37 protein-coding genes and 2 riboswitches (2 of these 39 cut by a window edge) are annotated in these 57,671 nt (G+C 69.5%); of the genes, 28 read left to right on the forward strand and 9 right to left on the reverse strand.

The window, feature by feature from the left end:
* The 6 genes from B7G54_RS10205 to B7G54_RS10235 all read left to right on the forward strand — a co-directional run.
* On the forward strand, positions 1 to 1,831 hold the 3' portion of the coding sequence (locus tag B7G54_RS10205; RefSeq protein WP_085038982.1) for a multidrug efflux RND transporter permease subunit. The gene continues 1,307 nt to the left of window position 1, outside the view; the window shows 1,831 of its 3,138 coding nt (coding positions 1,308-3,138); its start codon lies beyond the left edge, outside the window; the stop codon is at positions 1,829 to 1,831.
* Positions 1,831 to 3,291 carry an efflux transporter outer membrane subunit gene (locus B7G54_RS10210; RefSeq protein ID WP_085038983.1) on the forward strand — a complete coding sequence of 487 codons (1,461 nt, stop codon included), beginning with the start codon at positions 1,831 to 1,833 and terminating at the stop codon, positions 3,289 to 3,291. Before B7G54_RS10205 ends, B7G54_RS10210 begins: the two co-directional genes overlap by 1 nt.
* 838 nt (positions 3,292 to 4,129) lie before the next feature.
* A complete protein-coding gene (locus B7G54_RS10220) occupies positions 4,130 to 4,642 on the forward strand; it encodes a fimbrial protein (RefSeq protein WP_085038984.1) in 513 nt (170 codons plus the stop codon).
* 88 nt (positions 4,643 to 4,730) lie between these two features.
* Positions 4,731 to 7,217: a fimbria/pilus outer membrane usher protein gene (locus B7G54_RS10225; RefSeq protein ID WP_482764046.1), complete on the forward strand. Its 2,487-nt coding sequence runs from the start codon at positions 4,731 to 4,733 to the stop codon at positions 7,215 to 7,217.
* Between the two features lie 16 nt (positions 7,218 to 7,233).
* Positions 7,234 to 7,980 carry a fimbrial biogenesis chaperone gene (locus tag B7G54_RS10230; protein WP_085039195.1) on the forward strand — a complete coding sequence of 249 codons (747 nt, stop codon included), beginning with the start codon at positions 7,234 to 7,236 and terminating at the stop codon, positions 7,978 to 7,980.
* Positions 7,977 to 9,002, forward strand: a complete 1,026-nt coding sequence (locus B7G54_RS10235; RefSeq protein ID WP_085038986.1) for a fimbrial protein — start codon at positions 7,977 to 7,979, stop codon at positions 9,000 to 9,002. Before B7G54_RS10230 ends, B7G54_RS10235 begins: the two co-directional genes overlap by 4 nt.
* A gap of 289 nt (positions 9,003 to 9,291) precedes the next feature.
* Here the strand turns inward: B7G54_RS10235 and B7G54_RS39015 are convergent, their stop codons facing one another.
* Together B7G54_RS39015 and B7G54_RS10245 are read right to left on the reverse strand one after the other, a co-directional pair.
* Positions 9,292 to 9,429 carry an HHHH-motif protein gene (locus B7G54_RS39015; RefSeq protein ID WP_163008971.1) on the reverse strand — a complete coding sequence of 46 codons (138 nt, stop codon included), beginning with the start codon at positions 9,427 to 9,429 and terminating at the stop codon, positions 9,292 to 9,294.
* A gap of 47 nt (positions 9,430 to 9,476) precedes the next feature.
* The gene (locus B7G54_RS10245; RefSeq protein WP_085038988.1) at positions 9,477 to 9,716 is read right to left on the reverse strand and encodes a hypothetical protein; all 240 of its coding nucleotides are present in this window, start codon (positions 9,714 to 9,716) and stop codon (positions 9,477 to 9,479) included.
* A gap of 324 nt (positions 9,717 to 10,040) precedes the next feature.
* Here B7G54_RS10245 and B7G54_RS10250 point away from each other — a divergent pair, with 324 nt between their 5' ends.
* From B7G54_RS10250 to B7G54_RS10280, 7 genes are all read left to right on the forward strand, one after another.
* Positions 10,041 to 10,697 (forward strand): RNA polymerase factor sigma-70, encoded by a 657-nt coding sequence (locus tag B7G54_RS10250; protein ID WP_085038989.1) that lies wholly within the window; start codon positions 10,041 to 10,043, stop codon positions 10,695 to 10,697.
* 86 nt (positions 10,698 to 10,783) lie between these two features.
* Entirely contained in the window at positions 10,784 to 11,026 is a 243-nt protein-coding gene (locus B7G54_RS10255) for an MbtH family protein (RefSeq protein ID WP_085038990.1), read from the forward strand.
* 45 nt (positions 11,027 to 11,071) lie between these two features.
* Positions 11,072 to 12,079 (forward strand): TauD/TfdA family dioxygenase, encoded by a 1,008-nt coding sequence (locus B7G54_RS10260; protein WP_085038991.1) that lies wholly within the window; start codon positions 11,072 to 11,074, stop codon positions 12,077 to 12,079.
* On the forward strand, positions 12,079 to 12,927 hold the full coding sequence (locus B7G54_RS10265; RefSeq protein ID WP_085038992.1) for an ABC transporter ATP-binding protein: 849 nt from the start codon (positions 12,079 to 12,081) through the stop codon (positions 12,925 to 12,927). The genes B7G54_RS10260 and B7G54_RS10265 overlap by 1 nt, the downstream gene beginning before the upstream one ends.
* Positions 12,924 to 15,014, forward strand: coding sequence for a Fe(3+)-hydroxamate ABC transporter permease FhuB (gene fhuB, locus B7G54_RS10270; protein ID WP_085038993.1), 2,091 nt, complete (start codon positions 12,924 to 12,926; stop codon positions 15,012 to 15,014). The genes B7G54_RS10265 and fhuB overlap by 4 nt, the downstream gene beginning before the upstream one ends.
* Positions 15,011 to 15,811, forward strand: coding sequence for a siderophore-iron reductase FhuF (fhuF, locus tag B7G54_RS10275; protein WP_085038994.1), 801 nt, complete (start codon positions 15,011 to 15,013; stop codon positions 15,809 to 15,811). The genes fhuB and fhuF overlap by 4 nt, the downstream gene beginning before the upstream one ends.
* On the forward strand, positions 15,808 to 16,845 hold the full coding sequence (locus B7G54_RS10280; RefSeq protein WP_085038995.1) for an ABC transporter substrate-binding protein: 1,038 nt from the start codon (positions 15,808 to 15,810) through the stop codon (positions 16,843 to 16,845). Before fhuF ends, B7G54_RS10280 begins: the two co-directional genes overlap by 4 nt.
* A gap of 182 nt (positions 16,846 to 17,027) precedes the next feature.
* Here the strand turns inward: B7G54_RS10280 and B7G54_RS10285 are convergent, their stop codons facing one another.
* On the reverse strand, positions 17,028 to 18,773 hold the full coding sequence (locus tag B7G54_RS10285) for a cyclic peptide export ABC transporter (RefSeq protein ID WP_085038996.1): 1,746 nt from the start codon (positions 18,771 to 18,773) through the stop codon (positions 17,028 to 17,030).
* A 272-nt stretch (positions 18,774 to 19,045) separates the two neighbouring features.
* On the opposite strand from B7G54_RS10285, the gene B7G54_RS10295 reads away from it, so the two are divergent.
* From B7G54_RS10295 to B7G54_RS10325, 7 genes are all read left to right on the forward strand, one after another.
* Positions 19,046 to 28,717 carry a non-ribosomal peptide synthetase gene (locus B7G54_RS10295; RefSeq protein ID WP_085038997.1) on the forward strand — a complete coding sequence of 3,224 codons (9,672 nt, stop codon included), beginning with the start codon at positions 19,046 to 19,048 and terminating at the stop codon, positions 28,715 to 28,717.
* A gap of 9 nt (positions 28,718 to 28,726) precedes the next feature.
* Positions 28,727 to 33,718 (forward strand): non-ribosomal peptide synthetase, encoded by a 4,992-nt coding sequence (locus B7G54_RS10300; RefSeq protein WP_085038998.1) that lies wholly within the window; start codon positions 28,727 to 28,729, stop codon positions 33,716 to 33,718.
* Positions 33,708 to 34,742: a GNAT family N-acetyltransferase gene (locus B7G54_RS10305; RefSeq protein ID WP_085038999.1), complete on the forward strand. Its 1,035-nt coding sequence runs from the start codon at positions 33,708 to 33,710 to the stop codon at positions 34,740 to 34,742. Before B7G54_RS10300 ends, B7G54_RS10305 begins: the two co-directional genes overlap by 11 nt.
* Before the next feature lie 32 nt (positions 34,743 to 34,774).
* Positions 34,775 to 36,151 carry a lysine N(6)-hydroxylase/L-ornithine N(5)-oxygenase family protein gene (locus B7G54_RS10310; RefSeq protein WP_085039000.1) on the forward strand — a complete coding sequence of 459 codons (1,377 nt, stop codon included), beginning with the start codon at positions 34,775 to 34,777 and terminating at the stop codon, positions 36,149 to 36,151.
* A 46-nt stretch (positions 36,152 to 36,197) separates the two neighbouring features.
* A complete protein-coding gene (locus B7G54_RS10315; RefSeq protein WP_482764047.1) occupies positions 36,198 to 38,435 on the forward strand; it encodes a TonB-dependent siderophore receptor in 2,238 nt (745 codons plus the stop codon).
* Positions 38,436 to 38,520: 85 nt separating this feature from the next.
* The gene (locus B7G54_RS10320; RefSeq protein WP_085039002.1) at positions 38,521 to 39,360 is read left to right on the forward strand and encodes a formyltransferase family protein; all 840 of its coding nucleotides are present in this window, start codon (positions 38,521 to 38,523) and stop codon (positions 39,358 to 39,360) included.
* The gene (locus B7G54_RS10325) at positions 39,360 to 40,376 is read left to right on the forward strand and encodes a GNAT family N-acetyltransferase (RefSeq protein ID WP_085039003.1); all 1,017 of its coding nucleotides are present in this window, start codon (positions 39,360 to 39,362) and stop codon (positions 40,374 to 40,376) included. Before B7G54_RS10320 ends, B7G54_RS10325 begins: the two co-directional genes overlap by 1 nt.
* Before the next feature lie 140 nt (positions 40,377 to 40,516).
* Here B7G54_RS10325 and B7G54_RS10330 read toward each other — a convergent pair whose 3' ends face one another.
* Both B7G54_RS10330 and B7G54_RS10335 read right to left on the reverse strand, forming a co-directional pair.
* Positions 40,517 to 41,422, reverse strand: coding sequence for a nucleotidyl transferase AbiEii/AbiGii toxin family protein (locus B7G54_RS10330; RefSeq protein WP_085039004.1), 906 nt, complete (start codon positions 41,420 to 41,422; stop codon positions 40,517 to 40,519).
* The gene (locus B7G54_RS10335) at positions 41,391 to 42,464 is read right to left on the reverse strand and encodes a type IV toxin-antitoxin system AbiEi family antitoxin (RefSeq protein WP_085039005.1); all 1,074 of its coding nucleotides are present in this window, start codon (positions 42,462 to 42,464) and stop codon (positions 41,391 to 41,393) included. The genes B7G54_RS10330 and B7G54_RS10335 overlap by 32 nt, the downstream gene beginning before the upstream one ends.
* Before the next feature lie 341 nt (positions 42,465 to 42,805).
* Here B7G54_RS10335 and B7G54_RS10340 point away from each other — a divergent pair, with 341 nt between their 5' ends.
* Positions 42,806 to 43,969 carry a M20 aminoacylase family protein gene (locus B7G54_RS10340; RefSeq protein WP_085039006.1) on the forward strand — a complete coding sequence of 388 codons (1,164 nt, stop codon included), beginning with the start codon at positions 42,806 to 42,808 and terminating at the stop codon, positions 43,967 to 43,969.
* On the opposite strand, the gene B7G54_RS10345 is transcribed toward B7G54_RS10340, so the two are convergent.
* The 4 genes from B7G54_RS10345 to cobA are packed head-to-tail and all read right to left on the reverse strand — an operon-like array spanning position 43,941 to position 47,070.
* Positions 43,941 to 45,305: a cobyrinic acid a,c-diamide synthase CobB gene (locus B7G54_RS10345; protein WP_085039007.1), complete on the reverse strand. Its 1,365-nt coding sequence runs from the start codon at positions 45,303 to 45,305 to the stop codon at positions 43,941 to 43,943. The two genes, B7G54_RS10340 and B7G54_RS10345, sit on opposite strands and share 29 nt — an antisense overlap.
* Positions 45,306 to 45,307: 2 nt before the next feature.
* The gene (gene cobO / locus B7G54_RS10350; RefSeq protein WP_085039008.1) at positions 45,308 to 45,910 is read right to left on the reverse strand and encodes a cob(I)yrinic acid a,c-diamide adenosyltransferase; all 603 of its coding nucleotides are present in this window, start codon (positions 45,908 to 45,910) and stop codon (positions 45,308 to 45,310) included.
* A 36-nt stretch (positions 45,911 to 45,946) separates the two neighbouring features.
* Complete coding sequence (locus B7G54_RS10355; RefSeq protein ID WP_085039009.1) at positions 45,947 to 46,324, reverse strand: cobalamin biosynthesis protein; 378 nt, start codon at positions 46,322 to 46,324, stop codon at positions 45,947 to 45,949.
* Positions 46,321 to 47,070 (reverse strand): uroporphyrinogen-III C-methyltransferase, encoded by a 750-nt coding sequence (cobA, locus tag B7G54_RS10360; RefSeq protein ID WP_085039010.1) that lies wholly within the window; start codon positions 47,068 to 47,070, stop codon positions 46,321 to 46,323. Before cobA ends, B7G54_RS10355 begins: the two co-directional genes overlap by 4 nt.
* Before the next feature lie 170 nt (positions 47,071 to 47,240).
* Positions 47,241 to 47,478: riboswitch (cobalamin riboswitch) on the reverse strand.
* Positions 47,479 to 47,773: 295 nt separating this feature from the next.
* On the opposite strand from cobA, the gene B7G54_RS10365 reads away from it, so the two are divergent.
* The 7 genes from B7G54_RS10365 to B7G54_RS10395 form a co-directional block, all read left to right on the forward strand.
* Positions 47,774 to 49,273: an EAL domain-containing protein gene (locus tag B7G54_RS10365; protein ID WP_175130486.1), complete on the forward strand. Its 1,500-nt coding sequence runs from the start codon at positions 47,774 to 47,776 to the stop codon at positions 49,271 to 49,273.
* 63 nt (positions 49,274 to 49,336) lie between these two features.
* A riboswitch (cobalamin riboswitch) is annotated at positions 49,337 to 49,601 on the forward strand.
* Between the two features lie 330 nt (positions 49,602 to 49,931).
* Positions 49,932 to 51,020 (forward strand): cobalamin biosynthesis protein CobW, encoded by a 1,089-nt coding sequence (cobW, locus tag B7G54_RS10370; RefSeq protein ID WP_085039012.1) that lies wholly within the window; start codon positions 49,932 to 49,934, stop codon positions 51,018 to 51,020.
* A 6-nt stretch (positions 51,021 to 51,026) separates the two neighbouring features.
* On the forward strand, positions 51,027 to 54,836 hold the full coding sequence (cobN, locus tag B7G54_RS10375; protein WP_085039013.1) for a cobaltochelatase subunit CobN: 3,810 nt from the start codon (positions 51,027 to 51,029) through the stop codon (positions 54,834 to 54,836).
* A complete protein-coding gene (locus tag B7G54_RS10380) occupies positions 54,833 to 55,909 on the forward strand; it encodes a magnesium chelatase ATPase subunit I (RefSeq protein ID WP_085039014.1) in 1,077 nt (358 codons plus the stop codon). The genes cobN and B7G54_RS10380 overlap by 4 nt, the downstream gene beginning before the upstream one ends.
* Before the next feature lie 68 nt (positions 55,910 to 55,977).
* Positions 55,978 to 56,586 (forward strand): vWA domain-containing protein, encoded by a 609-nt coding sequence (locus B7G54_RS10385; protein ID WP_085039015.1) that lies wholly within the window; start codon positions 55,978 to 55,980, stop codon positions 56,584 to 56,586.
* 61 nt (positions 56,587 to 56,647) lie between these two features.
* Entirely contained in the window at positions 56,648 to 57,100 is a 453-nt protein-coding gene (locus B7G54_RS10390; RefSeq protein WP_085039016.1) for a YaiI/YqxD family protein, read from the forward strand.
* A 171-nt stretch (positions 57,101 to 57,271) separates the two neighbouring features.
* Positions 57,272 to 57,671: the 5' portion of a DUF1993 domain-containing protein gene (locus tag B7G54_RS10395; RefSeq protein ID WP_085039017.1), read on the forward strand. 173 nt of this gene lie beyond the right edge of the window; the window shows 400 of its 573 coding nt (coding positions 1-400); its start codon is at positions 57,272 to 57,274; its stop codon lies beyond the right edge, outside the window.

The raw sequence follows: 57,671 nt of genomic DNA on the forward strand, positions 1-57,671 counted from the left end.
GATCAGCGGCGCGATCGTCGGGATCACCGTGGTGCTGACGTCGGTGTTCGTGCCGATGGCGTTCTTCGGCGGCGCGGTGGGCAACATCTACCGGCAGTTCGCGCTGTCGCTCGCGGTGTCGATCGGCTTCTCGGCCTTCCTCGCGCTGTCGCTGACGCCCGCACTGTGCGCGACGCTGCTCAAGCCCGTGTCCGGCGACCATCACGAGAAGCGCGGCTTCTTCGGCTGGTTCAACCGCTTCGTCGCGCGTGCGACGCAGCGTTACGCGACGCGGGTCGGCAAGATGCTGAAGAAGCCGGTGCGCTGGCTCGTCGTGTACGGCGCGCTGACCGGCGCTGCGGGGCTGATGCTTACGCAGCTGCCGACCGCGTTCCTGCCGGACGAGGACCAGGGCAACTTCATGGTGATGGTGATCCGGCCGCAAGGCACGCCGCTCGCGGAAACGATGCAGAGCGTGCGGGAAGTCGAGTCGACCATCCGCCGCGATGAGCCGATCGCGTTCACGTACGCGCTCGGCGGCTTCAACCTGTACGGTGAAGGGCCGAACGGCGGGATGATCTACGTCACGCTGAAGAACTGGAAGGAGCGCAAGAGCGAAAGCGATCACGTGCAGGCGATCGTCGCGCGCATCAACGAGCGCTTCGCGAGCACGCCGAACACGACGGTGTTCGCGATGAACTCGCCGGCGCTGCCCGATCTCGGCTCGACGAGCGGCTTCGACTTCCGGCTGCAGAATCGCGGCGGGCTCGACTACGCGACGTTCAGCGCCGCGCGTGAGCAACTGCTTGCGGCGGGCCGCAAGGATCCGGCGTTGACCGACCTGATGTTCGCCGGCACGCAGGACGCGCCGCAGCTGAAGCTCGACATCGATCGCGCGAAGGCGTCCGCGCTCGGCGTGTCGATGGACGAAATCAACACGACGCTCGCGGTGATGTTCGGCTCCGACTATATCGGCGACTTCATGCACGGCACGCAGGTGCGGCGCGTGGTCGTGCAGGCCGACGGGTTGCACCGGCTCGATCCGGACGACGTGAAGAAACTGCGCGTGCGCAACTCGCGCGGCGAGATGGTGCCGCTCGCGGCGTTCACGACGCTGCACTGGACGCTCGGGCCGCCGCAGCTCACGCGCTACAACGGCTTTCCGTCGTTCACGATCAACGGCTCGGCCGCGGAAGGCCACAGCAGCGGCGAGGCGATGGCCGCGATCGAGCGACTCGCCGCGAAGCTGCCGCCCGGCACCGGCTTCTCGTGGTCGGGGCAGTCGTTCGAGGAGCGGCTGTCGGGTGCGCAGGCGCCGATGCTGTTCGCGCTGTCGGTGCTCGTCGTGTTCCTCGCGCTCGCGGCGCTGTACGAGAGCTGGTCGATTCCGTTCGCGGTGATGCTGGTGGTGCCGCTCGGCGTGATCGGTGCGGTGCTCGGCGTCACGCTGCGGATGATGCCGAACGACATCTACTTCAAGGTGGGGCTGATCGCGACGATCGGGTTGTCCGCGAAGAACGCGATCCTGATCGTCGAAGTCGCGAAGGACCTGGTCGCGCAGCGCATGTCGCTCGTCGATGCGGCGCTCGAGGCCGCGCGCCTGCGGCTGCGGCCGATCGTGATGACGTCGCTCGCGTTCGGCGTCGGCGTGCTGCCGCTCGCGTTCGCGTCGGGCGCCGCGTCCGGCGCGCAGATGGCGATCGGCACCGGCGTGCTGGGCGGCGTGATCACGGCGACCGTGCTCGCGGTGTTCCTCGTCCCGCTGTTTTTCGTGATCGTCGGCCGCCTGTTCGACGTCGGCCCGCGCCGGCGCGGCGGGGCGCAGCCGGCGACGATGGAGGGTTCTCGATAATGTTTGCGCTGAATGCACGCGCCGCGCTGCGGATTCAGGTTGCGCTGGCCGCCGCGCTCGCGCTGGCCGGCTGCTCGCTTGCGCCGCGTTACGAGCGGCCGGCGGCGCCGGTGCCGGCCACCTATGCGCCGGTCGATGGCAGTACCGCACCGGCTTCGGCCGCGGCGTCGCCCGCCGACGCCGCGCTGCTCGACGACTGGCGCACCTACTTTACCGATGCCGCGCTGCAGGCATGGATCGACGCGGCGCTTGCGAACAACCGCGACCTGCGGGTCGCGGCCGGCCGGCTCGAGGAAGCGCGCGCGCTGTACGGCGTGCAGCGCGCGGATCGGATGCCGTCGGTCGATGCGAATGTGGGCTATGACCGTGCGCGCCAGTACGATCCGGTCGTGCGCCAAAGCGCGATCAGCGGGCTGTATCGCGCGGGCGTCGGCGTCAGCGCGTACGAGCTCGACCTGTTCGGCCGTGTGCGCAGCCTGTCGGATGCGGCGCTCGCCGAATATTTCGCGACGGCCGACGCACAACGCACGGTTCGCATCGGCGTGATCGCCGACGTGGCGGGCGCTTATGTATCGGAGCGCTCGCTGCACGAACAGCTCGCGCTGGCGCAGCGTACGCTGGATGCGCGCGAACACATGGCAGCGCTCACGCAGCGCCGCTATGCGGCCGGCACGAGCGACGCAATCGAGCTGCGCTCGGCCGAGATGCTGGTGGCATCCGCGCGCGCGTCGCAGGCTGCGCTGCAGCGTGAGCATGCGCAATCCGTGCGGGCGCTGCAGTTGCTCGCGGGCGACTTCGCGCGCAACGTGCCGGGCGACACGACCGCGCTCGACACGCTGTCGATCGCGCCCGTGGCGCCCGGCGCACCGAGTGCGCTGCTCGAACGGCGGCCGGACATCCGGCAGGCGGAAGCGCGGCTCCAGGCCGCCAACGCGCAGATCGGCGCCGCGCGCGCAGCGTTCTTCCCGCGCATCGCGCTGACGACCGACTACGGCTCGGTCAGCGACGCGTTCTCGAGCCTGTTCACGGGCGGCACGAGCGTGTGGACGTTCGCGCCGCGCATCACGCTGCCGATCTTCGCGGGCGGCCGCAATCGCGCGAACCTCGACGTCGCGAATGCGCGCAAGCACATCGCGGTTGCCGATTACGAGAAGACGGTGCAGACCGCGTTCCGCGAAGTGGCCGACGCGTTCGCCGCGCGCGACTGGATCGATCGCCAGCTGGCCGCACAGCAGGACGTGTATGCGGCCGACGGCGCGCGGCTGAAGCTCGCAGAGCGGCGCTATGCGGGCGGTGTCGCGACGTATCTCGAACTGCTCGACGCGCAGCGCAGCACGTACGAGTCGGGGCAGGAGCTGATCCGGCTCAAGCAGCTCAGGCTCGCGAATGCGATCGCGCTGTACCGTGCGCTGGGTGGCGGCTGGTCGCCGGCGTCGGCAGAGGGCGCGGCTTCCGCGTAAGGCCCGTCGCCTGACGCGACAACGCGCCGGGCGGCACGACGGCGGCGGTACGCTTCGACGTGCCGCCGCTGCTTCCTTCGACCGATATCGCTGTTCCCGCGATATCTTTCCCCGCTGACCGGCAGGGCAGGACGTCTTTCATCCTGCAGCAGCGCGCACGTGCGCGTTCCGAAACGGATCTCGTCCGGCGACCGCTCGTGTCGCCATCCCGCGCAAACGTGTGCGGGTCATTTTCCCTTTTTCTTCCTCTGCGATGCGGCCCGGATGCCGGGTTCCGGCGACCGCGCATGCATGCGATTTACGATCCGGAATTGACTGCCGAATTAATCCGTGTATTGGAAATAATGAGGGCGGCAAAGTGTCGCAGTAAAACGTTTGTATTCATTTCGCAATCGTTTGCGCGAAAAGATTGGTTTGATTGAATCGCTGGTTAATTTCCTGTTTGTTGAAAATGATTTGATATTCGCGTTGTCGTCGGGCAACGATGGCGGCTCAGGACAATGTTTTGTCTTTTTTGAGGCGGATCTTTCGAGCACCAATACCAGTAAGGGTGAGCGGGGTGGTGCCAGCTATCTTCAGAAAATATCTTTAATCTTCAATCGCTTCCGAAGAATAAAAAAGGACTGCGGATAAAAATGACGGGATTGAAAATAGACAGGAAATAGTGCGGGTTTAGAGAGATAAATCGAACATTGTCAGAAGGATTTGACAATGATTTACAGAAAACTTTCATGATTATCTCGATAATGCCGCCTCGTGACGGACGGGAGCCAACCACACGCTGCCGTTTGTGTCCGCCACGTCATCTACTCCATTTGCACTCCTTACGGGTAACGTCATGAAAAAATCCCTCCTGACCGCTGTCGCACTCGCGGCCCTGTCGACCTCGGCCTTCGCAGCGGGCACCGGCACGATCAACTTCACGGGCGAGATCGTCGCGGGCGCATGCGGCATCGATGCGGGCTCGGTCAACCAGACCGTCCAGCTCGGCAAGGTGCCGACCAACGTGTTCAAGAAGGCTGGCGACAAGTCCACGCCGGTTGATTTCGAGATCAAGCTGACGGATTGCGACACCAGCATTTCGAAGCAGGCGAAGTTCACGTTCACGGGCACGTCGAACGCAACGCAGCCGAAGCTGCTCGCGACGATCGGTTCCGCAACCAACGTCGGCATCCGCCTGCAGAGCTCGTCGGGTGAATACCTCGACAACGGCGTCGAGCAAGCTGCGCCGACGTTGCTGTCGAACGGCAACAACGTCGTGAAGTTCGCGGCAAGCTACGAAGCGACGGCAGCCGGCGTGACGCCGGGTACGGCCGACAGCGTCGCGAACTTCACGGTTCGCTACGAGTAAGCGTCCGTATGGGAGGAGGGGGCATGCATTCCTTCCTCCCTCTTCTTTCCTTCCCGTTTTCTTCTCCTCGAATTTCCGGTAGCGCCGCGTGCGAATCAGACATTCCTTCCTTTGCGTCTCCGTGCTGGTGGTCGGCAGCCAGGGCCATGCGACGGAATTCAATTCGTCGTTTCTCGACATCGACGGAGCGAGCAACGTCGACCTGGCGCAGTTCTCGCAGGCCGACTTCACGCTGCCGGGCGAGTACATGCTCGACGTGCAGGTCAACGACCTGTTCCTCGGGCTGCAGGCGATCGAGTTCGTGGCCGTCGACACGTCCGGTGCGGGCAAGCCATGCCTGCGTCCGGAACTCGTCGCGCGGTTCGGCCTGAAGCCGTCGCTTGCGAAGGACCTGCCGCGTTTCCAGGGCGGAAGCTGCGTCGACCTGACGGCGATCGAAGGGGCAACCGTGCGCTACCTGAAGAGCGACGGGCGGCTCAGGATCACGATTCCGCAGGCCGCGCTCGAGTTCACCGATTCGACCTACCTGCCGCCGGAGAACTGGTCGGAAGGGATTCCCGGCGCGATGCTCGACTATCGCGTGATCGCGAACACGAACCGCAATTTCGGCGCGACAGGCCGACAGACCAATTCGATCCAGGCCTACGGGACGATCGGCGCGAACTGGGACGCATGGCGCTTTCGCGGCGACTACCAGGCGCAGTCGAACGTGGGCAACACGGCGTACGCGGACCGCACGTTCCGCTTCAGCCGGCTTTACGCATTTCGCGCGCTGCCGTCGATCCAGTCGACGGCGACGTTCGGCGACGACTACCTGAGCTCCGACATTTTCGACACGTTCGCGCTGACGGGCGCGTCGATCCGCAGCGACGACCGCATGCTGCCGCCATCGTTGCGCGGCTATGCACCGCTGATCTCGGGGGTCGCGCGCACCAACGCGACCGTGACCGTGTCGCAGGCGGGCCGCGTGCTGTACGTGACGCGCGTGTCGCCCGGCGCCTTTGCGCTGCAGAACATCAACACGAGCGTGCAGGGCACGCTCGACGTCGCGGTCGAGGAAGAGGACGGCAGCGTGCAGCGCTTCCAGGTGACGACGGCCGCCGTGCCGTTCCTCGCGCGTACCGGGCAATTGCGCTACAAGATGGCGCTCGGCAAGCCGCGCCAGTTCGGCGGCGCCGGCATTACGCCGTTCTTCGGCTTTGGCGAGCTTGCGTACGGCCTGCCGCTGGACTTCACCGTGTATGGCGGTTTCATCGCCGCATCGGGCTATACGTCGATCGCGCTGGGCCTCGGCCGCGATTTCGGGACGTTCGGCGCGCTGTCGGCCGACGTCACGCATGCGCGGGCGCGCCTGTGGTGGAACGGCGCGACGCGCAACGGCAACTCGTACCGCGTCAACTATTCGAAGCACTTCGACACGCTCGACGCCGACGTGCGCTTCTTCGGCTACCGCTTTTCGGAGCGCGAGTACACGAACTTCGCGCAGTTCACGGGCGACCCGACCTCCTACGGCCTTGCCAACAGCAAGCAGCGCTATTCGGCATCGATGTCGAAGCGCTTCGGCGACACGTCGACCTATTTCTCGTACGACCAGACGACCTACTGGGCACGCGCGTCCGAGCAGCGCGTCGGCGTCACGCTGACGCGCGCGTTCTCGATCGGCGCGCTGCGCAACCTGAGCGTAAACGTGTCGGCATTTCGCACGCAGAGCGCGGGCGCGAGCGGCAACCAGTTCTCCGTCACCGCGACGTTGCCGATCGGCGTCAAACACACCGTCACGTCGAACGTGACGACGGGCGGCGGCAGCACGAGCGTGAACGCCGGCTACATCTACGACGATTCGGACGGCCGCACCTACCAGATCAATACGGGCGCGACCGACGGCCGGGCATCGGCGAATGCGAGCTTCCGGCAGCGCACGTCGTTGTACCAGCTCACCGCGCAGGCGTCGACGCTTGCCAACTCGTATGCAGCCGCGTCGCTCGAGGTCGACGGCTCGTTCGTCGCGACGCAGTACGGCCTCTCCGCGCACGCGAACGGCAATGCGGGCGATACGCGCTTGCTGGTGTCGACCGACGGCGTGCCCGACGTGCCGCTGTCCGGCTCGCTCACGCATACCGATTCGCGCGGCTATGGGGTGCTCGACGGCATCTCGCCGTACAACGTGTACGACGCGACCGTCAACGTCGAGAAGCTGCCGCTCGAAGTGCAGGTGACGAACCCGATCCAGCGCATGGTGCTGACCGACGGCGCGATCGGCTTCGTGAAGTTCACCGCTGCGCGCGGCAGCAACCTGTACCTCACGTTGGCCGACGCGGCCGGCAAGCCGCTGCCGTTCGGTGCGTCGGTGCAGGACGCGGCGAACGGCAAGGAGCTTGGCATCGTCGGCGAGGGCGGCGCAGCGTTCCTGACACAGGTTCAGCCGAAATCCACGCTCGCGGTGCGGGCGGGCGAACGCACGCTCTGCACGGTCGATGCACTGCCGAACCAGCTCCAACTCGAAGGCACGCCGATCCCGGTGACGTGCCAGACGCCCGGCGAGTCGCATGCAGCGGCTGCGCGGGTCGAACGATGATTCCACGGATCCAGCGATGAACAACTCCTTCTCCCTTTCCTTTCCGCGGCGTGCATGGTGCGTGCTCGCAACCGCCGGCGTACTGCTCGCGGGTGCCGCACAGGCGGCGATCGTTCCGGACCGTACGCGCGTGATCTTCAACGAAGGCGAACAGGCCGCGATCGTCACGATCACCAACAAGAGCGCGACCTATCCGTATCTCGTGCAGTCGTGGCTCGAGGACGCGAAACACAACAAGGTCACGTCGCCGCTGATGGTCGTGCCGCCGCTGCAGCGCGTCGAGGCGAACGAGCGCAACGTGCTGCGGATCGCGAAGCTGCCCGGTGCCGAGCTGCCGGCCGATCGCGAAACGGTGTTCTACCTGAACATCCGCGAAGTGCCGCCGAAGAGCGATACGCCGAACTCGCTGCAGATCGCGCTGCATACGCAGATGAAGCTGTTCTACCGGCCAAAGGCCGTGCAGCCCGTGCGCGACGAGGACTGGACGCTGCCGATGACGCTGCGCGTGGACGCGGCCGCGCACAAGCTGGTGTTCGACAACCCGACGCCGTACCACATCACGATTGTCGACATGGCGTCGGGTGCACAGAAGACGCCCGTGCCGCTGGACCCGGTAATGGTCAGCCCGATGAGCACGGCCGACGTGCCATTCAAGGCAGCGACGCCGGCGACGCTGTTCGTCACGCATATCGACGATTACGGCGGCCAGGTGGCGGTCGAGTATGCGTGCGAGGGCGGTGCTTGCAAGAGCGTGAAGAAATGAGCGGGGGCATGCGCCACCAGGGATCGCCGGCCGCATGGCTGCGCTGGATCGTGCTTCTGTTGCTGGTTGCGGCCGTGCAGCCAGCATGGGCATTGCGCTGTCTGACCAACAGCGGCGCGACTTCGTTGACCGAGCCGATCGGCGGCGTTGCGTCGTATCCGACCGATGCGCCCGACGGCTATGTGATCTGGGTGTCGCCGGTACGCACGACGTCGGGGTATTGCTACAAGGATCTGGGTGACGCCGACAGCCTGAAGGTCGTCGACAATATCTACTTCTACGCGAATCCGAACCGCACGAACCCTGTCGCATGGGGGCTCGAGATCGGCATCCGCTACAAGGGCATCGATTACTTCGACAAGACCAGCAATCGCGGCGGCGGCGTGTTTACCGGGTATTCGGTGCCTCCATGCAGCAGGTACGACTTCGACCGGGGGCGGTGCCAGCGGACGAACATCAGCATCGACTATCAGGTCGTCGTGCGCAAGAAGGGCAACTGGGTCCAGCCGCCGGGCGATATCTATACGGTGTTCCAGTTTGACGGCGAGTTCGGGCTGAATGCGTTCGGCACCAGCTTTCAGTACCGCCTGAGCGGCCTGCGCAACCTCAAGCCGACGCCGTGCTTCGTCGACGTACTCGTGACGCCCGAGCCGGGCATCGTCAATTTCGGGCAGGTGCAGGCCTCGGGCAACGGGTTCCTGCCGGCCGTGCCGCGCAAGCGGTTTTCGCTGTCTCTGACCAAAAAGTGCAGCATTCCGGTGCGCGTCGACGGTTACTTCGAAGCGACGAAGGGTACTGTGCAGAACGGCCTGCTGGTGCCTGAAAGCAAGAGCAACTTTGGCATCGGCCTGGAAGACAGCCAGGGCAAGCCGATCGAATTCAACAAGCAATTCACGCTCACGCAGTTTCCGGCCAATGTCGCCAATCAGAGCGTGTTGCTCGACGCGGTGCTCAAGTCGTTCGGACCACCGAAGATCGGGCCGTTCGATGCGTCCGCCACGATCCGGATTTTCCTGTATTGAGCGTTACACGGTATGAGCGATGTGTTTCGCAAAACGACGTCGCCTGCACCGGAACTTCATTGACGAACCGACGGAGGAGAAGAGGATGCTACGGGCGTCGCAGCCGAAGGTGGCGTCACGCATGCTGGCGGCAAAGCCGAACGCAGCGATGCGGCGAGACGTCTGCCGCATGCCTGTCACCCCGGCGCGGCTGGCGTAATGCCGGTTGCTGCTGCCGGCCGCACGCTAGCGGTCGCGGTCGCATGAAAGCGATGAAACAAGGCGCCGGTTGCCCGGCGCCTTGTTTCGTTTACCGCACCCAGCGGCAAACCTTGTGATGGTGATGCTCGAAGTGGCACACGCGGTGCGGATGCGCTTCGGCGATGGCCGGCACGAGCACGGCGGCGGCGAGCGCCGCGACGGTCAGGGTCTTGAGTAACGTCTTCATGTTTGAGGTCCTGTCGTTGGATAGCGGATCACGGGAGCGGCAGCGCATTACCACTGCGGCCGCTGATCGTCGCGATGGTCATCCCGGCGATCGTCGCGGCGGTCGTCATGCCCGCCGGAATGCCGAGCCTCCCAGTCGCGGCGCTCCCAGTAGCGATTTCCGTCCCAGTAACGATCGCCATGCCAGCCGATCGTGACTTCGGCCGGGGCAGGATAGGCGACGCATCCGGTGAGCATCACGCTCGACAGCGCACCCACCATGACAGCGGATAACACGATGGATTTCATGTTGTTCTCCCTTGGAAACGGCACGTCGATCGTACGAGCCCTCAAAATTTCACGTCGTAATAAGTTGCTACCGCACATGACGAGTGCAGGCATTTCGTCAGACGCGTGAAAGGTCGTGTCGGCGCTACGCCCGGCGCGCGCGCCGGGCGGACACGCCGGAGCCGCGTGCCGCGCCCGATGGCACACGTCGCATCTGTCCCGGCAACGACTTCGCCAATTGTTCAGACAAATCCCGACAACCGAAAGGGTCATCCTGTAATCGGATTGAGAATGATTTGCGTTTACGTTAAATTGCGCTATCTCGGAATTTGACGGAGCAGATCGATGGCGATGGCGGAAGTGCTCGACCGACCGGCGGCGGCAGCGGCGAACCCGTTCCTCGGCAGTTGTCCCGACCGGCCGCTGCGTGCGCGCCGAGCCGCGGAGCCTCGTGCGCAGGGGGCGTTGCTCGACGTGCTGATCTCGCATCGCGCGATGCTCGTCAATGTCGCGCGCGGCTTCGTCGGCTGCGCGAGCCGCGCCGAGGACGTCGTGCACGACGTGTTCGTGAAGCTCGTCGATTTCCCGAACCAGGACGCGGTGCGCCAGCCGGTCGCGTACGTGACGCGGATGGTGCGCAATGCGTCGATCGACGCGTGCCGCCGGCAAAGCCTCGAGAACGTCTATCACACGGAAGAGGACGACGGCTTCGACGTGCCGTCGCCCGAGCCGACGCCGGAAGCCGCGCTGCTGACGCGCGATACGCTGCGGCGCGTGTGGGCCGCTCTCGACGATCTGCCGGCGCGCAGCCGAGCGGCATTCGAGATGGTGCGGCTGCGTGAGGAGACGCTGCAGACCGCGGCGCGCGCGCTGAACGTGTCGCAGACGCTCGTGCATTTCATGGTGCGCGACGCGGAGCGCCACTGCGCGGAATGCCTCGACGCATGCCATCGCGGCGTCGCGTGCCCGGTGTTCCTCGGCGGCCGCGCACGGCGCCGGTAAAAAACCGCGCCGGCCAATCGTCTATCAGACAGGAGCGGCCGAAACCGCCGCTTCGCCACCTTCAACCGCCTCAGCGATTTCCGATCATGACGCAAGCCACGACGCTTTCCGCCGACACCGACGACCTCGTCTATACGGTCGTCATCAACGACGAAGAACAGTATTCGATCTGGCCGACGTTCCGGCCCGTGCCGGCCGGCTGGCGCGAGGTCGGCGTGAGCGGCCCGAAAGCCGACTGTCTCGCGCACATCGAGACCGTCTGGACCGACATGCGCCCCGCGAGCCTGCGCCGCGCAATGGACGGCGAGCGCGCATCGCGCGCGTCGTGACCCGCCGCGCCGCGTTTGCGGCGCGCCACCTGAAGAGGACGTTGCATGACCCTGCTTTCGTTGCCGACGCTCGACGACCTGCATATCGAGCCGGGGCTGCCCACCGTCGTGTCGCCACGCGGCAGCGACGGAATGTCGATCGACGACGTCGCGCCGCTGGCGCGCGAGATCGCGGCCGACACGCTCGAACGGGCGGGCGGCGTGCTGTTCACGGGTTTTCACGTGCCGTCGATCGACACGTTCCAGCGGTTCGCGGCGTCGTTCGGCGATCCGCTGATCGGCTATGAATACGCATCGACGCCGCGCAGCCAGGTCGAAGGCGCCGTCTATACGTCGACCGAATACCCGCCGCACCGCGCGATTCCGCTGCACAACGAGCAGTCGTACACGCGCGAATGGCCGCTGCGGATCTGGTTCCACTGCGCGCTCGCGGCGCCCAAGGGCGGTGCGACGCCGATCGCGGACAGCCGCGCCGTCTATCGCGCGCTCGACCCGGCGCTGATTGCGCGCTTCGAGAAGCGCGAGCTGCTGTACGTCCGCAATTTCGGGCAGGGGCTCGACCTGCCGTGGCAGCAGTCGTTCGGCACCGACGAGCCGGCCGAGGTCGAACGGATGTGCGCGGCGCGCGGCATCGAATGCACGTGGCGTACCGACGACGACGGCGAGCTGCTGCTGCGCACCCGCGAACGCTGCCAGGCCGTTGCGCGCCATCCGCGCACCGGCGACCGCGTGTGGTTCAACCAGGCGAACCTGTTTCACCTGTCGGCGCTCGACGACGACATGCAGGAAGCACTCGTCGATGCGGTCGGGCTCGAGAACGTGCCGCGCAACGTGTATTACGGCGACGGCGAACCGCTCGAAGCCGACGCGCTCGCGGAGATCCGCGGCGTGCTCGACCAGCAGCGCATCGTGTTCCCGTGGCGCACGGGCGACGTGCTGATGCTCGACAACATGCTGACCGCGCATGCGCGCGACCCGTTCGAGGGGCCGCGCAAGGTCGTCGTCGCGATGGCGCAGAGTTACACGGTCCCGCGCGGCCGAACGGAGGATTGATGACGCGTAGTACCGCCGCGCTTGCCGCGCGCGGGCTGTCGGTAGGGTATCGCGACCATGTCGTGATCGACGGGCTGGACCTGTCGATCGCGGCCGGCCGCGTCACCGCGCTGTGCGGACCGAACGGCTGCGGCAAGAGCACGCTGCTGCGCACGCTCGCGGGCCTGCAGCCTGCGCGTGCCGGCCATGTCGAAGTCAACGGCCAGCCGCTCGCGTCGTTTCGCCGTCGCGCGCTCGCGCGCGAGCTGACGATGCTCGCGCAGTTCAACCAGATTCCGTCGGGCCTCACCGTGCGCGAACTCGTCGCGTACGGGCGCTATGCGTACGGCGGCTTCCTGCGCGGCCTGTCGCGGGCCGACCATGCGGCGATCGACGAGGCGCTCGAGACGAGCGGCCTCGCCGACGACGCGAACCGCGACGTCGGCGCGCTGTCGGGCGGCGAGCGTCAGCGCGCGTGGATCGCGATGGCGCTCGCGCAGCAGGCGCCGATCGTGCTGCTCGACGAGCCGACGACCTATCTCGACATCCATCACCAGCTCGACATCCTCGATGCGCTGCGCACGCTGAACCGCGCGCGCGGGCTGACGATCGTGTGGGTGCTGCACGACCTGAACCAGGCGGCTGCGTACAGCGACGAGATCGTGCTGATGCGCGCGGGCCGCCTCGTCGCGCAGGGCACGCCCGACGCGATGCTCGATCCGGCGCGGCTGCGCGCGGCGTTCGGCGTCGAGATGCTGAAGCTCGCGCATCCGCAGACGGGCGCACCGATGTGCGTGCCGGCCTACGGGCCGTCGACCGACGGCGCACCGCAGGCAGCCGGCGTCTTCGACCGGGATCTCGCCGTATGACCACGTTCGCGACGCGCAAGCGCCTCGCGGCGGCGGGGAAGGGCGCGACCTCGGGGCGGGCCGGTGCGATTGCGATCGGCCTCGTCGCGCTGATCGCGGCACTTGCGGTGCTGCGCGTCGCCCCCGATCTGCGCGTGTGGCGGGACGCCGTGCCCGGCAGCGATGCCGCTGCGCTCGCGCATGTGTTCCTGTTCGACCTCAACCTGCCGCGCGTCGCGGCTGCGCTCGTCGCGGGCGGCTGCCTCGGCATCGCGGGTGCGTTGTTCCAGTCGCTCACGCGCAATCCGCTCGCGTCGCCAGACCTGCTCGGCGTGACGGGTGGCGCCCAGCTCGGCCTGCTCGCGGCGATGCTCGTGCCGGCCCTGGCCGGCGTCGCGTCGGTGCCGCTGCTGTTCGTCTGCGGGCTGGCCGCCGCCGCCTGCGCAATCGTCGCGGCCGGCGGCTGGCGCGCGACGCCGTTGCGACTCGTCCTCGCGGGCAGCGTATGCATGCTGCTGTTCGCCGCGCTGTCGACGCTCGTGCTCGCGTTCTTCGAGCAGAACATTGCGGGCGCCGCGCTGTGGACCAACGGCAGCCTCTACCAGCCGGGCGCGACGGGCCTCGCGCTCGCCGCGCGCTGGCTCGTCGTGCCGCTCATCGCGTTGCCGTTCGTGATCCGGCCGCTGAATCCGCTCACGCTCGGCGACGACGCGGCGGCCGCGGCCGGCGTGCGCGTCGATGCGACGCGGCTCGCCGCGACGATCGTCGCGGTCGCGTTCACGAGCGTGGCCGTCAGTATCGCGGGCCCGCTGTCGTATGTCGGCCTCGTCGCGCCGAACCTGCTGCGCCAGGTGCGCGGCGCGCGCGCGGCGCGGCTCGGCGTGCTGGTGCCGCTGTCGGCGCTCGCGGGCGGTGCACTCGTACTCGTCACCGACAGCGCGGTGCTCGCGTCGGGCCTCGACGCGACACTGTCGACCGGCGTCGCGATCGCACTGGTCGGCACGCCGCTGATGCTCGCGATGATCCGGCGCGGTGCCGCGTGGTCGGGCGTGCTGCACGCGGATGCCGAACGCGCGGCGGGCGGCGGCTCGACGCGGCTCGTCGGCTGGCTCGAACGGCTCGGCTGGCCGCTGCGTACGGCGCTGTTCGTCGTGGCAGGCGTGCTGATCGTGTTTGTCGGCGTGTCGGCCGGCCCCGAGTGGCTGTCGGTCGCGCGCTGGTCCGCCGCGCTGTCCGGCCACGATGCGCTCGCGCGGATGCTGATCGACCTGCGCATGCCGCGCCTGCTGTGCGCGCTCCTCGCGGGTGCGTTGCTGTCGGTCAGCGGTGTCGCGATGCAAAGCGTCGTGCGTAACCCGCTCGCGGGCCCGGAAGTGCTGGGTGTCACGCAGGGCGCGGGGCTCGTCACGCTGTTCGCGCTGTCGACGTGGCCGTTGATGGGCCACGTAACGCTCGCAGCCGCCGCGCTGATCGGCGGCGGCCTGTCGCTCGCGATCACGCTCGCGCTGAATCACCGGCATCGCTATGCGCCGCTCGCCGTCGCGCTGACGGGTATCGTGATCGGCGCGCTGTGGACCACGCTCGCGCAATGGCTGATCACGCAGGAAAGCGTGCAGCCCGCGCGCTTCGTCGTGTGGCTCGTCGGCGGTACTTATGGCCGGAGCTGGGGCGAGGTGTCGATGCTGCTGCCGTGGTGCGTGCTCGCGGTGCCCGTGTTTGCGTGGCTCGCGAAACCGCTCGACATGCTCGCGCTCGGCGACGACCAGGCAGCCGCGCTCGGCCTGCCGGTCGCCGCACTGCGGCCGCTCGCGCTGACGATCGCGACGCTCGCCGCGTGCGCGGCCGTCGCGGCGGTCGGGCCGGTCGGCTTCATCGGGTTGATGGCGCCGCACGTCGCGACGATGCTCGGCGCGCGCCGGCACCGTACGCGGCTGTGGCTCGCGGCCGTGTGCGGTGCGCTGATCCTCGGTGTGGCGGATCTCGCGGCGCGCACGGTCGTCGCGCCGCGCGAAGTGCCGGCCGGCGTGCTGACCGCGCTGATCGGCGCGCCGTACCTGCTCGGGCTGCTGATCCTCGAGGGGCGCCGCGCCCGGCGCGCAGGGCGATGACGCCGTCGCTCGACGGCGCGCGCGTCACGCGTTTCTCGGCGTTCGCGCCTGAACCGTTCGCCGAACACCTCGACGTCGTCTGGCTCGGTATGCCTGACGACGCGACCGCGCCGGGCCGCATCATCGTGCCGGTCAGCGCGTTGCCCGCGCACCGCGACATCGTGCTCGACGCGATGGTCCGCCATTACGGCGGAGATCCGGCACAGCATGCGCGCGCGCTGATGTCGCAATGGAGCAAATACTATTTCGGCCGCGCGGCGCCGGCCGGCGTCGTCGCCGCGCTGACGCTCGGCCGGCCGCTCGACATGTCGCCCGAGCGCACGTTCGTCGCGCTCGACGACGGAATGCCCGCCGCGCTGTACTTCACGCACGATGCGCTCGGCGAGCCGTGCGACGACCCGGCGCCCCGCTATGCGGGGCTCGTCGCGCATCTCGGCGCGGTGATCGACCTGCTCGCGGCGATGGGCCGCGTCACGCCGCGCGTGCTGTGGAGCAATGCGGGCAACCTGCTCGACTATCTGCTCGATACGTATCGTTCGCTGCCGTGCGCAGCCGATCCCGTCCGGGATGCGGACTGGCTGTTCGGCCCGGCCTGCGTCCACGGCGAACCGAATCCGCTGCGCGTACCCGTGCGCGATGCCGTGCCGCGCTCGGCGCTGCTGCCGACGCCGTTCCGTGCGCGCCGCGTGTGCTGCCTGCGCTATGAAATTCCTGGAGAAACGCAACTGTGTGGAAGCTGCCCCCTGCTACTGACGATGGACGACGCGGCGCTGGCCGAGCAGGACGCGATCCGGTGACGGATGCCGGCCGCCGGCACGTGCTCGGCGCACTCGCGGCGCTCGGCGCCGCGTGCTGCGGTGCGCTTTGCGCATCGTCCGGCGCCGTTGCCGCAGCTCTCGATGCGCATCGCGCGCCGGGCGTGCGTGCGCCGGGCGTGGTGTCGCTGGCCGGCAATCCCGTCGTGTCGCAGGCGAGCGCGACGATGCCGGTGCGGCCGCAGCGCGTGGTCGCGCTCGACTTCATGTTCGCGGAAAGCGTGATCGCGCTCGACATCGTGCCGGTCGGGATGGCCGATACGGCGTTCTATCCGGGCTGGCTCGGCTATCAAAGCGACCGGCTCGCGAACGTGACCGACATCGGTTCGCGCCAGGAGCCGGGCCTCGAAGCGATCGCGGCGGTCAAACCCGACCTGATCATCGGCGTCGGTTTCCGGCATGCGCCGATCTTCGATGCGCTCGACCGGATCGCGCCGACGATCCTGTTCCAGTTCAGCCCGAACGTGTCGGACGGCGGCGTGCCGGTCACGCAACTCGACTGGATGCGGCAGATCTTCCGGACGATCGGTGCGGTGACGGGGCGCGACGCGCGTGCGCAGGCGGTCGATGCGCAACTCGATGCGGGAATCGCGCGCAATGCGGCGCGGCTCGCGGCCGCGGGCCGCAAGGGCGAGCGCATCGCGCTGCTGCAGGATCTCGGCTTGCCCGACCGCTACTGGGCCTATACGGGCAACAGCACGTCGGCGGGCCTCGCGCGGGCGCTCGGGCTCGACCCGTGGCCGAAGAAGCCGACGCGGGAAGGCACGCTGTACGTGACGTCGGCCGATTTGCTCAAGCAGCGCGAACTGGCCGTGCTGTTCGTGACCGCATCCGGAATGGAGGTGCCGCTGTCCGCGAAACTCGATTCGCCGGTGTGGCGCTTCGTGCCTGCGATGCGGGAACACCGGATCGCGCTCGTCGAACGCAATATCTGGGGATTCGGCGGGCCGATGTCGGCGCTGAAACTGGCCGACGTGATGACCGATACGATGCTGAAGCTGCCGGCCGTGCGTTGAGTGTGCGGCGGTCGAGCGGCGGACGATGCCGCTACGACGGCGGCAGGGCGTTGCGGTCGGCCTGACTCGCGGTGAACCTTTCCACGATCGCGCCACGCGCCCGAGGCGGTGCCTTCCGAAACGAAAATCGCCGACGCACTGTCATTGCAGCGCGTCGGCGATTTTTTCCATCGACTGCCGTGTTACGCGCTCAGCGCATCGACGCCATCCAGCGCGCGAGACCGCGCCGGCGTCGTGTCGCTGACGATGCGCCCGTTGTCGAGCTTCAACAAACGGTCGGCGAGATCGAAATAGCGGTCGTCGTGCGTGATCACGATCACGGCCTTGCCGCGCGCACGCAGCTCGGGCAGCAGTTGCTCGTAGAACACGGCCTTGAACGACGGATCCTGGTCGGCCGCCCATTCGTCGAACAGGTAGAACGGCCGGTCCTCCAGGTACGCGACGACGAGCGCGAGCCGCTTGCGCTGCCCGGTCGACAGCGCGCGGGTCGAGAACGCGCCGTCGACCACCTTCACCTTGTGATCGAGCGCGAGCTTCGCGACGAGCGCGTTCGCGCGCGCGTCGGCCTGTGCGCGGGACGGATCGTCAGGGTCGACGATGCCGAGCAGTGCATCGAACAGGTGGAAATCGTTGAACACCGCGCTGAAGCGCTGCCGGTACGCGGCGCGCTCGCGCCAGCCGATCGTGCGGCCGTCGACCTCGATCGTGCCTTCCTCAGGCTCGTAGAGCCCCGTCAGCACCTTCGCGAGCGTCGTCTTGCCGCTGCCGTTGCCGCCGACGATGAACACGAGCTCGCCCGGCTTGATCGTCAGGTCGATCGGCCCGATGCTGAACATCCGTTCGTCGCGTTCGTGGAAGTACGCGTGCGTGACGCCGCGCAGCGTGACGGCGCCGGCCGGCGGCACGTCGGGTGCATCGGCCGCAGGCGGCACCGTGCGCAGCGCGCCGAATTCGGCCATCACGCCTTCGATCCGCGTGAGCGACACGCGTGCCGCGTTGACCGTCGGCAGGTTGTTCAGCAGCCCGTCGAGCGGCACGAGCATGAACAGGAACACGACGACGTAGCCGGCGGCCGTGGCCGGATCGGCATGCACGCCGAGCTGCGGCCAGAACGATGCGATACCGAGGAACACATAGAACAGGAAGATGATCCAGCCGACGCCGACCGCGTACGCGCTGAACGCGCGGCGGCGGTGGTCGCGCACTTCGCCGATCGCGGCGCCGAGCTGGCCGTCGACGAACTGACGCGCGCGTTCATCGTGCAGCTTCAGTTCCTTCGCGCCGGAAAACAGCGAGCCGAGATAGCCGAACAGGCGGTCCTGCGCCTGGCCGGCCGCTTCGAGCGATGCGATCGCGCGGCGGTCGCCGGTGTGATAGCCGAGCGAGCCGGCGAGGATCGCGGCCAGCGCCAGCAGGCACACGGGCCACGACAGCCAAGCGAGATAGCCGAGGCAGCCGAACACGATCGAGCCGTGCATGACGAGGTTCGGCAGCGCGAAGAACAGCATCGACACGTTGGTTGCGTCGTCGGTCAGCACCGACTGCACGGGCGCCGCGCCGATCCGCTCGATGTCGCGCAGCTCGGCCGCGCCGACGCGCCGCGCGAGATGCACGCGCAGCCGCGCCATCGTGTCCTGCGACAGGCGGGCAAACAGCGTGCCCGACACGATTCGCGTGACGAGCGCGACCACCGCGCACAGCGCGAAGCGCCAGGCGAGCGACGCGTCGGCCGCGCCCGGCTGCGAGAGCGCGCGGTTCAGCGTCGCGACGAGCAGCACGCTCGCGACGCCGTTCAGCACGCACGCGGTGAGCGCCAGCGCGAGCGACGCGCGGCTTTCGCGCAACAGCGCGAGGATCAGGCGCGCCGCGGGGCGGGCGGGGGAAGCGTCGAGGGACGGCGGGGAAGAAGGCTCGTGGGCGGCTGTCATCGGCAACGTCGGTAAAGGGAAGGCAAGCGAAAACGCGGAAACGGCAAAACTGGTGCGAAAGCGGCTGGCGAGGCGGGGCCTCGTTCCGGCTTTCCTTCCTGATAGACGAACGGGCCGCGCAAATATTTAGCGGCCCGTTCAAAAAAAGCGGCCGCACGCGTTTTGAGCACAAAACGGTAAAAAATCGGCCGCGCCGTTCGTCACACCAGTGAAGCCGCCCCAAGCGGCCCCGAGACTTGGCCGAAGCGGCCGGACCGAAGGACTTCACGCACATGACGAGTTTCCCGACTGCGCTGCATCACCGAATCCGCGAACTGGCGCGCATCGCGCCTGACGCACCCGCCATCGCGGCCCCTTTCCAGAATGGCTTGCGCCTGTCGCGCGGCGCGCTCGATGCGCGGGCGTCGCGGCTGGCCCGGCAACTGCGCGCGGCCGGCGTCGGTGCGGAAGTGCGGGTCGGCGTGTGCGTCGAGCGCTCGTGCGAACTGTTCGTCGCGCTGCTGGCCGTGCTGAAGGCGGGCGGTGTGTTCGTGCCGCTCGATCCGCGTCATCCGGCCGCACGCCTCGACTGGATCGTCCAGGATGCACGGTTGCGGCACGGGATCGTCGACGCGGCCGGCCGCGCGGCGCTCGGCAAGCCGTTCGAACACGCGTTCGACGCGGCAGCCGAAGCGGCGCACGGGCAGGAGATCGCCGCGGACGACGAAGCGGTGCCCGTTCATCCGCGTTCGGCCGCCTACATGATCTATACGTCGGGTTCGACCGGCACGCCGAAGGCCGTCGTCGTCGAACACGGGCCGCTCGCCGCGCACTGCGATGCGCTCGCGGCCGCGCTGCCGATCGAGGCCGGCGACCGCCTGCTGCATTTCGCATCGGTCAATTTCGATGCCGCGCACGAATGCTGGCTGGCACCGCTCGCGATTGGCGCGAGCATCGTCGTGGCGCCGCCGCAGCCGTTCGCGCCGGATGCCGCGCATGCGCTGATGGCGAGTGAATCGGTCAACGTGGCCGCGTTCCCGCCCGCGTACCTGCGCGAATTCGCGGCGGTGGCCGCGCGCGATGGCGTGCCGCCGGCACTGCGCGTGCTCGCGTTCGGCGGCGAAGCGCTGCCGCAGCAGGCGTTCGAATTCGTGCGCCGCACGTTCCCGTCGGTACGCCTGATCAACGGTTACGGGCCGACCGAGGCCGTCATTTCGCCGATGCTGTGGCCGGTCGAGCCGGGTGAGACGCCCGTGCTGGCCGACGACGACGCGTATGCGTCGTTGCCGATCGGCCGTGTGATCGGCCCGCGCGTTGCGCGTGTCGACGGCGCCTCGGACGACGGCTCGGGCGAGTTGCTGCTCGGCGGCGTCTGCGTTGCACGCGGTTATCACGGCCGTCCGGCCTTGACGGCCGAACGCTTCATTCCCGATGCCGACGGCGAACCCGGCGCGCGCGTGTACCGCACCGGCGACCTCGCACGGCTGCGCGACGACGGCGCATTCGACTATCTCGGCCGCCTCGACGATCAGGTCCAGGTGCGCGGCGTGCGCGTGGAGCCCGCGGAAATCGCCGCGTGCCTGCGTTCGCATCCGGCCGTGGCCGACGCGGCCGTGGTTGCCGAAACCGGCAACGGGCCGACGCGGCTGATCGCGTGCGTCGCGCTGCGCGCGGCGGCCGACGATGTCGCGCTCAAAGCGCACGTGGCTGCGCAACTGCCGGCCGCATGGCAGCCGCACCGGTTCGTGCGTTGCGATGCACTGCCGTATACGCTGAACGGCAAGATCGACCGTGCCGCGCTGCGCGAGAAGATTGCCGCCACGCGTGACACCGCGCAAGGTAGCGGCGACGCACCGCGCACGCCGACCGAACGGCAGCTCGCCGGCCTCTGGCAGGCACTGCTCGGCCTCGACGTCGCGCCGTCGCGCGATGACCGATTCTTTGCGCTGGGCGCGGATTCTCTCGCTGCGATGCAACTGCAGGCCGCGATCCGCGCCACAGTACGCGTGAACCTGCGGCTCGATACGCTGTTCGCCGATCCGTCGCTCTTCGAACTGGCCGAGGCGGTCGATCATGCGGAACGCGAAACCGGCGAACCGCTGGCCGCGATTACCGTGCGCCGTGCGACTGCCGATGTGGCCGAGGCGGCCGCGCCGCACGTCGATCGTGCCGCATCGCTCGCGCAACAACGTTTCTGGGTGCTCGCACAAACGCGTGATGCGAGCGCTGCATATCACATCGCCGCGCACTGGACGATCGACGGCACGCTCGATCGCGCTGCGCTGCAGCGCGCGCTCGATCACGTGATCGGCCGGCACGAGGCGTGGCGTACGACGCTCGTCGACAACGACGACGGCGTGGTCATGCAGCGGATTCATGCGCATCTGCCGGTGTCGATCGTCGACGTCGACCTGCGCGACCAGCCGCCGGCTGCGCGCGACGCGCAAGCCGCGCGTCTCGCCGAGCGCGACGCGGCCGAACCGTTCGACCTCGCACGCGGCCCGCTGCTGCGCGCGACGCTGGTCGCACTCGCCGACGACCGTCACCGCCTGCTGTTGACCGCGCATCACGCGATCACCGACGGCTGGAGCTCGCGCTGTGCGTTCGACGAATTGTCGGCCGCCTATCGCGCATACGCCGAAGGCCGCGAACCGTCGCTGCCCGAACTGCCGATCCAGTACGCCGACTATGCAGACTGGCAGCGCGACATGCTGGCCGGCGGCGAAGGTGAACGTCAGCTCGACTACTGGCGCGGCGCGTTGCGTGACGTGCCGGGCCCGCTCGCGCTGCCGGTCGATCGTCAGCCGGGGGCGGTACGCACGCTGCAGGGCGCGCGCGTGTCGGTACGGCTGCCCGACGCGGTCGCGGCCGACGTGCGGCAACTCGCGCGCGACGCGCAGGCGACCGTCTTCACGATGCTGCTGGCCGCGCTCGATGCGTGGCTGGCGCGCCTGACCGGCGCAACGGATGTCGTCGTCGCGGTGCCGGTCGCGCATCGCCAGCGCCCCGAAACGCGCGCGCTGCTGGGCCTTTTCCTGAATACGGTCGCGCTGCGCGTGCAAGTGGCGCCGACGCTGCCGTTCCGCGCGCTCGTCGATGCGGCGCGCACGGCTGCGCTCGACGCGGTCGCGCACCAGGACGTGCCGTTCGAGCGCGTCGTCGATGCGGTGAAGCCGCCGGTCAAGCGCGGCGACGAATGGCTGCGCGTGAAATTCGCGCAGCAGTTCGATGCTCGGCACGACAGCGTGCTGCCGGGCGCCACGGCGGTCGCGACGCCGGGGCCCGACCTCGCAGCGCGCTTCGACTTCGCCGTGGATTTCACCGACGATGCAAACGGCATCGAACTGGTCGCGGCCTATGCGACCGACTGCATCGACGCGGACACCGCGCGCGCGTGGCTCGACAGCTATGCGGCGCTCGTCGGCTCGGCTGCGCATGATCCGCACCAAACGACGGCCATCCTGCCGTGTGACGCGTCGGCCGCGTCGCGCCAGCCGCGCGACGGCCGTGCGCTGCGCGTCGAACACGCCGACATCGTCGCCGCGTTCGCGCGGCAGGCGGCCGCGTATCCACATCGCGTCGCGCTCGCCGATGCGTCGGCATCGCTGACGTTCGCCGAACTCGACGACGCATCGAACCGCATCGCACGCGCGCTGACCCAGCGCGGCGTGGCCGCCGAAGCGTCCGTCATCGTCTGCGTCGAACGCTCGGCGCGCTTCGTCGTCGGCCTGCTCGGCGCGCTGAAGGCCGGCGCGCTCGCCGTGCTGCTCGATCCCGCCCAACCGGCCGCGCGACTGGCCGCGGCAGCGGCCGACTGCGGCGCGCGCTGGGCGCTCGTCGCGGAGTCGGCTGCATGGCCGGCCGGTATCGACGCACAGCCGCTCGACGTCGACACGCTTGCGCAGGACGCGACGCTCGCGCACGCGGCCGGCGTGCGTATCGCACCGCACCCGGAACAGGGCGCGTACCTGATCTATACGTCGGGCTCGACCGGCACGCCGAAGGGCGTCGTCGTGTCGCACGGCGCACTGGCCGACTACGTGCAGGGGATGCTCGACGAACTCGCGTTCGCACCGGACGCGTCGTTTGCGATGGTATCGACCGTCGCGGCCGACCTCGGCCACACGACGCTGTTCGGCGCACTGTGCGCGGGCCGCACGCTGCACCTGCTGCCGGCCGCGTGCGCGTTCGATCCGGACCTGTTCGCCGACGAAATGCGCCGCCGCGACGTTGGGGTGCTGAAGATCGTGCCGAGCCACCTGCAGGCGCTGCTCGACGCGCGCGTACCGGCCGACGTGTTGCCGCGCCACGCGCTCGTGACGGGCGGCGAAACGCTCACGTGGGCGCTCGTCGCGCGCCTGGCCGCGCTTGCGCCCGCCTGCCGCGTGATCAACCACTACGGGCCGACCGAAGCGACGGTCGGCGCGATCGCCTGCGACACGGCGTCGATCGCCGCCGATGCGCGCGATCCCGCGAGCGGTGTGCCGCTCGGCCTGCCGCTGCCCAATGCGCGCGCACTCGTGCTCGACGCGTTCGGCGCGTGCGTGCCGGCCGGCGCGACGGGTGAGCTGTATCTGGGCGGGCCGGGTGTCGCGCGCGGCTACCTGGGCCGCCCGGCGCAGACCGCCGAGCGCTTCGTGCCCGATCCGTTCACGCCCGGTGCACGGCTGTATCGCACGGGCGACCGCGTGCGGTTGCGCGCGGACGGCCGCCTCGCGTTCCTCGGCCGTATCGACGACCAGGTGAAAATTCGCGGCTACCGCGTTGAACCGGGCGAGGTGAGTGCGGCGGTGCGCGCTGCCGGCCCGGTTGCGCAGGCCGAAACGCTCGCGATCGAACACGACGGCCGCCTGCGGCTTGCGACGTTCGTCGTGATGCGCGACGGTGCGGCATTCGACGAGGCCGCCGTGCGCGCGGCGCTTGCCGCGAAACTGCCAGACTACATGGTGCCCGCGCAGTTCGTCGCGCTCGCGCGCCTGCCGGTGACCGCGAACGGCAAGATCGATCGCGCCGCGCTGCGCGAGCTGGCGGCCGCGCCGGTCGCGAGCGCGTCCGGGAACGCACCGCAGGGTGCGGTCGAAACGGTGCTCGCCGAAGTCTGGCAGGCCGTGCTGAAGGCGCCGCAGGTCGGCCGCGACGACAATTTCTTCGAACTCGGCGGCGATTCGATCCTCGTGCTGCAGGTGATCGCCCGGGCGCGCAAGCGCGGCGTGCGCTTCACGCCGAAGCAACTGTTCGACGGCCCAACGATCGCCGAACTCGCACGCATCGCGAAGATGGAGGACGTGGCGGCTGGCGCTGCAACTGCCGCGCAGCCGGCGGTCGCGGCCGCTGCCGGCGCGCCGGCGACGGCACGGGTCCTGACGCCCGCGCAGCAGCGCTTCTTCGCGCTCGATATCCCGCATCCGGGCCACTGGAACCAGTCGGTTGCGTTCGACGTGCGCGGGCCGTTCGACGCCGATGCGTTCGCGCGCGCCTTCGACGCATTGCTGACGCACCACGATGCATTCCGCCAGCGCTTCGCTCGCGGTGCGGACGGCACGTGGCACGCCAGCGACGCCGCGAAGCCGTACGATGCGCTGCCGTTCGTCGAAGTCGCCGCCCGCGACGAAGCCGACGCGCTCGCGCGCTTCGACGCGTTGCAGTGCCGTCTCGACCTCGGGCGCGGGCCGCTTGCCTGCGCATGCGCGGCACGCTTGCCGGACGGTTCGACGCAGCTCTATCTCGCCATTCACCATGCGATCGTCGACGGCGTGTCGTGGCGCATCCTGCTCGACGACCTGGATACGGCCTACCGTGCCGCATGCGAACGCACGCCGGTCCGGCTGCCGCAGCCGGGCCTGCGCGCGGATGCATGGGCGTCGCGACTCGCACGCGCGGCGACGGAACCGGCATCGCCGTTCGTGGCCGAAGCTGCGTACTGGGCCGGCATGGCGCAGGGCGGCGACGTCGTGCCCGATCATCCCGACGCAGCGGCGACGAACGCCGATGCGGCCGTCGTCGTGCAGACGATCGACGCGGCATTGACCCGCGCGGCGCTGACCGATGCGCATGCGGCCTATCGCACGCAGACGATCGAACTGCTGGGCGCGGCGCTCGCACTGGCACTGGCCGGCGCGAGCGGTGCCGCATCGTGCCGTGTCGAGCTGGAAGGGCATGGCCGCGAGGCGCTGTTCGACGATGCCGATGCCAGCCGCACGATCGGTTGGCTGACGAGCCATTACCCGGTGGTGCTGCCGGTCGCGGCCACTGCGCGCGACACGCTGTGCGCGGTCAAGGACACGCTGCGTGCGGTGCCGCACAAGGGGCTCGGCTTCGGCGTGCTCGCGCACCACGGCAATGCGGCCACGCGTGCGGCGCTGGCCGCCATGCCGCGCCCGCGCGTCACGTTCAACTATCTCGGTCAGTTCGACGCGCCGCGTGATGCGATGCTCGTGCCGCGTTTCGGCGGCACCGGCGTCGAGCGCGACCGCCAAGGGCCGCTCGGCAATACGCTTGCGATCCACGCTTACCTCGACACGGATCGCGACGGCGCACGCACGCTGAAAGTGCACTGGGTTTACGGCGCACCGCAATTCGAGCGCGCGACGATCGACGCATTCGCCGAACGCTTCGCGGCGGCGCTGCGCGAACTCGTCGAGGCGTGCGCGTCGCGCGTCGCGCATCGCGGCGGTGGCGCGACGCCGGGCGATTTCCCGCTCGCGCAGGCCGCCGGTCTTACGCAGGCCGCGATCGAACGCGCACCGCTCGACTGGCGGGCGATCGACGACGTGTATCCGCTGTCGCCGATGCAGCAGGGCATCCTGTTCCACGCGCTGTTCGCGCCCGGTCATGCCAGCTACGTAAACCAGCTCGTCGCGACCGCGACGGCGCTTGACGCCGACCGGCTCGCGGCCGCGTTCGAAGCGTCGATCGCGCGCCACGACATCCTGCGCACGAGCGTGATGCCGGACGAAGCCGCGCCGCTGCAGTGCGTGCATCGCCATGCGCGGATGCCGGTCGAGCAGCTCGACTGGCGCACGCGCGGCGCCACGCTCGATGCCGATTTCGACGCATGGCTCGCAGCCGACCGCGCACGCGGTTTCGACTGGCGCGAGCCGCCGCTGATGCGCGTCGCGCTGATCCGCGTGACCGACGACGCATGGCGCGTCGTATGGACGCGTCACCATGTGCTGCTCGATGGCTGGAGCACCGCGCGCCTGCTCGCGGACGTGCTGCGCGACTATCGCGATCCGGACGCGGTGTCGCCGTTCGCGAGCCGCCCGGCGCTGCGTTATCGCGACTTCATCGCATGGCTCGGCACGCGCGACCGCGACGCCGACGAACGCTTCTGGACCGAACGCCTCGCACGACTCGACGCACCGACGCTGATCGCGGAACGCCCGGCCGACCGTGCGGATGCCGAGATGGTCACGTGGCGCGCGACGCTCGATGCAGACATGACGACGCGTGTCGCGCAGACGGCGCGCGCACTGAAGCTGACCGTCAACACGCTGGTGCAGGGCGCATGGGCGCTCGCGCTGCAGCGGATGACGCACCAGCCGGCCGTCGCGTTCGGTGCGACGGTCGCCGGCCGTCCCGATGCACTGGCGGACGTCGACTCGGTGCTCGGCCTCTTCATCAACACGCTGCCGGTGATCACGGCGCCCGCGCCGCAGCAACGCGCGGCCGACTGGCTGCAAACGCTGCAACGCGACAACGCGGCCGCCGCCGAGCACGCGCACACGCCGCTCGCCGACATCCAGCGCTGGGCGCGCGGCGCGGGCGGCGCACTGTTCGACACGCTGGTGGTGTTCGAGAACTACCCGGTCGACGACACGGCGCGCGACGCCGATCCGCGCGCGCTGGCGTTGAGCGGCGTGCGCAGCATCGAAGCCACCGATTTCGCGCTGACGCTCGTGATCGAGAGCGGCGCCGAGCTGACGATCGACTACGGCTACGACACCGCGCGCGTCGATGCGCGGCAGGTCGAAACCTGGCACCGCGCGTTCGCATGTGCGCTCGATGCGCTGGCCTGCACGCCGGATGCGCTGCTCGGCGCGCTGTCGATCGCCGACGACGCCACCCGCGACGCACGGGTACGTGCGCAGGACACCGCACACACCTGGCCGAACGAACAACGACAGCCGCTGCACCTGCAATTCGCCGATGCCGCCCAGGCGACGCCCGACGCGATTGCGCTCGAATACGCGGACGTTCACGGCGGCGTGCATCGTGCGACCTATCGCGAACTCGACGTCGGCACGTCGCGGATCGCTGCTGCGCTGCGCCGGCGCGGCGTGCAGCCCGACACGCCGGTCGCGTTGTGCGTCGAGCGCTCGTTCGACATGGTGATGGCGCTGGTCGGCGTGCTGAAGGCGGGTGCGGCCTACCTGCCGGTCGATCCCGACTATCCGGCCGAGCGCATCGCGTATCTGCTGCGCGACGCGCGGCCGGCCGTCGCGATTACGCAGGCCCATCTGCGCGAGCAGGTCGAGGCCGCGCTCGGCGAAGGTGCCGCAACGCAGCTGCTGACGGTTGCTGACCTGCTCGCCGATGAAACCGGAAACGACGCCGCCGGCGCGGCCGCCACGATCGACGATGCGCAGCTGGCCTACCTGATTTACACGTCCGGCTCGACCGGCAAGCCGAAGGGCGCCGGCAATACGCACGGCGCGCTTGCGAACCGGATCGCGTGGATGCAGCACGCATACCGGCTGACGCGCGACGACGTCGTGCTGCACAAGACACCGTTCGGTTTCGACGTGTCGGTGTGGGAATTCGTGTGGCCGCTGGCGATCGGCGCGAAGCTCGCGATCGCCGCGCCCGGCGACCATCGCGATCCGGCGCGTCTCGCGGCCGCGATCCATGGGCACGGCGTGACGGTGCTGCACTTCGTGCCGTCGATGCTCGCCGCGTTCGCCGCGTATCTCGACGATTTCTCGGCCGCCGCACAGTGCGACAGCGTGCGCCTGATCGTCGCGAGCGGCGAGGCGCTCGCACCCGAACTCGTTGCAAAGATGGCGCGGCTGCTGCCGAACGCGACGCTCGTGAACCTGTACGGGCCGACCGAGGCCGCGATCGACGTGTCGCACTGGACCTGCGGCCCAGACGACGCGAACGCGGTTGCGGTGCCGATCGGCCACCCGATCGCGAACCTGCAGATGCATGTGCTCGATGCCGCATGGCAGCCGGTGCCGGCCGGCGCGACCGGCGAACTGTATCTCGCGGGCGCGGGCCTCGCGCGCGGCTATCTCGGCCGGCCGGCGCTGACCGCCGAGCGCTTCGTGCCCGATCCGTTCGTGCCGGGCGCGCGCATGTACCGCACGGGCGATCTCGCTCGCCGGCGCGCCGACGGTGCGCTCGACTACCTCGGCCGCGTCGACACGCAGGTCAAGCTGCGCGGCCAGCGGATCGAGCCGGGCGAGATCGAGGCGCTGCTGCGCGCGGCGCCCGGCGTGAACGATGCGGTCGTGATCGTGCGCGACGCGCAACTGATCGGCTATGTCGCCCGCGGCGACGCGGGCCCGCTCGACCGTGCGGCGCTGCTCGATGCACTGCGCGCGCAACTGCCGGCATACATGGTGCCGTCGCAGCTGATCGAACTCGATGCGTTGCCCGTGACGCCGAACGGCAAGTGCGACCGTCATGCGCTGCCCGCGCCGGTGCGCGAAGCGGCAGCCGACGTCGAACTCGCGACCGACACGGAACGCGCGCTCGCCGGGATCTGGCAACGCGTGCTGCATGCCGATGCGATCGGCCGCGACGGCGATTTCTTCCTGCTCGGCGGCCATTCGCTGCTCGCGACGCAGGCGCACGCGCAGGCGAACCTGCACTGGGGGCTCGCGTTGCCGCTGCGCACGCTGTTCGACACGCGCACGCTGGCGCGCTGTGCGGAAGCGATCGACGCGGCCTGCGCGGCACGCGGCGCGACCGATGCGGCGAGCGCGATCGATGCGCTGCTCGGCGAACTGGAAACCCAATAAGGACGACGGATGACGAAGGTTCAACCCGACTGGCTCGCGCTCGCGACGCGTTTCGCGCAACTGCCCGACGCGCAGCGCGCGGTCTTCATCGACAAGCTCGGCGCGGCGGGCATCGACTTCCGCGTGCTGCCGATCCCGCCGCGCACGCCGCGCAGCGACCGCGTGCCGGCGTCGTTCGCGCAGACGCGGCTGTGGCTGCATGCGCGCCTGATCGATGCGCCCGACGCGTATCACATCACCGAGCGCCTGGCGCTGACGGGCCCGCTCGACGCGCATGCGCTGCGCCTTGCATGCGATGCGCTGATCGCGCGCCACGAGGCGCTGCGCACGACCTTCGACGAAGCGCAGGACGGCGTCGCGCAAACGATCCACGCGCCGTTGCGCTGCCCGTGGCGCGAAACGGATCTCGAAGCGCTGCCGGACGCGCAGCGCCCGGCGCGCGCGGAAGCCGTCGCGACGGCCGACGAAGCCGAGCCGTTCGATCTCGGCGCGGCGCCGCTCGTGCGTGCGCACCTGGTGCGCTTCGACGCGACGCATCACTGGCTCGCGCTGACCGTGCATCACATCGTGTCGGACGGCTGGTCGTCGGGCGTGATGCTCGATGAGCTCGCGGCGTTCTATCGCGCGTATGCGTCCGACCGGCCGGTGCCGCTCGCGGCGCTGCCGATCCAGTACGCCGACTACGCGCTGTGGCAGCGCCGCTGGCTCGACGCCGGCGAACGCGATCGCCAGCTCGCGTTCTGGCGCGAACGGCTCGATCCGCAACGCGGCGTGCTGGCGCTGCCGGGTGCGGCTGCACGACCCGCACGCCGCAGTGCGCGCGGCGCACGCCATGTGTTTTCGCTCGACGCGCGCATCGGTGCGCAACTGCGCGCATTCGCGGCCGCATCGGGTGCCACGCCGTTCGCGGTGCTGCTCGCCGCGCTCGATGTGCTGCTGGCGCGCGCGACCGGCGATGCGCGGATCTGCGTCGGCGTGCCGGCCGCGAACCGCGAGCGCGCGGAAGTCGCGGGCCTGATCGGGTTCTTCGTCAACACGCTGGCGATCGACGTCGACGTCCCCGCGCACGGCGACTTCTCGTCGCTGGTCGCGCGCACGCAGCACGCGCTGGTCGACGCGCAGATGCACCAGGACGTGCCGTTCGAGCAGGTGGTCGACGCGCTCGGCGTGCCGCGCAGCGCGAGCCACCATCCGCTGTTCCAGGTGATGGCCGCATACGGCGAGCGCCGCGCGCTGCCGGCGCTCGGTGCGGCGTCGGCAGCGTTGCTGCCGTCGGGCACGCCGTCCGCGAAATTCGACCTGACGCTTTCGGTCGAAGCGACACCGGACGGCACCTTCGACGCCGCCTTCATCTACGCGCTCGACCTGTTCGAAGCGGACGCGATCGCACGGCTGGCCGCGCGTTTTGTCACGCTGCTCGCGGATGCGCTTGCACGCCCCGACATGCCGGTGGGCGATCTCGACTGGCTGCCCGCCGGCGAGCGCGCACAGCTCGTTGCATGGAACGCACCGGCGGGCGCGACCGAAGCCGAGCCGTTCGTGCCGGTGCATGCGCGCATCGCCGCGCACGCGCAAGCACGGCCCGGCGCACGCGGCGTTGCCGATATCGAGCGCGCGCTGACGCGCGGCGAAGTCGACGCGCGCGCGGCGCGGCTGGCCCGCCAGCTGGTCGCCGCCGGCGTCCGGCCCGAAATGCGTGTCGGCGTCGCGCTGCAGCGCTCCGTCGACCTGCTCGTCGCGCTGATCGCGGTGCTGAAGTCGGGCGCCGCGTTCGTGCCGCTCGATCCGGCGCATCCGCGCGAACGGCTCGCGCAGATCGTCGGCGACGCGAACATCGCGCACGTGCTGACCGACGGCGCGAGTGCCGCGTCGCTGCCCGAGCTGCCGGCGCTGCGCGTGTGGCGCGCCGATGAAGTCGATGCGCTCGACGAAGCCGCGCACGTCGTGCTGCCGGACGTGCTGCCGGGCCATGCGGCCTATGCGATCTACACGTCGGGTTCGACCGGCAAGCCGAAGGGCGTGATCGTCGACCATGCGTCGTTCGCGCTGCATTGCGCGGCGATCGCCGAGCGCTACGGCGCGGGCGAGCAGGACGTGTTCCTGCTGTTCCAGTCGGTCAACTTCGACGGCGCGCACGAAGGCTGGTTTTCGCAATATATGTCGGGCGCCGCCGTATCGGTGACGGCCGACGTGCTGTGGCCGCCCGCGCAGACCTGCGCGATGATGATCCGCGACGGCGTGACGATGACCTACGTGCCGCCCGGCTGCGCCGCGCAGCTCGCCGAATGGGCGCTCGCGCACGGCGCGCCGCCGACGCTGCGATCGTTGACTGTCGGCGGCGAGGCGACGTCGCGCGAGGCGTTCGCGATGCTGCGCCGCGCGCTGCCGAACGTGCGCGTGGTCAACGGCTACGGCCCGACCGAGACGGTCATCACGCCGACGCTGTGGATGTTCCGGCCCGGCGACGATCTCGCGAAGCTCGGCGACGCCGCGTACCTGCCGATCGGCACGCTGGTCGGCGCACGCACCGCGCATGTGCTCGACGAACGGCTGCATCCGCTGCCGGTCGGCGTGACCGGCGAACTGTACCTGGGCGGCGAGGGGATCGGCGTTGCGCGCGGCTATCTCGACCGCCCGGCGCTGACGGCCGAGCGCTTCGTGCCCGATCCGTATGGCGCGCCGGGCGCGCGGCTGTACCGCACGGGCGACCTCGTGCGGCGCCGTGCGGACGGCGTGTTCGACTTCATCGGCCGCGTCGACCACCAGGTGAAGCTGCGCGGGCTGCGCATCGAACTCGGCGAGATCGAGGCTCAGCTTGCCGCGCACGACGCGGTGCGCGAAGCATGCGCGGTCGTGCACGGGCAGGGCGCACTCGCGCAGCTCGTCGCGTACGTCGAGCTGACCGCCGACGCACGGGTGGCCGCGCAGCCGGTCGAAGCCGCGACGCTCGATGCGCACCTGCGCCGCACGCTGCCCGACTACATGGTGCCCGCGCAACTGATCGTGCTCGACGCGCTGCCGCGCAACGCGAACAGCAAGGTCGACCGTGCACGGCTGCCGGCGCCCGTGCGTGTCGAACGCGCGTACGAAGCGCCGCACGACGGTGACGAAGCAACGCTCGCGGCAATCTGGTGCGACGTGCTGAATCTCGAGCGCGTGGGCCGTGGCGATCACTTCTTCGATCTCGGCGGCCATTCGCTCGCCGCCGTGCGCGTGGCCACGCGCGTGGCCGAGCGACTCGGCCGCGACGTGCCGGTGCGCGCGCTGTTCGAAGCGCCGGTGCTCGCGCAGTACGCGCGCCAGGTGGCCGAAGCACCGCCTGCCGCGCATGCCGGTGCTGCGGCGCCGGGCGTCGCGGTGGCCAAACCGGACGCACACGGCGTGTGGCCGCTGTCGCCGGCACAGCTCGGACTGTGGTTCCTGTGGCGCGCGCAGCCGGACAGCGCGGCGTACAACATTCCGGTCGCGCTGCGCGTGCGCGGCCCGCTCGACGTCGAGGCGCTGCGTGCGGCCTTCTCGGATGTCGCGGCCGTGCATCCGGCGCTGCGCGCGCGGCTCGTTGCGCGTGACGGCGCATTGCCGGGCCAGCGGATCGGCGCAGACGTTTCCGTCGAACTGCCGGTGATCGACCTGTCGGCGCAAGCCGATGCGCTTGCCCGCGCGGCAGCGCTGACCGATGAGGATGCACTCGAGCCGTTCGACCTCGCGACCGACGCGCCGCTGTGGCGTGCGCGGGTACTGCGGCTCGGCGTGGACGATCACGTGCTGTCGGTGACGATTCATCACATCGTGTCGGATGGCGAATCGATCGAGCTGTGGCTCGATGCGGTGCGTGCGCGCTATGTCGCCCGCGTGCAGGGCGGCGCCGTGCCGGCCGAGGAGGCCGTCCAACTGGCCGCTCCGCTCGTGCTGCCCGCGCCGTGCCATCCTGCTCGCGTCGCTTACTGGCGCGACGCGCTGGCCGATCTGCCGGCGCGCGTGCTGCCGCAGCGTGAGGATGCGCCGCCCGTGCCGCAATGGCGCGCGGCCCGCATCGCGTTCGAATTCGACGGCCCGCTGGTCCGTGCCGCACGCGACTCGGCGTCGGCCGCGCATGCGACGCTGCCGATGCTGCTGCACGCGGCGCTCAACACCGCGCTGTTCCGTGCGACGGGTGCGGCCGACCAGCCGGTCGGCGTGCTCGCGTCGACACGCGAGCTGACGGGCGACGCGGCCCGCGACGCGCTCGGCCTCTTCATCAATTCGGTCGTGGTGCGCACGCGGATCGACCCGGCCGCGCGTCGTGCGGACGTGCTCGCACAAGTGCGCGACACGGCGCTGGCGGCCTATGCGCATGCCGACGTGCCGTTCGCGGACGTCGTCGCGGCGCTGCGTGCGCCGCGTGCCGCGCAGGCCAATCCGCTGTTCCAGGTGATGTTCAACTACCTGCGCCCGACCGGTGCCGCGGCGCGCGACTGGGCCGGCCTGTCGCTGGCCGGATTCGACGACGTGCGCCATCGCGTCGTGTTTACGCTGGAGCTGGACGTCGTCGAGCACCCGGACGGCCGCGTGAGCGCCGCGTTCTCGTATGCGGACGAACTGCTCGATGGCGGCTTCGTCGATGCGCTCGTCGAGGTCTATCACGACGAAGTCGCGCGTTTCGCCGGCGCGTCGGAAGCCGCACTCGGCGCGCCGGACGAGCGTGCCGTTGCGCAGGCGTTGCATCGCGCGCAGACGGAAGGCAGCGCACGCGCTGCAGCGTCGTCACGTGCGCCGCATGCGGCTGCCGCGCTCGCGGCGCTGTGGTCAGACACGTTCGCGACGGCCGCGCCCGAGGCCGATACGGACCTGTTCGAGGCCGGCGCGACCTCGTTCGACGTCGTGCGCTTCGTCGACGCGGCCAGCCGTGCCGGCCACGCGCTGACGGTTGCCGACGTGTTCGCGTCGCCGACGCTCGCGGCGCTCGGTGCGCGGCTCGATGCACGAACTGAAACCGGACAGGAGGCGCGCCATGCTGGCTGAAGTGCGTCCGGACGGATTCACGATGCTCGATACGTACCGCCTCGCGTTCGCGGACGGCCTGTTCGCCGTGCGCGACGGCGCGGAGATCCGCATCGCGCACGGCGACGGCATCGGTGCGCAGTTGCTGCGTGCGCAACTGGGCGACGACGGCACACTGCGCCTCGTCGCCTACAACCATCGCGCGGCGCCGGCCGACCAGCGGCGTGCGCTGCTGGCGGCGCTGGCCGCGGCATTCTCGGACAGTGCACGCCACGCGGCGATCCGGCTCGATCCGGCCGCGTGGCCGGCAGTCGCGCTCGATGCGCTGCGCGCGAGCGGCGTGCTCGCCGACGGCGGCCGCTGCATGCGCGAGGGCTGGGCGCAGCAGGCCGATCTGTGGCTCGTCGGCCCGCATCTGCCGTGCGCGACGTTGCCGATGCTTACCGACGGCCGCCGTCACCCGCGCCGGCCGCCGGCGCCGCGCGGCGAAGTCTACGCGCGCGACCTGCCGGCGCTCGGCGTGCGCTTCACGCTGCGCGGCTGGCAGCCGGCCGAGGATGCCCAGCGCGTTGCACGCTGGTTCGACGCGCCGCGCGTGCGCGACGGCTGGCCGGGCGCGCAGCCCGGCGCGGACGGCACGCAAGGGGCCGCGCCCGATGCCGATCCGCACGTTACGCCGCTCGTCGGCTGCTTCGACGGCGAACCGTTCGCGTATTTCGAAGCTTACTGGCTGAAGGAAGACGCGCTCGCGCCGCATGTCGCGGCGCGCGACTACGACCGCGGGCTGCGCATGCTGGTCGGCGAGTCGCGCTGGCGCGGCCCGCATTGCGTGGCGGGCTGGCTGCCGTCCGTCGTCCATTACCTGTTTCTCGACGACCCGCGTACCGAAGCGGTCGGCTGTGCCGTTCCGGCCGGCCACGCGCGGGTTGCCGACCATCTCGCGCGGCATGGCTTCGCGCGGCAGCGCCGTCTCGCGCTGGCCGACGCGCAGCCGCTGTGGATGCGCACGCTGCGCGAGACGTTCTTCTCCGGCCGTCACGTCTGACGCGCCGGATTCACCGACAAGGGAGCTGAGACATGCAGAGAGAAACCGTATTCGACCTGATCGGCGTCGGCTTCGGGCCGTCGAATCTGGCGCTGGCCATCCGCCTCGAGGAGCGGCGCGCGGCGCGCCCGTTCGCCCATTGCTTCGTCGAGCGTCAGCCTGAATTCGGCTGGCACCGCGGGATGCTGCTCGACGACTGCCGGATGCAGATCTCGTTTCTGAAGGATCTCGTCACGATGCGCGATCCGAAAAGCCGCTACACGTTCATCAACTACCTGTTCGAACGCGGCCGGCTGAATGAATTCGTCAACCTGAAGAACTTCTATCCGACCCGCGTCGAATTCCACGACTACCTGAGCTGGGTGGCCGAGGCGTTCGACGATCGTGTCCATTACAGCGAGACCGTCCTGGCGATCGAGCCCGTGCGCGGCGATGGCGCGCGGATCGACGCGCTGCGCGTGCTGTCGCGCGACGCCGCCGGCCACGAGCGCCAGCGCGTGACGCGCGCGCTGTCGGTCGGCGTCGGCGGCACGCCGGCGGTGCCGGATGCGTTCGCCGCGCTCGGCCGCGACCGCGTGATCCACTCGTCGTCGTATCTGACCGACATCGACCGGCTCGTCGCGTCGCCGGACGGCGAGCGCCGCCGCGTCGCGGTGATCGGCGCGGGGCAGAGCGCGGCCGAGGTGTTCATCGACCTCGCGCGCCGCTTCCCGCATGTCGACGCGAGCCTCGTGATGCGCGCCGGTGCGTTGAAGCCGGCGGACGACAGCCCGTTCGTCAACGAGATCTTCAGCCCCGAATTCACCGATGTCGTCTATGCGCAGCCGCACGATGCGCGCCGCGCGCTGCTCGAGCGGTATCGCGACACGAACTACGCGGTGGTCGACCGGCCGCTGATCGAACAGATCTACGAAATGCTGTACCTGCAGCGCATCGACGGCACGCCGCGTCATGCGCTGCTCGCGAACAGCGCGATCGAGGCCGCGGTGCGCACCGCCGACGGCCGCATCGAGCTGACGCTGCGCGACCGGATGAGCGGCGACACGCGTGTCGAGCGTTTCGACGCGCTCGTGCTGGCAACCGGCTACCGCCGCGACACGCATTCGGCGCTGCTCGAAGGGCTCGCGCCGCACCTGGGCGATGCGCTTGCGCGTGGCGACGTCGCGCGCGATTACCTGCTCGCGACGCCCGAGCACTTCGCGCCGCGCATCTACCTGCAAGGCTGCTGCGAAGACAGCCACGGCCTGTCCGACACGCTGCTGTCGGTACTGGCGCGCCGCGCGGACGAAATCTGCGCGTCGCTCGAAGACGGGATCGCACCGGCCCATGACGAAGGCGCGGCCCGGGCACCGCACGAAAAACGACAGGAACACGGGGTGAGCATGAGCCGGATGGCTTTCGCTCTTTGACAAAGGCGCGGTCGGAGACCGCATGAAAAAAGTGGAGCAGAGAAAGATGGAGTGGGCAACAGGCACGCGTTTGCGTGCGATCGCAGCCGCGGCGAGCGTGGCGTTCGGTGCGGCGGCAGGGCAGGCGCATGCCCAGGCGGCGCCGGCCGTGAACGCGGGCGCAGCGGCGTCGGCCAGCAGTGCGCAGAACGGTGCGGCGGCGAGTGCGGCGGCCAGTGCGTCGACCGGCACGCTGCCGACGATCAACGTCAACGCGGCCTCGGAAGGGGACGGTACGGTCGGGCTCGTCGCGAAGCGCAGCCGGACCGGCACGAAGACCAATACGTCGATCAACGAGATCCCGCAGACGATCAACGTCGTCACCGCGCAGCAGATCGAGATGACCGGCGCGACCGACGTGAACGCGGCGCTGCGCTACGTGCCGGGTTTCTCGTCGTACGGCTCGGACAACCGTTCCGACTGGTATGCGGCGCTGCGCGGCTTCACGCCGACCGCGTACGTAAACGGGCTGCAGGTGCCGAACACGATCAACCTCGCGAGCTGGCGCGTCGATCCGTACATGATCGACAGCATCAGCGTGCTGCGCGGGCCGACCTCGGTGCTCTACGGCGCGGGCGACCCGGGCGCGATCGTCGACGTGCAGACCAAGCTCGCCGACGGCGAGCGCGTGCGCGAAGCCGGGGTGCAGATCGGCAACTACGCGCGCAAGCAGTTCATGATCGACGTCGGCGACAAGCTCGACCCGGACGGCAAGTACGCGTACCGGTTCGTCGGCGTCGCGCGCGACGGCAACGCACTGACCGGCCCGAACAACGACCAGCGCGTCGCGCTCGCGCCGTCGTTCCGCTGGCGCCCGAACGCGGATACGTCGCTGACGCTGTCGGCCACCTATCTGCAGGACTGGGGTGACATCTCGTCGAACTTCCTGCCCGCGTCGGGTACCGTGTTGCCGAACCCGAACGGGCAGATCAACAAGGACGTGTACGAGGGCGATCCGAACTTCAACTACTACCGCAAGAAGCAGTGGTCGGTCGGCTACCAGTTCGAGCGAAACCTGACGCCGGCGTGGACGTTCCGCCAGAACACGCGACTGATGCACTTGTCGCTCGACAACGGTTCGGTATTCGGCAACGGCTTCGTCGACGGCAGCACGACCGACGTGTCGCGCTGGGCCGGTGTGTTCCAGATGAACTACAGCCGCTTCGACATCGACAACAACGTCGAGGGCCGCTTCGCCACGGGGCCGCTCCAGCACACGTTGCTGCTCGGTTTCCAGTACAACCGCCAGACCGCGACCGACAGCGAATGGCTCGCTGCCGCGCCGCCGCTGAACATCTACAACCCGGTCTACCTGCCTGTCACCAAGGCGGTGTTCACGCCTGACTCGACGTTCCGCACCAACACGTACACGACGATGAACACGTTCGGCCTGTACGCGCAGGACCAGATCAAGTGGAACCGCTGGACGCTGACGCTCGGCGGCCGCGAGGACTGGGTCAACATGCGGATGGACGACCGCGCGGGCGGCACGTCGACGAAGGCGGAAGTCACCGCGTTCACCGGCCGCGTCGGCCTCACGTACCAGGGCGATTACGGGCTGTCGCCGTACATCAGCTACGCGACGTCGTTCAACCCGCTGATCGGCGTCAACCTGCTCGGCGGCGGGCTGCCGCAGCCGACGCGCGGCAAGCAGATCGAAGCCGGCCTGCGCTGGCAGCCGCCCGGCAAGAACCTGATGCTGAACGCGGCGATCTACCAGATCAACCAGACCAACGGGATCACGCCGGCGCTGCCGAGCCAGGACGCGACCGGCACGAAGTCGGTGCAGACCGGCGAAGTGCGTTCGCGCGGGATCGAGCTGAGCGCGACCGGCAAGGTCACGCCGAACCTGTCGCTGATCGCATCGTACGTGTACCAGGACGTGAAGAACGTGAAGGCCAACGACGCGTCGCTGAACAACTGGCCGGTCGACATTCCGCGTCCGCGCCAGATGGCGTCGCTGTGGACCGACTGGACCTGGCACACGGGGCCGCTCGCGGGCTTCGGCCTCGGCGGCGGCGTTCGCTACCAGAGCGCGTCGGCCGGTGCGGCCGACAACTCGCTGACGGTATCGAGCGTCACGCTGTTCGACGCGGGCGTGCATTACGACACGCGTAACTGGCGCTTCGCGGTGAACGGGACGAACCTGTTCAACCGCCACTACATCAGCGGTTGCCAGTCGGCGAACGTCTGCGTGTTCGGCACCGACCGCACCGTGATCGCGACCGCGAAATACAACTGGTGACGTTGCGCGCCGCGGCCCGCCGGCCGGCCTTCGTGGCCGGCGCGGGCCGGCGCGGCGCCTTCGTCCGCTTTTCCACGACGCATCCATGCCGAAGAAAAATCTCGTCTACATCCAGTCGCTGCGCAACGGCGCGGCCGATCGTGCCGGGCAGCCGGTCGCTTATCAGGGCGGCACGCGCTACATGAAGGCGCCGCTCGAATTCCTCGTCGAGCGCCTGAACGACTCGCCGCTCGGCGAGCGCTACACGCTCAAGGGCGTGATCGTCGACGACGACGACGGTTCGCCGGCCGACCGCGCGAAAGTCGCCGACTACGGCTTCGCCCGCACGCCGGGCCGCCCATGGATCCTGCCGGAAGGGTTGACGGTGCAGGGCCGGCCGGTCGACGAACTGTTCTGCACGATTGCGTCGACGTACCGGCGGCTGCCGCGTGACGCGCGCGAGCGCGTTGCGGCCAAGCAGGCATTCGAGCGCCGCCTGCTCGAGCGCCTGCTCGAACTCGAAGCCGACGTCGTCGTGCTCGACGGGCTGCTCGTGATCCTCGACGAACTCGTGCGGCCCGGCGCGCGCTTTCACCGGCGCATCGCCAACATCCACCCGGGCATCACCGCCGACGGTTCGCCGTACCAGCGGCGCGGCGCGTGGGCGACGCTCGACGCGCTGCACGGCGCGCGCGGCGAACGGGTCGACTGGGCGAGCGGCGCAGTGACTTCCGTCGAGCCCGTGACGATGACGGGCGCGTCGTTCCACTACGTCGACAACGGCATCGATTCCGGCGAGGTGATCTGCGACGTGCTCGACACGTCGATCGCGCCGGACGACACGATTCTCGAACTGCGCTGGAACAATTTCCAGCGCAGCCTGTTTCCGGCGCTCGAGCGGGGGCTGCACGTCCTCGCCGACCGCCACGACGCGGGAGCGCTGTGATGGAAGACACGCTGACGAAACCGGCCGGCGCCGCGGACGCCGTCGAAGGTGAAGTGGCCGCCGCGCTCGACGGCGCCGCACAAGGACAGGCGATGGCAGTCGCCGAGCGCACGCTCGACGCGTGGCGGCCCGACGATTCGCCGGATGGACTGCTCGCGGCGTTCGTCGCGCTCTTCAACGCCGACACGCGATACGACGCGGCGACGATCGCGGTGCCGCTCGGCGGCGCCGATGCGGCGGCGGTCGCATCGTACGTCGCGCGCGCGGTGCGCGAGGGCGTGATCGACGGCGCGCAGGTCGCCGGCGACATGCTGCGCGTCACCGTGTCGCGCGCGACGTTCTGGCAGAACCCGCGGCCGTGGCTGAAGGCGCCTGCTTCGGGCGGGATGCCGCTGCGCCATGCGATCACGAACGGCCACCGGCACCCGGTGCGGCCGCCGTCGCCGGCCGGCGAGATCTATGCACGCTACATGCCGCAGGTCGGGATGACGTTCAGCCTGCGCACCGTCGATATCGATGCGCACGCGGACCTGTTCAGCGGCTGGATGAACCTCGATCGCGTCGCGCATTTCTGGGACCAGCGCGGCACGCGCGACGAGCACGCGGCGTATCTCGCCGAGCGGCTCGCCGATCCGCACATGCACCCGATGATCGGCTATTTCGACGACACGCCGTTCGGCTATTTCGAGTTCTACTGGGCGAAGGAGGATCGCCTCGCGCCGTTCTACGAGGCGCACGACTACGACCGCGGGCTGCACCTGCTGATCGGCGACTCGCGCTTCCAGAGCGCCGGCAAGCTGCATGCATGGTGGAGCGGGGTGCTGCACTACATGTTCGTCGACGAACCGCGCACGCAGCGACTCGTCGGCGAGCCGCGCGTCGATCACGTGCGGCACATCGCGTACATGCACCGGCTCGGGTTCTACACGCTGAAGGAATTCGACTTTCCGCACAAGCGCGCGGCACTCACCGTGATCGAGCGCGATACATTCTTCGACACTTTCCGGTTGCCGTGACGGCGCGGGTGCGCGGGGCGGTGCTCGTCACGCGCAACCGCCGCGAGTTCGGCCGTGTCGGCGGGTTGTCGCTCGAAGACTGGGCGGCGTGAGTGCGGCTTGGTATCCACGCGGTCGCGCTGCCGTTCCGCAGCGGCGCGTCACGTGCGGGGAGCGGGTTGGTCGGCGAGAAAGACGTGGCGGAATGCATCGAGATATCGGTCGACGTCGTCGCTGAATTCACCGGGTAGCAGTGCGAACGCGCGTGCCAGCAGATCCTGGCCGAGCGCGGCATAAGTCGAATCGTCCGACAACAGTGCGCGGATCGCGTCGCGCGTTTGCGGCGAAGCAATCCGTTGCGCATCGCGCGCGAGCAGCGCGGCAGCGGCGAGGCCCGGCTGGAACGCGTACAGTTCGAGCAGATCCGGCGCGGCTTCCCAGATACGTTCGCGATTGCCGGCGTCGTGAAAATTCCGCAGCAGGAACAGCAGGTCGTACGCGTCGCTGTTCTGGCGCGCACGCCGGTCCTTCCAGGCGAGCAGCTTCAGCAGCGCCAGCGCCGGCAGGCTGGCCACCGGCACTACGGTGTGCGCGTCGATCGACACCGGCTGCGCGGTGTCCACCGCTTCCTGAAACCCGAGCACGTTCAGCACGAATTCACCGCCAGGCGGCCACGCAATCTCGCCCGGCGGCGTTTCGAGAGGCCCGAACGGCACGAGATCCAGCTCCGTGCGAAAACCGTGCGCGCCACTGTCGAACAGCAGTTTCTGCTGTTGTTTCGGCGCGCGAGTGAATCGCCCGGTTGCGACGAGTGCCTCGATGAGCTGCTCATGAAATGGCCAGCTCACCGCGCACACTGCCACGTCGACGTCGCGCGTCGCGCGCCCCGGCCGGATGCCGTGCACGTGCCACATCAGGATGTCGCGCGCGCTTGCACCGGCGACGACGAACGCCGCGTCGAGGTGTGCACAGGCCGAGCTGACGGCCTGCAGCAGCGCGACCGCCGCGGGCTCCAGCGGCCGGCCTGCGTCGACTTCAAGCGGGCGGGTGGGCGAGGTATCGTTCATGGATGCGATCGGCGATGGCGAGATTGCGGCTGTCGCCGGACGAGACGAGATCCGCGTAGATCAGCAGCGGCGGCACGATCGGCACTTCCTGCTCGCGCCAGCCGAGCGCCGCAGACGGCGGCCAGAACGCTTCGACGAGTTCGACATCGCCGTGCTCGTCCGGACGCAGGCGCGCCTGGAGCAGCAGCCGGTTCGACACGGCGCCGTGCGTATAGACGGTAATCGCGGCTGGTTTCAGGTCGTGCGTCAGCAGGTCGGCCGCCGGCTCGCCGCCGAGGCGCGCATCGAATGCGGCGAAATCGAAGCCGCGCCACCAGTCGGGCGCGAGGCCGGCAAACCGGCGGCTCGGCAGTTTCGCGCGCAAGCGGCTCGGGTAGAGCGCGACCCATTCCTGCACGAAGCGCGGCCAGTCGGGCATCAGGCGCTCGCCGTTGCGGCGCTGCCCGACGAGGCCGCGCGCAATCAGGTCTTCCATCGCGAGATTGACCGTGCCGAGCGCGACGTCCGACGCGGCGGCGATCGCCCGGTACGGTTGCGCGACGAGGCCCGGCTGCGTCGCGAGCGCGAACATTACGGCCAGCCCCTTCGGCGTCGTCGCGCGCGATGCCTGTCGGCGCGGTGCGCGTGCGGGCTTTGGCCGGCCCGCGATCATCACGGTCGCCTCCGGCTGAATCAGGCATGCGTTGCCGGCGGTATCGAGAAACGGGATGCCCTGGTCGGTCAGGCCGGCGGCCAGTTCGGCCGAAAGATGCGGCACGACCAGCATCAGTGGCCGTTCGCCGGGCATCGCGGTACCGCCGCCGCCGCGGCGCAATGCCGCGAGTGCGCCCGCGAGCGATTCGACGCGCAGGCTCACGGCGACCGGCATCTCGAATGCCTGCCCGGCGACGTCGAAGCGGATCATGGCGTCGGCGCGCGCGTTGTAGGCGGCCGGCACGCGCACGGGCCGCGCGCGAAAGCGCCGCGTCGCGCTTTCGAATGCGGCGCAGGCTTCGTCGAGCACGTGCTGTTCCGGCACGGAGAGGGCAGTGTTCGCGGGCATCGAAGGTAATCGCATGTTCACTTTTCTGTCAGCGTACACAAAAAATGTACAGACGTCAAAAAGTGAACAAAAATTCGCAAGCCTTTGATGTACAGGCACTATTCCAGAATGCCGGGCGATAGTCATCGGGGCGCTCATGCGCAAGAAATCGATGAACGGCACACAGTTTCGCGCATCCGGCTCCGGCGCGGCAGTCGTCCGGATGGACGGATTGCGCTTGTCGCGCATCGTTTCCGATATGGCAACTGACGGTTGCTACCGTGACGACTTTCCGTCTGCCCGGTTGCCGTTCAACCGACTATCCTTGCCGGCATATTCCCCACAGGACAGGAGACGACACCGTGACGCACAGCGTGATTCCCGCAGGCCTCGCCGACGAAATGATCGAGATCCGGCACCGCATTCATGCCCACCCCGAACTCGGCTTCGAGGAATTCGCGACGAGCGACCTCGTCGCGGAGCAACTGCAGTCGTGGGGCTACACGGTGCATCGCGGGCTCGGTGGCACGGGCGTCGTCGCGCAGTTGAAAGTCGGCAACGGCACGCAGCGCCTCGGCCTGCGCGCCGACATGGACGCGCTGCCGATCCACGAGACGACGGGCCTGCCGTACGAGAGCAAGATCGCCGGCAAGATGCACGCGTGCGGCCACGACGGCCACACGGCGATGCTGCTCGCGGCCGCGAAGCATCTTGCGCGCGAGCGTCGTTTCTCGGGCACGCTGAACCTGATTTTCCAGCCGGCCGAGGAAGGGCTCGGCGGCGCGAAGAAGATGCTCGACGAAGGGCTGTTCGAGCTGTTCCCGTGCGACGCGATCTTCGCGATGCACAACATGCCGGGCTTTCCCACCGGCAAGTTCGGCTTCCTGCCGGGGCCGTTCATGGCGTCGTCGGATACGGTGATCGTCGACGTGCAGGGCCGCGGCGGCCACGGCGCGGTGCCGCACAAGGCGGTCGATTCGGTGGTCGTCTGCGCGCAGATCGTCATTGCGCTGCAGACGATCGTGTCGCGCAACGTGTCGCCGCTCGACATGGCGATCGTCACGGTCGGCGCGATCCACGCGGGCGAGGCGCCGAACGTGATTCCCGATCGCGCGCAGATGCGCCTGTCGGTGCGCGCGCTGAAGCCGGAAGTGCGCGACCTGCTCGAGACGCGCATCAAGGAAGTCGTGCACGCACAGGCGGCCGTGTTCGGCGCGACCGCGACGATCGACTACCAGCGCCGCTACCCGGTGCTCGTCAACGATGCGGAAATGACCGCGGTCGCGCGCAACGTCGCACGCGAGTGGGTGGGCGACGCGAACCTGATCGACGGGATGGTGCCGCTCACGGGCAGCGAGGACTTCGCGTTCCTGCTCGAGAAGCGGCCGGGCTGCTACCTGATCATCGGCAACGGCGACGGGGAGGGCGGCTGCATGGTGCACAACCCCGGCTACGACTTCAACGACGCGGCGCTGCCGACCGGGGCGTCTTACTGGGTCAAGCTTGCGGAGACGTTCCTGGTGTGACGGAACCGGATCGCGTTGCGTGCGCGATCGCCTGGAACGCCTCCCCGCCGAACAACGCCACGACCGCATCCGGATCCGACGGCCAGTACATGTGCATGTACGTCGCGACGATCGCGTCGCGGCAATAGACGGCTTCGCCGCTGCCCCGTGCGCCGTCGGGGCGCGCGGCGCTCGCGACCGGTTCCAGCGGCGTCGCGAGCCGAGAATAGTGAAACGTGTGACCGCGCATCGTGCCGCTGCGCGTTTCGAGCTGCTGCATGCCGAGCGCCGCGAACCGGCGCTGCATCGTCGCATGACCCGGCAACACGCCCAGCATCGGCGTCGTCGCGCCATCCACGTCGGTCAGCGATTCGCACAGATACACCATCCCCCCGCATTCGGCGACGATCGGCCGGCCGGCCGCGGCGTGCGCGCGAATCGTCCGGGCGGTGGCCGCATTCGCCGCGAGCGTTGCCGCATGCAGTTCCGGATAGCCGCCCGGCAGGAACAGCGCATCGCAATCGTTCGGCACAGGTTCGTCGGCGAGCGGAGAAAAGAACCGCAATTCCGCCCCGAGCGCGTCGAGCAAGGCGAGATTCGCCGGATAGATGAACGAAAAGGCCGCGTCGCGCGCCACTGCGATCCGCCTGCCGGCGAGCGCACGCGGCAGCGGCGCCGCGGCGTCCGGTTCAGCGAATACGACAGCCGGCGGCAACTCGGCAAGTGCGGTTTGCGCGAGCACGTCGGCGGCGCGATCGAGCCGCGCATCGAGATCGTCGATGTCGTTCGGCTGGTGCAGGCCGAGATGCCGTTCCGGCAGCGCGATGCCCGCATCGGCCGGCACGTGCCCGAGCCAGCGCAGGTCGTCGGGCAGTGCCTGTTGCAGCAGTTCCGCGTGCCGGGCCGAGCCGACGCGGTTCGCCAGCACGCCGTGAAACGGCAGCCCCGGCCGGAACCGCGCGAGCCCGAATGCGATCGCTGCGAACGTCTGCGCCATCGCCTTCGCGGAAATCACCGCGACGACCGGCACGCCGAACGCAGCCGCGAGGTCGGCACTGCTCGGCGTGCCGTCGAACAGCCCCATCACGCCTTCGATCAGGATCAGGTCCGCATTGCGCGCGGCGTCGGCAAGCAGCGCGCGGCAGCCGGCTTCGCCGACCATCCCGAGATCGAGCGCATGTACAGGCGCGCCGCTCGCGCGTTCGAGCAGCATCGGGTCGAGAAAATCGGGCCCGGTCTTGAACACGCGCACGCGGCGGCCGAGCCGGCGGTGCAGCCGCGCGAGGCCGGCCGTCACCGACGTCTTGCCCTGGCCCGACGCGGGCGCACTGACGAACAGCGCGGGGCAGGCCGGCATGCTCAGAACTCCACGCCGCGCTGCGCCTTCACGCCTTGCTCCTTGTACGGATGCTTGACGAGCCGCATTTCGGTGACGAGGTCGGCCGCCTCGATCAGCGCATCGGGCGCATGCCGCCCGGTCACGACGACGTGCACCGAATCGGGACGCGCGGCCAGCGTCGCGAGCACTTCGTCGAGCGGCAGGTATTCGTACTTCAGCACCGTGTTCAGCTCGTCGAGGATCACCATCCGGTAGTCGCCGCTCTCGATCATCCGGCGTGCCTCGTCCCAACCCTTGCGCGCGGTCGCGATGTCGGCGTCGCGGTTCTGCGTGTTCCACGTATAGCCGTCGCCCATCGTCACGAAATCGCATTCGGCCACCGCGCCGAGGAAGTCGCGCTCGGACGTGTGCAGCGCGCCCTTGATGAACTGTACGACGCCGAGCCGCATGCCGTGGCCGAGCACGCGCACGGCCATGCCGAACGCGGCCGTGCTCTTGCCCTTGCCGTTGCCGGTATTGACGATCAGCAGGCCCTTTTCCTGGGTGGCGGCGGCCTGCTTCTTCTCGTGGCCGGCGCGGCGGCGTTCGGTCATCCGTTGATGGGATTCGGCATCGGTTTTCATCGGATTCGTCCTGTCGAAAAAAGCGAAACAAAGGGTTCAGAGCGGGCCGGCGAGTGCAACCGTCACGCCGTCCCGGATGGATTTGGGGCCCAGCAGCCGGCCGTGCGGCGCGGCGAGCTGCGCGCACGGCTCGGCGACCCCCGCGACGCCGAAGCGGGCGAGTGCGGCGCGCGACGGGCCGCTCGCGGCCAGTTCCGGGCGGCTCGCGAGTTGTGCTGCGTCGAACGCGACGAGCGGCCAGCCGCGTCGTGCGCACAGCGTGCGCAGCGCGCGGGCACGCGCCTTGTCGGCGAGCGTCGCGACGAGCGCCGGTTCGGCGGCCGGGTAAAGCGCCAGCGCCGCGCGGATCGCGGCATCGAGTTGCGCGGCCGTCACGCCCGCGCGGAAACCGATGCCGAGCGCGACGCGCATCATGCGCCGCTGCCGAGCGCCGCACGTACCGCGGGATCGTCGGCGAACGCCGCGACGCGGCCGATCACGACGATCGCCGGCGAACCGATGCCGGTCGTGCCGACGCGTTCGACGAGCGTGTCGAGCGTCGCGAGCACGTGCCGCTGTTCGGGGCGCGTCGCATTCTCGATCGCCGCGCACGGCGTATCGCCGGGCAGGCCGCCATCGCGCAGCGCGGCGGCAATCGCGTCGAGCCGGCGGATGCCCATGTAGATGACGATCGTCATGCGCGTGGCCGCGAGCGCGTGCCAGTCGGGTTCATCGGCACCCGCGCCGTGGCCCGTGACGAAGATCACGCCTTGCGCGTCGCCGCGCTGCGTGACCGGAATGCCGATTGCGGCCGGCGCGGCGATGCCCGCAGTGACGCCGTTCACGACCTCGACCGGGAAACCCGCCGCACCGAGTGCGGCCAGCTCCTCGCCGCCACGGCCGAACACGAACGGATCGCCGCCCTTGAGCCGCGCGACGCTACGGCCCGCGCGCAGATGCGCAAGCATCGCGGCGACGATTGCCTCCTGCGGCGTCGACGCATGCCCGCCGCGCTTGCCGACGTGCTCGATGAGCGCATCGGCACGCGCATGGCGCAGCACGTCGGGATTCACGAGATCGTCGACGAGCAGCACGTCCGCCGCGCCGATCGCGCGAACGGCCTTGAGCGTCAGCAGGTCGGCGTCGCCGGGGCCGGCGCCGATGAGCCATGCGCGGCTCATCGGGCGCGGCACGGCACGCACCGTGTCGAAACAGTGGAACAGGGCAGGCGGGCGGCATGGCGGCGGCCAGCAGACAGGTAACGCATGACGGATCGGGCGAAGCCCGCGCGGACGCGGGCGGAATGCGCACCCCATCCGTCCCCCGCGGATCGGGCGTTCGGCGAGCGTCGGGCTCGCCCCTTGCGTCGGCCGGTATCCGGGCTGGCCGCTTGCCGGGCCGCAGCCTTCCCGCCCGGCTGAAGGGCAGTGGCATCGTGGGCGGCCTGGGCGCGTGCGCGGGGAAGCGCGGCGCGCGGGCGGCGTACCGTTGCGGGGACAGCACAGGCCGGGCGGTGGTCCGCCTCCTGTTTCCCGTTTAACTGCACGCGCGGAATGCGCATGCGAGCACCGAACGCGGCGCATACGATAGCACAGCGTGCATCGGGCGCGGGGCCGGCGAACCGCGCCCGCATTCGTTCGGAACCCGATCCGGGGGCGATGCATTGCGCAGTCGTAAATTGGCGTGCAATCATCTGGCCGGAGTCACAAGCAAGGCTCAGTTTCGTGCTGCCGGTCGCACGAGCCTGACGAAATCCATACCAAAATCGGCTCGCTCTGCCGGACCTGCAGGGCGATGGCCACTACACCGCGAAGTGCCGCGCCTATGGCGAACGTACGCAGATGGACAACCTCCGGCGGGGCCGGCCATGCACTCGCGATCGGCATGCTGGTCGTGACGGCCGGATTGGCGCTGGGAGCGTGGCCCCATGTCACGAAGGCCGTGCTGGCGCAATCGGTTGCGGGGCTGGGGACGCAAGTCGTGCGGCAGATCGACGTTGTGTTCGATTCGGCGGCCACGACACTTGCCGACGTGGACGCATCGCCGTACGCGGGCTGCTCGCCGCAGGATCTGCGCCTGTTGCGATCGGCTTCCGTTCGGTCGAAGTACGTCAAGGACGTCGGGCGCCTGTCGGGCGCCGATCTGCTCTGCACGACGATGCTCGGCGTGCTGCCCAGGCCGTTTTCCCCGAAGCAGCAGCCATTCCGGCTGACCGACGCGATGTCGGCCTTCTGGACCGTCCCGTTGTTGTCGAGCCCTGGGGCGCTGGGGCTCGTGGTCACGGGAAGGAGGACGAACCTGCTGATGGATCTGGACGCCTTCAGGGTACTGCCGCCGCCGTCAGGTCTGCACTACGTGATCGGGCTCAGGGGCCGCCCGACCGCGCTCGTCATCGGGCTCGCCAAGGGCGGCGTCCCGGAGTACGTCGATGCCGGCCTGGTGCCGGGGTTTCGGGACGGCAAATCGTTCTGCTCGGCCCGGGTGCCGCTGTGCACCATCGTCGTCGCGACGCCGCGAGCGCTGGCGAGCGCCAGTCGGCGCGCTGCCTGGCTGCTGGGGATCGCCGGCGGCGCGGCGGGCTGCTGCCTGGGGCTCGGGGCGCTGATGCTGCACCGACGCTGGGCCGCGCTTCCGGCGCAGATACGGCGGGCGCTGGCAAACGGGCAATTTGTCCTGCGCTATCAGCCGATCGTCGCGCCCGGCGCGTCATCGCGGATCGTCTCCGCCGAAGCGCTGATCCGCTGGATCGACGGGCCAGCCGCCCCGGACGTGTTCATTGCCGAGGCGGAACGCGCCGGAATGATCGCCGACGTCACGGCCTTCGTCGTGCGCACGGTCCTGCGGGAGATGCGCGTGCTGTTCGACGGCGAGCCGGACTTTCGCGTAACCATCAACGTCAGCGCTCCCGAGTTGCTGGACGGCAGCCTGATGGCGACGCTGGACAGCTGCTGGCCGGCCGGATTGTCGCACCGGCATGTCGGTTTCGAACTGACTGAGCGGTCGACCGTGGAACTGCCGGAGATTCTGCCGGCGCTTCGGCAATTGCGCGACCTCGGGCATCCCGTCTACATCGACGATTTTGGGACGGGCTACTCCAGCCTGAGCCTGCTGCAGCATCTTCCGATCGACTACATCAAGGTCGACCGTTCGCTGCTGCCGGCCGCGCCGCAGCATGACGGCACGTCGATCATTCCGGAGATCCTGGCGATTGCCCGTCGGCTCGGGGTCGGCCTGGTCTTTGAGGGTGTCGAGACCCGTGAGCAGGCGCACATGCTCGACATCCCGGGGCAGTCGATCGGGGCACAGGGCTGGTATTTCGGGCGGCCCGATACAGTGGAAGCGCTGCAGAAGGCGATCGCGGAGCAGTCGCTGCGAACAGGCTGAGCATCTGGACCGAAAAGCCGGCCGCGACGCGCGCTCTGCCTTGACGCTCCCCGCACCGCCGCCTACACTCGCACGCGTTTTGGTGCTCGCGCGCGCCGCTCCGGCGTGCGCAGTTAAACGGGAAACAGGAAGCCTGCCTGCGCCGCAGTCGAGCCAACCTGTGCTGCCCCCGCAACGGTAAGCGAACGTGTCGCGCGCAGCGCGATGCAGCGCCGCTTCGCCGCCTGCCTCGTGCAGGCGGACGACCGCCACTGGATGCCGCGCGCATCCGGGAAGGCGAAGCGGCGTGTTCGTCAGCCCGGATACCGGCCTAAACGTTGGGGTTCAGCGCCGCGGGGAGGCGGCGCATCGTCCACGGCCGCAGCAGGCCCGACGCCCGCGTGTCGTCCGTTTCCGCCGCCGATCTGCCCCTGCGCGAACCCGCGCGGGCCGGCAGGGCGAACGGCAGGCGGCGCGAGCCGGGCCGGCGGCAGCCGTGTTGGCATTCACGATGTCGACCGTTCGCAAGGAAGCACCATGTCCGATTCGTCGTTCCGCCCGTCCCGCGACTGTCCGTCCGGATCGCGCGGCGGCATGCCCGCGATCCGCCAGATGAACTGCCACGCCGCCATCGACGCGACGATCCCGGGCTGATTCCAATTTCGACACAGGACCTACCATGACCCTACGCAAGCTTCCCGTCACGATCGTCACGGGCTTTCTCGGCAGCGGCAAGACGACGCTGATGCGCCACATCCTGCAGCACGCCGAAGGCCGCCGCATCGCGGTGATCGTCAACGAATTCGGCGAACTCGGCATCGACGGCGAAATCCTCAAGGGCTGCGGCATCGGCTGCGAGGATGCCGACGGCGCGCAGGGCGAAGCGTCGGGCCAGCTGTACGAACTCGCGAACGGCTGCCTGTGCTGCACCGTGCAGGAAGAGTTCTACCCGGTGATGGAAGCGCTCGTCGAGCGCCGCGCGGACATCGACCACGTGCTGATCGAGACGTCGGGCCTCGCGCTGCCTAAGCCGCTCGTGCAGGCGTTCAACTGGCCGACGATCCGCAACAGCTTCACGGTCGACGCGGTCGTGACCGTCGTCGACGGGCCGGCCGCCGCGAGCGGCCAGTTCGCGGAAAACCCGCAGGCCGTCGACGCGCAGCGCCGCGCCGATCCGAACCTCGACCACGAATCGCCGCTGCACGAGCTGTTCGCCGATCAACTGTCGTCCGCCGATCTCGTGATCGTGAACAAGGCCGATCTCGTCGGCGCGGCCGAATTCGCGCAGATCGAAACCGCGATCCGCGACGAGATCCCGCCGCAGGTGAAGATCGTGCGCGCGACGCGCGGCGAGCTCGACCTCGCGATGCTGCTCGGCCTCGAATCGGCATCGGAAGAAACGATCCACCTGCGTCACGACCATCATGGCTCGGCCGACGACGGCGACCACGATCACCATCACGACGATTTCGACTCGGTGGTCGTGTCGGGCGACGCCGGTACGCGCGAAGCGACGATCGCCGCGCTGCAGCGCGTCGTCGAAGCGCATACGATCTATCGCGCGAAGGGCTTCGCCGCGCTGCCCGGCGCGCCGATGCGGCTCGTGATCCAGGGCGTCGGCCGCCGCTTCGACAGCTATTTCGATCGTCGCTGGCAGGACGGCGAAGCGCGCACGAGCCGCTTCGTGCTGATCGGCGAGGATCTCGACGCAGCCGCGCTGCAACGCGCGTTCGACGCCGCGTGCGCGGCCGAACCGCAACAGGCGTAACGCACGATGCATTTGCTGCGCACCACGCCAGGCGGCTTCGTCGACGATACGCAGGGCGTCGTCCGGATCGACCAGCAGCCGGCCGACATCGTGATCCTGAGCTCGGCCGACACGACACTGTCGCTGCTCGCGAGCGTCGTACCGCACCTGCCGGCCGGCTTCCCGAGCGTGCGGCTCGCGAACGTCACGTTCCTGCGGCAGCCGGCGTCGGTCGATTTCTACGTCGACGACGTGCTGCGGCACGCGAAGTCGGTCGTGATCGATCATCTCGGCGGCGAGGCGTACTGGCCGTACGGGATCGAGCAGGCCGTGTCGCTCGCGTCGAAGCGCAGGCAGCAGCTCGCGATGTTCTCGGGCGACCTGCAGGAAGACCCGAACCTCGTCGCGAAGAGCACCGTCGCGCCCGAGCTGTGCCGGCTGTGGTGGCGCTATCTGCGTGAAGGCGGCGTGCACAACGCCGAGGCGCTGCTGCGCAGCATTGCATTCCACACACTCGGGTTCGGCGACGAACCCGAACTGCCGCGCCCGCTGCCCGCCGCCGCGCTGTATCACCCGGCGCGCGACCGCGCGAGCGTCGACGACTGGCGGCCGCGCTGGACGCCCGGCGCGCCCGTCGTCGCGATCCTGTTCTATCGCGCGCACTGGCAGGCCGCGAACACGGCCGTGTTCGACGCGCTGGCCGATGCGCTCATCGAGGAAGGGCTGAATCCGCTGCCGATCGCGGTCACGTCGCTGAAGGACGCGGTGAGCCGCGAAGTCATCACGCAGCTCTGCGACACGCACGAGGTCGCGCTCGTGCTGAACACGACCGCGTTCGCGGCCGGCGCGATCGACCGCCCCGAACACGACGTGCTCGCCGGTGACGCACCGGTATTGCAGGTGATCCTGTCCGGCGGCAATCGCGACGCGTGGGTGGCCGACAACCAGGGCCTGCATGCGCGCGATATCGCAATGCATATCGCGCTGCCCGAGGTCGACGGCCGCATCGTCACGCGCGCGGTGAGCTTCAAGGGGCTCGCGTACCGCTGCCCGCACACCGAGGTCGACGTCGTGCGCTACCAGCCGGACGCCGAGCGGATCGCGTTCGTCGCGGCGCTCGCGCGCGGCTGGTGCCGGCTGCGCACGCTCGACAATGCCGACAAGCGCGTCGCGCTGATTCTCGCGAACTATCCGCAAAGCGAAGGGCGGATCGGCAACGGCGTCGGGCTCGACACGCCGGCGTCCGCGCTGCGCGTGCTCGCGGCGCTGCGCGACGCGGGCTATGCGGTGGCCGACCTGCCGCCCGACGGCGACGCGCTGATCGCGCGGCTCACCGAAGGCGTGACCAACGACGCAGCCGTGCATGCGCTGCGTCCCGCATTCCAGAGCTTCCCGCTGGCCGACTATGTCGCGCGTTTCGCGCGGCTGCCGGCCGCCGTGCGCGACGCGCTGAACGAACGCTGGGGCCCGCCCGAGGCCGACCCGACACTGCGGCAAGGACGTTTCACGATCGCCGGCTGGCGCGCGGGCAACGTGTTCGTCGGCATCCAGCCGTCGCGCTCACGCGGCGAGAACGACTACGCGAGCTACCACGACGCGGATCTCGTGCCGCCGCATGCGTATCTCGCGTTCTATTTCTGGCTGCGCGACGCGTATCGCATCGACGCGGTCATCCATCTCGGCAAGCACGGCAACCTCGAATGGCTGCCGGGCAAGAGCGTCGCGCTGTCCGATGCGTGCTGGCCCGACCTGACGCTCGGGCCGCTGCCGCACCTCTATCCGTTCATCGTCAACGATCCGGGCGAGGGCAGCCAGGCGAAGCGCCGCGCGCAGGCCGTGATCATCGATCACCTGATGCCGCCGCTCACGCGTGCGGAAAACTACGGCCCGCTGCAGGATCTCGAGCGGCAGGTCGACGAATACTACGAAGCGCTGATGGTCGATGCGCGGCGCGCGAAGCTGCTGCGCAAGACGATCCTCGCAACGATCGCCGAGCACCGGCTGCATGACGAGCTGAGCGTATCGCCGCCGCGCGACGCGGGCGACGAGGATGCGCTGCTCACGCGCGTCGACGCATGGCTGTGCGAACTGAAGGAAGCGCAGATTCGCGACGGGCTGCATGTGTTCGGGGTATCGCCTGCCGAGCGTCAGCGCCGCGACACGCTGCTCGCGCTCGCGCGCTTTCCGGCCGGCGACGGCAAGGGCGCACGGGCAGGATTGATCGGCGCGCTCGCGCGCGATCTCGGGCTCGGCGATGATTTCGATCCGCTCGCGGCCGACTGGGCCGCGCCGTGGGCCGGGCCGCGCCCGGCGATCCTGCAGGCGAGCGACGCATCGCCGTGGCGCCATGCGGGCGATACGCGCGAACGGCTCGAGCGGCTCGCTCAGCAATGGCTGGACGGGCTGTGTGCAGCCGACGGCGGCAACGCGGGCACCGATGCGACGCCCCCCGGCGACTGGCCGCACACGCTCGCCGTGATCGAGCGCGTCCGCGCAACGCTGCTGCCCGCACTCGACGCGTGCGGCGGCGAGGAAATGCGTCAGCTGCTGCGCGGGCTCGACGGCCGCTTCGTGCCGCCGGGGCCGAGCGGCTCGCCGTCGCGTGGCCGCCCCGACGTGCTGCCGACCGGCCGCAATTTCTACTCGGTCGACACGCGCGCGGTGCCGACCCAGGCCGCGTGGACGCTCGGCCTGAAATCCGCGCAGCAACTGATCGAGCGCCATCTGCAGGATCACGGCGACTATCCGCGTGCGATCGGCCTGTCCGTCTGGGGCACCGCGACGATGCGCACGGGCGGCGACGACATCGCGCAGGCGTTCGCGCTGCTCGGCGTGCGGCCGAAATGGGCGCACGGCAGCCACCGCGTGACCGACTTCGAGATCCTGCCGATCGAGATCTTCGACCGGCCGCGCATCGACGTCACGCTGCGCGTGTCGGGCTTCTTCCGCGATGCGTTCCCGAACCTGATGCACCTGTTCGACGCGGCCGTGCAGGCAGTGGCCGCACTCGACGAGCCCGAGACGCTGAACCCGATCCGCGCGCGCATCGAGCGCGAACACGCGAAATGGGTCACGCAGGGCGTGGCACCGGACGAAGCGCGGCGCCGCGCCGGCTGGCGCGTATTCGGCGCGCGGCCGGGCAGCTACGGCGCGGGCCTGCAGGACCTGATCGACCAGCGCCGCTGGCAGAGCGACGCCGATCTCGCCGATGCATACCGCCAGTGGGGCGGCCATGCGTATGCGCAGAACAGCGCGGGCGATGCCGCGGCCGACGTGTTCGGCGAGCGGCTCGCAACGATCGACGTCGTCGTGCAGAACCAGGACAGCCGCGAGCACGACATCCTCGATTCGAACGACTACTACCAGTTCCAGGGCGGGATGACGGCGGCCGTGCGGCACCTGTCCGGGCAGCAGCCGAGCATCTACCACGGCGATCACGCCAACCCGGTCGCGCCGAAGATGCGCACGCTGCGCGAGGAGATCGCACGCGTGATCCGCTCGCGCGTCGTCAACCCGAAATGGCTCGACGGCGTGAAGCGCCACGGCTACAAGGGCGCGGCCGAGATGGCGGCGACCGTCGACTACCTGTACGGCTATGACGCGACCGCGCGCGTGCTGTCGGACCACCAGTACGCGCTCGTGGCCGACGCGTACCTGTTCGACGATGCCACCCGCGCGTTCCTCGAACGGCACAACCCGAAGGCGCTGCACGGCATCTGCGAACGCTTCGTCGAGGCGATGCAGCGCGGGCTGTGGCAGCAGCCGGGCGACTATCGCGAGCGGATCGAAGCGGTCTGGCTCGCGAGCGAACAACTCCAGGAAGGGGGACGGCGATGACCGATCCGACGACGCACCGCGCGCGCGCGGTTTTTCCGTTTGCGGCGCTCGTCGCGCAGGACGCGTTGCAGCAGGCGCTGCTGCTCGCCGCGATCGACCCGTCGCTGGGCGGCGTGCTCGTGAGCGGGCCGCGCGGCACCGCGAAATCGACCGCGGCGCGCGGCCTCGCGGAGCTGTTGCCTGAAGGGCAGTTCGTCACGCTGCCGCTGTCGGCGAGCGACGAGCAGGTGACGGGTACGCTCGATCTCGCGCATGCACTCGCCGAAAGCGGCGTGCGTTTCCGGCCGGGGCTGCTCGCGAGGGCGCATCTCGGCGTGCTGTATGTCGACGAAGTGAACCTGCTCGCCGACGGGCTCGTCGATACGCTGCTCGACGTCGCCGCGAGCGGCGTGAATATCGTCGAGCGCGATGGCGTGTCGCACGCGCACGATGCGCGCTTCGTGCTGGTCGGCACGATGAATCCCGAGGAGGGCGAGCTGCGGCCGCAACTGCTCGATCGATTCGGGCTGATGGTCGAACTGGAGAACTGCTTCGACGCCATGCAGCGCGAGCGGATCGTGAAGGCGCGGCTTGCATTCGATCTCGATCCGGACGCGTTCCGCGCACGTCATGCCTCTGCACAACGCGAACTCGGCGACCGGATTCACGCGGCACGCGCCCGGCTCGCGGCACTCGATTTCGACGACGCAGTCCATGCACGCGTCAGCGCGCTGTGCATCGACGCGGCCGTCGACGGGCTGCGTGCCGATCTCGTGATGCTGCGCGCCGCGCGCGCACTGGCCGCGCTGGAGCAGGCCGATGCGGTGACGGTGTCGCATGTGGCGCGTGTGGCCGAGGCGGTTCTTCGGCATCGGCGCCATGCGGGCTCGCCGCCATCGCCCAGTTCGTCGCAACAAAACAGCGAACGCGACGGTCGCGCTCCGCCCGATGCACGCGAGCACCCCGACGATCGATCGGGCGCGGCGAAGGACGATGCCGCGGCAGCTCAGGGCGATTGGGGCTACCTGCCGCCCGAGCCGGCCGGGCTGCACGACGTGAAAGGCGTGGTGCCGCTACCGCTAAAAAAACGCTGAGCCATCGAGCCGGCGCTGCCGCGAACGCCGTTCGCGGTCCTCGATGGCAATCAGGCGCAGCCGCGCGCGTGCCGGGTACGGCACGCACCGGCACGGCCGTGGCGTGGCCGGCAACGCTCGCCGCGAAACGCGGCGGCCTGCTGCATCGCGGCCATCTGCGTTTCCGGAAACGTGCCGGCACGCCGCACGCACTGCATTGCTTCGTGCTCGACTGCTCGGCGTCGATGCTGTCGCACGAGCGGCTCGCATTGGCGAAGGGGCTGATCGTTGCGTATTTCGACCAGGCCGCGCGCGACCGTGTCGAAACCGCGCTGATCTGCTTCGGCGGCAACGGCGCCGCGCGGCGCTTCGGCCCGGCCGTGCCGCGCTGGTGGAATGCTCGCTGGCTCGAACCGGTCGAGGGCGGCGGCGGCACGCCGCTCGCGGACGGCATCGCGGCCGCCGCACAGCTGCTCGCGCGCGCGGCGCGGCGCGAGCCCGGCAAGCAGCGCTGGCTGTGGGTGCTGTCCGACGGGCGCACGCGCGAGACGCCCGCGAAACCCGCGGCGGCCGATCACATCGTGTTCGTCGACTTCGACGATGCGGCCGTACGGATCGGGCAGGGCGCGCGGCTGGCCGCGGCGTGGGGCGCGCAGTGGGTAACGGCCGACGCGTTGTGCACGGGCCGCGCCGGCTGATGGCCGGCCGGCGGTGCGCTATGATCGCCGCTTCTGCTTCAACCCATTGGAAAAACCCGCCATGCAAGTACTGGTCGATGCCGACGCGTGTCCCGCCGTCATCAAGGACATGCTGTTTCGCGCCGCGCGTCGTGCCGAAATCGGCGTGACGCTGGTCGCGAACCAGTTTCTGCGCACACCGCCGTCGCCGTTCATCAAGGCGGTGCAGGTGCCGGCCGGCTTCGACGTGGCCGATGCGCGCATCGTCGAGCTGGCGGAAGCGGGTGACCTCGTGATCACCGCCGACATCCCGCTGGCCGCCGCCGTGCTCGACAAGGGTGCGCATGCGCTCGACCCGCGCGGCAACTGGTTCAGCCGCGAGAACATCGAGGAACGCCTGTCGACGCGCGCGATGATGGATCAGTTGCGCAGCACCGGGATCGACACCGGCGGGCCGGCGCCGTTCAGCGCGCGCGACGGCAAGGCGTTTGCCTCGCAGCTCGACCGTTTCCTGGCGCGGCACGGCAAGCCTTGAGTTCGCGTTGCGACGGTTGCGCGTCGTGACCCTCCTGCGTGGGGCAGCACCCGCACGCGCCACGTGCCATATCGTCGGGGCCGAATCGAGTCGCGCCCATCGCCCAGGCCGGAGTGCAGATTTGTGCCGACGCTGCTATCGTGGCGCAAACCACAACACAGGAGCGCACGCGTGTCACCGACCCAACTTCTCGTCCCGACCTTCACCCAGATGCTGCGTGCGCAGAGCGCATGGCTCGACAAGGCTGTCGCACACCGGCAAGCCGCGGGCGACGCGCCCGATGCGGCGATGACGCTGAAGCTGGCGCCCGACATGTATCCGCTTGCGGCGCAGGTGCGCTTCTCGTGCTTCCAGGCGATGGAGCCCGTCCATCGCCTGCGTCGCGAACCGGTGCCGGCTGCGCTGCTGGCATTGCGCGAGGCAGGATGGAACGCGGATGCGCAGCCCGGCACGCTCGCCGACGCGCAGGCGATCATCGCCGGCACGCTCGCCTTTCTCGATGAACTCGCGCCGGATGCGCTCGACGGCGGTGCCGCGCTGCCGATCGCGCTCGAGTTGCCGAACGGCGTCG

This window comes from Burkholderia puraquae (assembly GCF_002099195.1).
GTDB classification, from domain to species: Bacteria; Pseudomonadota; Gammaproteobacteria; order Burkholderiales; family Burkholderiaceae; genus Burkholderia; species Burkholderia puraquae.

Bases quoted from the DNA above. Each gene is read 5' to 3' on its own strand.
- B7G54_RS10210 (WP_085038983.1), top strand. From the start codon at position 1,831: ATGTTTGCGCTGAATGCACGCGCCGCGCTGCGGATTCAGGTTGCGCTG.
- B7G54_RS10220 (WP_085038984.1), top strand. From the start codon at position 4,130: ATGAAAAAATCCCTCCTGACCGCTGTCGCACTCGCGGCCCTGTCGACC.
- B7G54_RS10230 (WP_085039195.1), top strand. From the start codon at position 7,234: ATGAACAACTCCTTCTCCCTTTCCTTTCCGCGGCGTGCATGGTGCGTG.
- B7G54_RS10235 (WP_085038986.1), top strand. From the start codon at position 7,977: ATGAGCGGGGGCATGCGCCACCAGGGATCGCCGGCCGCATGGCTGCGC.
- B7G54_RS39015 (WP_163008971.1), bottom strand. From the start codon at position 9,429: ATGAAGACGTTACTCAAGACCCTGACCGTCGCGGCGCTCGCCGCCGCC.
- B7G54_RS10245 (WP_085038988.1), bottom strand. From the start codon at position 9,716: ATGAAATCCATCGTGTTATCCGCTGTCATGGTGGGTGCGCTGTCGAGC.
- B7G54_RS10250 (WP_085038989.1), top strand. From the start codon at position 10,041: ATGGCGATGGCGGAAGTGCTCGACCGACCGGCGGCGGCAGCGGCGAAC.
- B7G54_RS10255 (WP_085038990.1), top strand. From the start codon at position 10,784: ATGACGCAAGCCACGACGCTTTCCGCCGACACCGACGACCTCGTCTAT.
- B7G54_RS10260 (WP_085038991.1), top strand. From the start codon at position 11,072: ATGACCCTGCTTTCGTTGCCGACGCTCGACGACCTGCATATCGAGCCG.
- B7G54_RS10265 (WP_085038992.1), top strand. From the start codon at position 12,079: ATGACGCGTAGTACCGCCGCGCTTGCCGCGCGCGGGCTGTCGGTAGGG.
- fhuB (WP_085038993.1), top strand. From the start codon at position 12,924: ATGACCACGTTCGCGACGCGCAAGCGCCTCGCGGCGGCGGGGAAGGGC.
- fhuF (WP_085038994.1), top strand. From the start codon at position 15,011: ATGACGCCGTCGCTCGACGGCGCGCGCGTCACGCGTTTCTCGGCGTTC.
- B7G54_RS10285 (WP_085038996.1), bottom strand. From the start codon at position 18,773: ATGACAGCCGCCCACGAGCCTTCTTCCCCGCCGTCCCTCGACGCTTCC.
- B7G54_RS10295 (WP_085038997.1), top strand. From the start codon at position 19,046: ATGACGAGTTTCCCGACTGCGCTGCATCACCGAATCCGCGAACTGGCG.
- B7G54_RS10300 (WP_085038998.1), top strand. From the start codon at position 28,727: ATGACGAAGGTTCAACCCGACTGGCTCGCGCTCGCGACGCGTTTCGCG.
- B7G54_RS10305 (WP_085038999.1), top strand. From the start codon at position 33,708: ATGCTGGCTGAAGTGCGTCCGGACGGATTCACGATGCTCGATACGTAC.
- B7G54_RS10310 (WP_085039000.1), top strand. From the start codon at position 34,775: ATGCAGAGAGAAACCGTATTCGACCTGATCGGCGTCGGCTTCGGGCCG.
- B7G54_RS10315 (WP_482764047.1), top strand. From the start codon at position 36,198: ATGGAGTGGGCAACAGGCACGCGTTTGCGTGCGATCGCAGCCGCGGCG.
- B7G54_RS10320 (WP_085039002.1), top strand. From the start codon at position 38,521: ATGCCGAAGAAAAATCTCGTCTACATCCAGTCGCTGCGCAACGGCGCG.
- B7G54_RS10325 (WP_085039003.1), top strand. From the start codon at position 39,360: ATGGAAGACACGCTGACGAAACCGGCCGGCGCCGCGGACGCCGTCGAA.
- B7G54_RS10330 (WP_085039004.1), bottom strand. From the start codon at position 41,422: ATGAACGATACCTCGCCCACCCGCCCGCTTGAAGTCGACGCAGGCCGG.
- B7G54_RS10335 (WP_085039005.1), bottom strand. From the start codon at position 42,464: ATGCCCGCGAACACTGCCCTCTCCGTGCCGGAACAGCACGTGCTCGAC.
- B7G54_RS10345 (WP_085039007.1), bottom strand. From the start codon at position 45,305: ATGCCGGCCTGCCCCGCGCTGTTCGTCAGTGCGCCCGCGTCGGGCCAG.
- cobO (WP_085039008.1), bottom strand. From the start codon at position 45,910: ATGAAAACCGATGCCGAATCCCATCAACGGATGACCGAACGCCGCCGC.
- B7G54_RS10355 (WP_085039009.1), bottom strand. From the start codon at position 46,324: ATGATGCGCGTCGCGCTCGGCATCGGTTTCCGCGCGGGCGTGACGGCC.
- cobA (WP_085039010.1), bottom strand. From the start codon at position 47,070: ATGAGCCGCGCATGGCTCATCGGCGCCGGCCCCGGCGACGCCGACCTG.
- B7G54_RS10365 (WP_175130486.1), top strand. From the start codon at position 47,774: ATGCTGGTCGTGACGGCCGGATTGGCGCTGGGAGCGTGGCCCCATGTC.
- cobW (WP_085039012.1), top strand. From the start codon at position 49,932: ATGACCCTACGCAAGCTTCCCGTCACGATCGTCACGGGCTTTCTCGGC.
- cobN (WP_085039013.1), top strand. From the start codon at position 51,027: ATGCATTTGCTGCGCACCACGCCAGGCGGCTTCGTCGACGATACGCAG.
- B7G54_RS10380 (WP_085039014.1), top strand. From the start codon at position 54,833: ATGACCGATCCGACGACGCACCGCGCGCGCGCGGTTTTTCCGTTTGCG.
- B7G54_RS10390 (WP_085039016.1), top strand. From the start codon at position 56,648: ATGCAAGTACTGGTCGATGCCGACGCGTGTCCCGCCGTCATCAAGGAC.